Below are 57179 nucleotides of genomic sequence, written 5' to 3'. Positions count from 1 at the left end.
CACTGCCGATCCGCACCGACGCACGGGTCCTTGGCGCCACGCTCAAGGCCGGTGAAACCACCGAATATCGCTTCGCAGGCAGCGGTCGCTACGGCTACCTTGTGCCGGCCAAGGGCAAGGTCGAAGTCGACGGCGTGGTCCTTGACGCCCGCGATGGCGCCGCCATCAGCGAGGTGGAAAGCATCCGCGTGACTGCGATTGAGGATGCCGAGCTCGTGCTGGTCGATACCGCGGCCTGACCGCCTGCCGCCCACATCGAGTCCGTGATGACCGTGGCCGAGGCCATAACCTGCAACAGCGACCATAGTGGTCGCCTTGCAACCCAGGGGGACGATAATGAAAACATACAAAGTGGGCTACCTGATTGGAAGCCTCGCGAAGGAATCGATCAACCGCAAGCTCGCCCAGGCGCTGTTCAAGCTTGCGCCGCAGCAGCTCCAGTTCCACGAGATTTCCTTCAAGGACCTGCCGCTGTACAGCTATGACTACGACGCCGATTACCCGGAGGTCGGAAGCAAGTTCAAGAAAGCCATCGAAGGCTCCGATGCGATCCTGATCGTGACCCCGGAGTACAACCGTTCGATTCCCGGCGGGCTCAAGAATGCTATCGACTGGGCCAGCCGCCCCTGGGGCACCAACTCCTTCGCCAACATCCCCTCCGGCGTGATCGGCACCTCGCCCGGCGCGATCGGCACGGCGGTGGGCCAGCAGCACCTGCGCAGCATCCTCGGCTTCCTCAACTCGCCGCAGATGAACTCACCGGAGGCCTACATCCAGTTCAAGGATGGCGTGCTCAACGACGCCGGCGAGGTCGCCGACGCATCGACCGCCGAGTTCCTGCGCGGCTATCTCAAGGAATTCCACGAATTCGTGGCGCGGGTGCTGACGGTTCTGCCGCGCGGCGCGTGATACGCCCGCGGAATTGACGCAGGTGGCGGGAGCCCGACGATGGAGGTACTGAACGAACTGCTTTCGACCTACGGTCTGTGGCTCGTCTTCATCGTCGTGCTGCTCGACCAGGGCGGGATCCCGATTCCCGCGTGGCCGCCGCTCGTGGTCGCCAGCGCGCAGGCCGCGGAGCGCCTGGAACCCGTGTGGCCCATTCTGCTAGCGGCCACCGCGGCGGCGCTGCTGGCCGACATGCTGTGGTACCTCGCCGGGCGCCGACACGGCGCCCGCATGCTGCGCCTGATCTGCCGCGTCTCGCTCTCTCCCGACAGCTGCGTATCCAGCACCCGCGCGATCTACGCGAAGTGGGGTCCGCCCTCGCTGATACTGGCCAAGTTCATCCCCGGCTTCGCCGCGGTCGGCACCACGCTGGCCGGCCACCAGCGCACGCCGCTGGGCCGCTTTGCGATCTATGACGGCACCGGGGCGATGCTCTGGGCGGGTGTCGCGATCGCGATGGGCGTGGTGTTCCACGACGCGGTCAACGAAGCACTGCTGACCCTGGAGTCTCTGGGACGCGTCGGGATTGGCCTGGTGCTGGTGGCATTGCTGGTGTTCGTCCTGCGCAAGGTCTGGAAGCGCCACCTGTTCCTGCGCGAGCTGCGCATGGAGCGCATCTCCGTGTCCGACCTGCACGCGCTGATGGAGCATCCCGAAAAACCGCTCGTCGTGGACGTCCGCACCGACGCCGAACGTGCCGAAACCGGATGGATTCCAGGCGCGGTCCACGCGACCCGGGTGGCCGACCTGGTGTCCAGCGTCAGCGGCGAAGTGGTGGTCTATTGCGACTGCCCGAACGAAGCTTCAGCCGCACGCGTGGCCAGCCAGCTCAAGCAGCTCGGCTTTGGCCGCGTACGACCGCTGGCGGGTGGGCTGGAAGCCTGGCGCTTGCACGGCCTGCCAATGGAGACCCGCCAGCGTCAACCCGGCATCACGTAACCACAGCGACATTCCGTTGGTGCGATAGTCGCCCTTTGCGATTCGCCCACCCTGACAGGAGGCTTCACCATGATTGAACTCATCATCCAGCAGCGCCGCCGCGACCTGGGCGCCTTCGAAGTCGGCCGCGTGCTGCCATTCGCCAAACGCCGCATGATCGGGCCTTACATTTTCTTCGATCGCATGGGTCCCAAGGAGATCGAGCGGGGCCTGCCGCGTGAAGCCGATGTGCGCCCGCATCCGCATATCGGCCTGTCAACGATCACCTACCTGTTCGATGGCGAGATCATGCATCGTGACAGCGTCGGCTCCGAGCAGCCGATCCGGCCGGGCGAGGTCAACTGGATGACCGCAGGCAGCGGCATCACCCACTCCGAGCGGTTTGAAGAGCTGCGCGCGAACGGCGGCCCGATGGACGGCATCCAGGCCTGGGTAGCGCTGCCCAATGAGCGCGAAGAGATGGATCCAGGCTTCTGGCACTACGCCAGCGATGCGCTGCCGGTATTCAACGGCGATGGCGTCGTCGGTCGCCTGATCGCCGGGCGCCTGGCCGGCGTGGAGTCGCCGGTGAAAGTCGACTCGCCGCAGTTCTACGTGCACTGGCAGCTGCGGGCCGGCACGCGGACTTCGTTGCCGCCGGAATACACCGAGCGCGCGGTCTACGTGGCCAGAGGCGAGGTCGAAGTATCTGGCCAGCGCGTGGAGGTGGGCAGCATGGCAGTGCTGGCGCCCGGCAAGACTGCCGACATCACCGCACTGAGCGACGCGGTGGTGATGGCCCTGGGCGGCGAGCCGGTGGGCCCGCGCTACATCGACTGGAACTTTGTGTCCTCGTCGAAGGAGCGGATCGAGCAGGCGCGGGCCGACTGGGCCGCCGGGCGGATGAAGCTGCCCGACATGGACCATGAGGAGTTCATCCCGCTGCCGGCAAAGTTCGGCGCGGCCCCGGAACCCATGTCCTGACAGGGATTCCAGCGGGCCACGCCTTGCCTGCTCCTGCGCTTACGGCGCCGGGGCGAACCTCACCCGAGTGGACACGGCCACCTCGTCCGGGATGATCGACAGGTCGGCCCAGGTGCCGCCGCCGACATCGAAGGCCAGGCGGCTGATCCTGGCCCGGCCGGCAAGCGCGGGCCTGTCACCGGAAGTCAGGGTGAATTCGAGCGTCACCGGCTTCTTCACTCCGCGCAGCTCCAGCACGCCGTCGGCGCTGTAGTTGTCACCACCCAGGTGGCTGAAGCCTTCGGCCGTGTAGCGCGCCTGGGCAAACCGGGCCACGTTGAAGAACGCGCTGCCCTGCAGCGTGCTGTCGCGGTCGGCGTTGTCGGTGCTGGCACCGGCCAGCGGGATGGTCACGTCAAGCCTGGCGTCCTGTGGGCGGGCCGGATCGAAACTCATGGTGGTGCGGAAGCCGGGAAAGCTGCCGACGAAGGTGTCGCCCTGGTACTCGCTGGCGAAGGTGAGCGCGCCGCCCGCCTGGACGTAGTCAGCGGCCGAGACGGACGGGGCTGCGGCCATTGCGGCGGCCATCGAGAGGGGCAGGATCAAGGTGCGGATATTGAAGGTCATGTCAGTTCTCCAGGGTGTGTTGGGTAGTTCCGGGCGCGCGCACCGACCGCGGCAGCATCCGCCGCAGGGTGTCGTCTCGCTGGATGAAGTGGTGATACAGGGCGGCGCCGGCGTGGGCAGCAACCAGCAGCAGGAGCAGCCAGAAACCGGCCACGTGCACCTGCCTGGCCAACTCGGCCAGTTCCATGTCGCGGCCTGCAATGGCCGGCAGGTTGAACAGCTTGAACCACTGCAGCGGATAGCCGGAGGCCGAGTTGAAGAGCCAGCCGCTCAGCGGTATGGCGAACATCAGCACGTACAGCGCGATGTGGGTCACGTCGGCGACACGCGCCTGCCAAACCGGTGTCCCCGACAAGACCCTGGGGCTCCCGGCGAACAATCGCCAAGCCAGGCGCGTCGCCACCAGTACGAGCAGGGTGAGCCCCAGCGACTTGTGCAGCGCATAGGCTTCAATCATTGCCGGGCTCGGCTCCATGTCCACCATGGTCAGGCCCAGCCAAGCCAGCCAAACCAGCAGCACCAGGATGCCCCAGTGCATCAGCTGGCTGACAAATCCCCAGCGGTGTTCCGAATTTCGCAATGACATGAGGCCTCCGTTCAATGAATGCGGCGAACCGCGACGGAACCATTGTCATTGCCGACAGCACGGAGATAAACCGTATTACACCAACATCATTGTTTCCAATATGGATCCAATCAGGGCCAAGTCTTTCCCGATGGAGCGCAATCAGGTACGACAACTGTCGCCAAAATGTAGACAGTGATGTTCAAACCGAGGCCTTTTCAGGCAAAACCGGGACAATATCATTGGGTGTGTGGCCAGCAGCCGGACCGTCCGGCTGGCGCCCTCAATCACACACCCCCGGAGCACCCATGAACCAGCGTATTTCCTGCGGCATCCTCGCCGCCGCCCTTCTCCTCTCCTCGGTCTATGCAGTCGCCACTCCGGTGACCTACAAGATCGACCCGACCCATACCGACGTGGTGGCCCAGTGGAACCACTTCGGATTCTCCAACCCAATCGCCCACTTCGGCCAGGTGGACGGCACGATCACCTATGACCCGGACAATGTCGCCGCCTCCCGCGTCGAGGTTGTCCTTCCCCTCGCCGGCCTCTCTTCCCACGTGGCGGCTTTTGATGAGCACCTGCGCAGCGCCGACTTCTTCGACGCGGACAACTACCCGCAGGCCACCTTCAAAAGCACCTCTGTGCGCTCTGCCGGCGACGACAAGCTGGCGATCACCGGCGACCTGACCATCAAGGGCATCACACGTTCGGTGGTGCTCGACGCCAGCATCAACACCATCGGCGAGAACCCGATGAACAACCAGCCCACCGCCGGATTCGACGCGGTGGCGACCATCAGGCGCACCGACTTCGACCTGGGCCTGTTTGCGCCGCACGTCAGCGATGAAGTGCAACTGCGCATCACCACCGAAGCCTCCGTGCCGACAGAAGACAGCTGAGCAATTCAGCAGTTGCCAAGCCGCGGCAGCCTGGACGGGCGCCGCGGCTTTTTGCGTACTGGTGCTGGTCGCAAGGCGCGCTGGCATCGTTACCCGCGTTCAAGCTGGATGCCTTCGGGCCGCTTCAGGCCAGCCGGCACCACCAGGCCCGGCAGTCCAGTCTCAGGGAGTTGTCGTATTGCATCATCCGATACCGCGCCGGGTTGGGCGGCTTCGGACATGGAAGTTATGCCGTGGCGTTCCGATTGCCTGCGCTTTGAAGTCGGGCATGCATCGCACGGATGCGGTCATTGCGGGACGTATCCCCCATTGCATCAGTGCCCGGCTTGTCCTTCCGCCGCTTGGCTTGCGCATCAGAGTGCCGCCACGCGGTCTTTTCTTGCGCAAGCACCGTCCGGGCCATCGCGCGGAAGCCGTGCCCGGTCATGGTGTCGGAGTCAAAGCCCATCCGCCGAAGCGCCGCGTTAATGGTGTTTTCGGACATGGGGCGACCCTTGCCCCTGACGCTTGGGAAAACATACCCCCCCCCGGTCAACGGTTGCAGGTCGCGCAGGATTGCCACCGCCTGCGATGCAAGCGGGACAATGTGCGCCTGCCCGGTCTTGCTGGCAGCAAAGCGCCATTCCCCCGCGTCCAGGTCGATATCAGCCCAGCGCGCCGTCCGCAGTTCCCCCGGTCGCACAAACACCAGCGGGGCAAATTTCAGCGCCGCTTCGACTGGCGGGGTTCCCTGGAACCGACGGAAAGCCTCTTTGCCCGTATCGCCAGCAGTTCCCGTGCTACGGCGTCAAAGCTGTTTGCCACCTTGTCCGCCGCTGCCGCGCGCTGCGCCTTGCGATGCTCACCGGGGTCAACCCCGCTAGCCAGCAGCTTGCGGGCTTCCGCGTGGCGCTCGCGGGCTTCGGCCAACTCGACTTCCGGATACGCCCCCAGCGCCAGCCGCTTTTCCTTGCCTTCATAGCGGTATTTCCATCGCCATAGCTTGCCGCCTGACGGGGCGACTTCCAGATCCGTCAAACAAGCGCTGCGGCCTGGCAGCAGGCCTTGCCTTGCGGATTGCTACGTCAGTCAAGCGCATGGGGGCATCCTCTCTGGGGGCATCGGGGCGATTTGCCCCAGCCATGCCCCCATATGCCCCCGGATTGCAAACGATGCCCCCGGACGCTACCGGACTACAGACAAGAAAAAACCCCGGCCGTTGCGGGGTTTTCTGCACTTCGCGGGATGTCATTGGACTGTTATTTGGTGGGCCCACCAGGATTCGAACCTGGAACCAAAGGATTCGCTTTCCCGGGCGTTTCCGCCCGGCGCGGACTATCTCATCACCCTCAGCCGTCGCTGGTGGGGTGCGGGACGCTCCAGCCTGTTATCAAGGGCACTCAAGCCCTCAGGTAGTCTCTGCACCTTCCGGCGGTGTACCACCGGCTTGGCTCAGGGTTGCCACCGTCCGGCATCGCTGCCGCCGCTGAGGTTCCCCTGAATTCATCCCGTTTTTCCACCGGCCCTTACGGTACCGGGGTCACCTTCCGATGAGTCCTCTGCTCTAACCATTGAGCTATAGGCCCGTTGTCGTCCAATTCTACTCATACATCCGCACTCGCAATTCAGATTATGATCATTTGATGGAATCCAGCAAGGCATGCGTCACCTGTAAAAGTCCCCTTGGCGGGCGTCAGCGGCGATTCTGTTCGCGGAGGTGCAAGAACGCCGATACGAATATTCGACACCAGAACTATGCCAGTCAGCAGGCGCGCGGTTTCAAGAGAAAATTGCAGATGATCACGGAGGCGGGCGGCAGCTGCACTCGGTGTGGATATCGCAGGAACATCGCTGCACTCACCTGGCACCACCTCGACCCCCACACCAAGAGTTTCAATTTGGATCTACGCGCGCACTCCAATCGAAGCGAAGCCGATATTCGCGCCGAACTGACCAAGTGCATCTTGCTGTGTGCGAACTGCCACGCTGAGGAACACTTTCCGTCCTTGGCGTTATCGGACTGACCTACGAAGGAAATTTGTGTGTCAATCACGTCCGCTACGCGGCACGAACGGCAGCGCGTTGTGGGCATGGGTTGCAGCCACCGCCGCCTGGCCCACGGCCACGGCAATCTGGTTGAGGCCACTGACCACATCGCCAATGGCATAGAGACCGGGGCGGCTGGTCTGCTGGTGGCTGTCCACCTGGAGCTCGCCTTCCTCACCGGCCTGCAGGCCCCAGTCCGCGACCAGCGCGTTGCGGCCCTCATAGCCGAGATAGGGATAGACAGTGTCGAAGGCGGTCGTGGTGCCGTCCGCGGCGTGCCAGATGCAACGGCTGCCGTCGTAGGCCAGCCTGCCTCCGGGGGAGAACACCTCCACGCCAAGCTCCTGCATTTCTGCGGCGGATTTCGGATCCAGTTCGCCGTCCTCCGGCAGCAACACCACCCGTCGCGCGTACCCGCGCAGGAAGCGGGCATGGCCCGGCAGCGTCCTGGCCGGGCCGTATATCCCAATACGGGAATCGCGGGCCTCGTAGGCGTCGCAGACGGCGCACAGACGCAGGGCGCCGCTGGCAATCGCCTCTTCCGCCCAATCGCCCGCGGGCAGGCGATCGGCCAGTCCCGTGGCAAGGATCACCTTCTTCGCCTGCCAGCCTTCATCGCCGGCCAGCACGGTGTATCCGCCTTCCGTCCGCTGCAGGCCATCCGCCCGCGCCCGCACGATCTTCGCACCCACTCCTTTCGCCTGCTCGCGCATGCGCTGCAGCAGCTCGGTGCCGGCCACCCCCTGCGGGAAACCCGGGCAGTTGTGGCTCTCGGGAATGTAGCGGGCGCGGCTGTCGCCGGCGTCCAGCACCACCACGCTGCGCAGGAACCGGCGCAGGTACGTGGCCGCGGTCAGTCCCGCCGGCCCGCCGCCGATGATTGCCACGTCCACCCGTTCCGCCATGTCGACCTCCTGCCTTGTTTGCGGCCAGAGCATTGCAGGAAGTCCATGGGCGGGATGTGCAGAGCGCGGTGGGGTGAGCCGTGCCGCCGGGAAGCTCCCTGTCCGCAAGCCGAGCCCCGCCGTGGTCGGGAGGCCTTTGCAGCGAAGTAAAGGAGGAGGAATCCGCCATCGGCGGATTCCGGGGGACATGAGCAGCAAAGGCCTCCCGGCCGCGGCGGGGCCCCTCAGCTCACCGCGAGTCAAAAAAGAAGCCCGCACAAGGCGGGCTTCCAAAAGTATTGCAGTAGCGCCTGGCGTCAGTCGATATCCAGGAAGCTCCGCAGCTGCTCCGAGCGGCTCGGGTGACGCAGCTTGCGCAGCGCCTTGGCCTCGATCTGGCGGATGCGCTCGCGGGTGACATCGAACTGCTTGCCGACCTCTTCCAGCGTGTGGTCGGTGTTCATGTCGATGCCGAAGCGCATGCGCAGCACCTTGGCTTCACGCGGCGTCAGCCCGGCCAGCACCTCATGCACGGTCTCGGACAGGTTGATGTTGGTGGTGTTGTCCATCGGCGACTCCACGTTGGTGTCCTCGATGAAATCGCCCAGGTGCGAGTCCTCGTCGTCGCCGATCGGGGTCTCCATGGAAATCGGTTCCTTGGCGATCTTCATCACCTTGCGAACCTTGTCCTCGGGCATCTCCATTTCCTTGGCCAGCTCCTCCGGCGTGGCCTCGCGGCCGTACTGCTGGAGCATCTGGCGGGAAATGCGGTTCAGTTTGTTTATGGTCTCGATCATGTGCACCGGGATACGGATGGTGCGCGCCTGGTCGGCGATCGAGCGGGTGATCGCCTGGCGGATCCACCACGTGGCATAGGTCGAGAACTTGAAGCCGCGGCGGTACTCGAACTTGTCCACCGCCTTCATCAGACCGATATTGCCTTCCTGGATCAGGTCCAGGAACTGCAGCCCGCGGTTGGTGTACTTCTTGGCGATCGAGATGACCAGACGCAGGTTGGCCTCCACCATCTCCTTCTTCGCCTTGCTGGCCTTGGCTTCGCCATAGGCCATGGTGCGGTTGATTTCCTTCAGCTCCGGCAGGGTGACGCGTATTTCCTTCTCGAGCGCGATCATCGACTCCTGCTCGGCGATGACCTGATCCCTCACCTCGCGCAGTCCGGATGCCCACTTCTGCTTGCGCTTGAGCATCTCGTCCACCCAGTCCAGGTTGGTCTGGTTGCCGTCCCACACGCGCAAGAAGTCACGGCGCGGCATCTTTGCCACGCGGGTGGTCAGGTGCAGCACCTGGCGCTCATGGCTGCGCACGCCGTTGGCGGCCTCGCGCAGGCGCTTGACCAGCACGTCGACGAACGGCAGCGGCAGCTTGAAGATCACGAACGCCGCGGCCATTTCCTCACGCAGCTTGATCACCGACGCGTGCTCGGAACCGTGCTTGGCGTGGGCACGCTCGAACTTGGCGTAGAAATCCGCCAGCTCACCGATGCAGCGCGCGATCTCTTCGGGATCGGGCCCGGTGGGAGCGGCTTCCTTCTCCTCCTCCTCGTCCTCGGCCTCGACCTCCGCGTCGTCGTCGCCTTCCGCGGTGGCGTCCTCGACCACGCCCGCTTCTTCCGCCTCTTCCTCGGCAGCTGCCTCGGCCTCGGCAGCCAGTTCCTCGAGCACGTAGTCGTTGAAGCCGGCAATGATTTCGGGCAGGCGCTTCTTGCCTTCCGTGTGCAGCTCGTAGTCTTCCAGCAGCTGCTGGACCGTCGATGGGAAGGTGCCCAGCGAGGCCAGCATCTCGTTCAGGCCTTCCTCGATGCGCTTGGCGATCTCGATCTCGCCCTCGCGGGTGAGCAGCTCCACCGTACCCATTTCGCGCATGTACATGCGCACGGGGTCGGTGGTGCGGCCGCCTTCGGCGTCGAGCGCGGTCAGCGTTGCAGCAGCTTCTTCGGCAGCGGTGTCGTCGACATCGCGGTTGCCGCCGGACTCGCCGGCCAGCAGCAGCGTTTCGGCGTCGGGAGCGGTCTCGTGGACCTCGATCCCCATGCCGTTGATCATGCCGATGATGTCTTCCAGCTGCTCCGGATCAACCAGATCGTCGGGCAGGTGGTCGTTGACCTCGGCGTAGGTCAGGTAGCCCTGCTCCAGACCTTTGCTGATGAGCTTTTTAATGTCGGACTGTGGCGCCTGACGGTCGATGGCCATAGGGGAGTGCTACCAATATTGAGAATGGAAAAAAACGGAACCCGTAATTATACCAGCCACGTCGGTTTCCTGCGGAATCCGGGCGGCGTACGGGGCGATTGTCCGCCTTGTTCAGGCGCGAAGCAGGAACGTTACCGGGCCGTCGTTGGCCAGGCTTACCACCATATGGGACCCGAAGCGGCCGATTTCCACCCCTGGGGGGTGATTTTCCCGGCTGCAGGCTACCAGACGGTCGAAAATACGTTCAGCTTCTTCGGGTGGAGCGGCTGTGCTGAAGCCCGGACGCATGCCCGAACGGGTATCGGCCGCCAGGGTGAACTGGCTCACCAGCAGCAATCCGCCACCGGTATCGGCCAGCGAGCGGTTCATCCGCCCGGCTTCGTCAGCGAACACCCGGTAGCCCAGCAACCGGGTGGTCATGCGCTCTATCTGGGGATCACCATCGCCCGGTTCAATCCCCACCAGGGCCAACAGCCCGGGCCCGATCGCTCCGACGGTCTGGCCGTCGACGCTGACGCTGGCATGGGTGACGCGCTGGATCAGGGCAAGCATGGCGGGAGCGGGCGGAAGGAAGCGCTGCATCTTACCGCTGTATAGACTTGGCCGATGGCCCGTTTCGCTTCCGCACTGCTGTACCTGTTTGCCACCGCCCTCGGGCGCCTGCCGTGGTCGCTGCTGTACCGGCTCGGCGACGCCCTGGCCGCGCTGGCGCAGCGTCTGGACACGCGCGAAAGCCATGTGGCCCGGGTCAACCTGCAGATCGCCTATCCGCAGATGCTGGCCTCCGAGCGCGAGGAATGGCACCGCGCGATCCTGCGCACCACCGCGCGCCAGTTCCTGGAAACACTGCGCTTCTGGACCCGTCCCCACGCCGGGAACCTGGCCCTGATCCGCCAGACCCAGGGGTTGGAACTGTTCGACGCCGCGCTGGCATCAGGCAAAGGCCTGATCGTGGCCGCGCCGCACTACGGCAACTGGGAGCTGCTGAACCAGTGGCTGGCATCGCGCACCCCGATCTCGGTGCTCTACCGTCCGCCCGAGGCGGAAGTGGGAGAAGCCTTCCTGCGCCGGGTCCGCGCCGACGCGGGTGCTCAGGTGACCCAGATCCGCGCAGATGGCCCCGCCGCCGTGCGCCACCTGCTCAAGCTGCTGCGCGCCGGCGGCGTCACCGGGATCCTCCCCGACCAGCAGCCCAAGGCCGGGGAAGGCGAATACGCGCCGTTCTTCGGCATGGCCGCGCTGACCATGACCCTGCTCGGCCGGCTGGCCTCGCGCACCGGGGCCACGGTGCTGTTTGCCTATTGCGAGCGGATCGGCCCCGGACCGGAGTTCGCCCTGCGGTTCGAGGCAGCGCCCGCGGCCATCGCCGATCCCGACCCGCAGGTGGCCACCACCGCGCTCAACGCCGCGGTCGAGCGCATCGCCCGGCGCGATCCCGCCCAGTACCAGTGGACCTACAAGCGCTGGCGCTGGCGCCCGGCCGGCAGCAACGAGCCCAACCCCTACGAACGGGACCGCACATGATCGAGTTGGACGACCTGGGCCTGTCCGGCCCGCGCGAAGCGGACGCGGGCGGCGACTGGCAGCCGCTGCCACGCCGGGCGCGGCCGCTGTTCATGCTGTCCGGGGCGCTGGGCATCGGCGTGCCCACGCTGGTCGCGCTGGGCATCGCCAACGGGATCCTGGTCTCCACGCAGCGGCCGCCTTTCGTGGTGACAACCGCGTTGGTTTGGCTGGCATTGATCGCACTCGGCGCGTGGACCGGTTTGCGCCGCTACCGCTACACCTGGTGGCTGCTGGACGAGGACGGCTTTGCCCTGCGCCGGGGACGCATGTGGCGCAGCGAAACCCGCGTGCCCTCCTCGCGGGTGCAGCATCTGGATATCCGCCGCGGCCCGCTGGAGCGGCGCTTCCGCCTGTCGACCCTGCTGGTCCATACCGCCGGCACCCGCCAGCACGCCGTGGCCGTGCCGGGACTGGACGCGGACGACGCCGAGCGCCTGCGCGACCACCTCGCCCGCCGGGTCGAAAACGATGACGACGACGCCTGAGCCGGCCGCGGGCGCGACCACGCTGCCCACCCAGGAGGAGCGGCGCCTGCACCCGGCCTCGTGGCTGTTCGTGCTGGTGGGCAACATCAAGCAGTTCATGGTCCCGCTGCTGGCCCTGCTGATCTTCGGCGGGCGCGGCGAGGACAGCTGGCAGCTGATGGCCGCGGGCGTGGCCGCCGTGGTGCTGGTGACCGCCGCCGTCTGGCGCTACTTCACCTGGCGCTACCGGATCGGCGAGGACAGCCTGTTCGTGCGCAGCGGCCTGCTGGAACGCAGCCTGCGCCAGATCCCCTTCAGCCGTATCCATGACGTGGCCGTGCACCAGACCCTGCTGCACCGGGTGTTCCAGGTGGCCGAAGTGCGGCTGGAATCGGCCAGCGGCGACAAGCCGGAAGCGGTGATGCAGGTGCTGCAGCTGGACCAGGCCCTGGCGCTGGAACGCCTGATCCGCCGCCGCGGCGAGGCTGTTTCCACTGCGGAAAACGCGGAGCAGGCGCAGCAGGGAGACACCCTGCTGGCCCTGTCCACCGCCGAGGTGGTGCGCCTGGGCCTGATCTCCAACCGCGGCATGGTGGTGGTCGCCGGCGCGATGGCGGTGGCGTGGCAGTTCCTGCCCGATGACGATACCGCCGAGTCCATGGCGCGCCTGGCGCGCGAGGCCTTCGGCCATGCCGGCAGCCTTGTGCCCGGATGGACCGGCATGGTCCTCGGCGCGGTCATGATCGGCCTGGCCGCACTCATCGCCCTGCGGGCGCTGTCGGTGGTGCTGGCGCTGGTGCAGTACCACGATTTCCGCCTGGAAGAACACGGCCGCCGGCTGACCGTCGGGCGCGGCCTGCTGACCCGACGGCGCAACAGCGTGCCGCGACGGCGGATCCAGGCCTGGACGCTGGTGGAAACCGTTACCCATCGATTGTTCCGACTCCGCAGCCTGCGCATCGACACCGCGGTGATCCAGCGCGGCAACGAAGAGCGCGGCCTCAACGAACTGGCCCCCGTCGCCACCAGTGAACGTTGCGATGCCCTGGTCCGCCACCTGGTGCCGCAGCTGCAGTGGCCGCCGCAGCAGTGGCAACCACTGCACCACCGGGCCTGGCTGCGCCTGGCGCTGGGCGGCACCGTGTTCGCCATGGTGGCCTGCACGGCGCTGTGCTGGCGGTTTGGCGCCTGGGGCCTGCTGGCGCTCGCGTGGATTCCATGGAGCGTGTTCGTCGCCCGCCAGCATGCCCGTCGTGCCGGCTACTGCCTGCACGACGAGCTGCTGGCCGTGCGCGAAGGCTGGTGGTCGCGCCACTGGCGCTTCGCCGAGGTCGGCAAGCTGCAGGCGCTGCAGCTGCGCCAGGGACTGCTGGACCGGTGCCTGGGCATGGCCTCGCTGTGGCTGGACACGGCCGGTGCCGGCGCGCTGTCGCCACCGCTGCGGATCCGCTACCTGCCCGAAGCCGAAGCCCGCGCCCTGCTGCAACAACTCGGACCTGAAGTGGCGCGGAGGCCACTGCGATGGTGAACCCACCCCACGCCCCACCCCTGATCGTGCGCTGCGGCGCGCTCGGCGACATGGTCATGCTGACCACCCTGATGCGGCTGGTGGCGGCGCGCCACGACAGCCGGGTGGACGTGGTCAGCTCCGGTGGCTGGACCCCGCCGGTGCTCGCGCACGCTCCCGAGCTCGACCACCTGCAGATGGTGACCAGTCGCAAGACCCCCTACCTGCTGTGTCCGAGCCAGTGGCAACTGGTGCGCTGGCTGCGCAGTCGCGGCCGCGGCCCGGTGTACCTGTGCGATCCGGACCCCGAGATGCGACGGCTGATCGAGCGCGGCGGCGTGCATGCGGACGACCTCATCGAACGCACGCCTGAAGAGCTCGCTACGCCGATGCTGTGGCCGGACCGCTGGCTGGCGTTCGGCATGCGCGATCCGGCGCATCGCTACGCAACCAGGGAAGTCGACCCGGCCCCGTTCCGGCTGCCAAAGCTGGTGGTGCCGGAAGCCAATCGGGCCGAATTGGCGCAATGGCGGCAAGCGAATGACCTTGAAGGCCCGCTGGTTCTGTTCCAGCCGGGCAACAAGCGCACCCACAAGCGCGGCAAGCGCATGACCGCCGACCATCCCAAGCACTGGCCGGCCGAACACTGGGCCGCCGTGGCGGCCGCGGTGCTGGAGGACCAGCCGCAAGCGCGCGTGGTGCTGTGCGGCTCACCGGCCGAGCACGAGGTGCTGGAAGACATCCGCCAGGCCGCCGGGAATGATCCCCGCATCCGCAACCTGGCCAACGACCTGCCGATCCCGCGCCTGTTCGCCCTGCTTGAGCAGGCCCACAGCATGGTCTCGGTGGATACCGGCCCCGCGCACGCCGCCGCAGCCCTGGGCTGCCCGCTGGTGGTGCTGTTCGGCGCCGCCCCTCCCTCGCTGTGGCGGCCGATCGGGCCGGGGCCGGTGATCACCCTGGGCGGCGAACCGGAAGGCCACGCCCGGGTGGCCGATATCCGCGTTGAAGATGTCATCGCCGCCTGGCGAGGGCTCGGCTGAGGCGTTGGCAGAAGGGTTGGCGACGTGGAGCCGCTCAGCCGGCACGGTACCCGACGGAGCGCAGCTTCCTCACTCCCGCCTGCAACTTTATTGACCTCAGCAGCCAGCCCCTCTTCAGACAGCCGGACAAAACGCCACGGGCGCTGTCTTCGAACAGCTGTTCAAATATGTTCGCGCAGGCAGCGACGGCCTCGGGATCTTCCCCGGTCCGCTGCGTGGCCCACAGCAGTCCACGCAGGCAGAAATAATCCAGAGCGAACCTGGTCTCGCATGTGGTCGCCAGGGGAGAGATCTTCCGCTGCAGGCACGCTATCGAATCCAGGAAGTCCAGCAGGGAATTGCTGTCGATGCTGGACATGATGCTCCCAGGCCGACGCCGGTAACCTATCCACGCTTCAGCGGAGTAGTAATAAGTACCAGTGCGGGCAAGGAGGTCCGGCATCGCGGCGTTGTCTTCGAAAACCTTGCCTGCGGGGAAATGTACCCCGCGCATGACGTCCTTCCTGGCGATCTTTGACCACACGTGGAGCTGCCGGGCGGCCAGCAAACCGGCCACCAGTCCGTCGAAGCCGGCTCCTTGGCCAGGCGGTCCCTGGAAGGTCCGCTTGCGGGAACCGCTGACCGCCTCCTGTCCTCCCTCGTCCGCGTGGAACGACACGAAGTCGCACATGATCAAGTCAGGGGCGCAGGAAGCCACAATCTCCTGCAGCGAACCCATCGCTCCGGAAAGAACCAGGTCGTCTGCATCGATGAACCACACGTACTCTCCCGTCGCCTCGCGCAGAAGCGTATTGCGGGCCTCACCTATGCCCACCTTCCGTGACATCTCCAGCAGGCGAGCATTGGGAAAGCGCCGCATCCATTCCAGCGCCACGTCCAGCGTGCCGTCAGTGGATGCATCGTCAAGGACCAGCAGCTCAGTTTCCCCGACCAGCTCCTTGTGGATCGATGCCAGACACGGCGCAAGGTAGCGCTCTACGTTGCGCGCGGGGACCAATATGCTCAGCCATGGATTGACCAATGCCATCACAATCCTGGCCGGAAATGGCACCGGCTTGATAGGCGAATTTTCGCCGCCACTGTACATCGCTGACGCGCAAACGGTCAGTTGAATCGATTCAGGTCCGGACCACGCAAGTCGGTGCCCAACCAGCGGTGCTCCATCTGGCCATACGGGACCAGCAGCCGGCCTGCTCCAAAGGGCCGATCAGCCACGGATTGTCTAACCATCCGCACCGACCCCACTCTTGAGGGCCGCAACGACCCAACGCTGCTGTTCAGCCGCGCCGCAACCGGGCGAAGAAGAAACCGTCCATCCCGTCCTCGCCGGGCAGCCGCTGGCGGCCGGGGCCGTCGGCGCGGCCGAAGCGGGCATCCAACGGCTCGGCGGTGGCGTCGGCCGTGCGGGCGAGGAAAGCTTCCACCTGGGTCGCGTTTTCCGCCCGCAGGATCGAGCACGTGGCATAGACCAGGATCCCACCCGGGCGCAGCAGCGGCCACAGCGCGTCGAGCAGCCCGGCCTGCGTTTTCTGCAGGGCTTCGAGATCGGATTCGCGCCGGTGCAGGGGCACATCGGGCTGGCGCCGCACGATGCCGGTTGCCGAGCACGGCGCATCCAGCAGGATCGCGTCGAACGGTTTGCCGTCCCACCAGCTGGCCGGGACGGCGGCATCGGCCGCCTTCAGCTCGGCCTGGCCGGCAAGACCCAGGCGCTGCAAGGTCTGCTCCACGCGGGTCAGCCGTGCGGGATCCACATCCAGCGCCAGCATGCTCAAACCGGAGTCACGCTCGAGCAGATGCGCAGCCTTGCCGCCGGGCGCTGAGCAGGCGTCCAGCACCCGCGCGCCGCGCGCCGGTGCCAACGCTTCGGCCACCAGCTGGGCGGAGCCGTCCTGCACGGACACGGCGCCGTCATTGAAACCGGGCAGCGCGGCAACCGGCAGCGGCCGCGGCAGGCGCAGGCCATCAGGCAGCGCTTCGGCAGTCTGCGCTTCTATCCCGGCTTCGGCCAAGCGCTGCAGATACTCATCCCGTCCGCCCTGGCGGCGGTTGACCCGCAGCCACATCGGCGCCGGTTCGGCGCTGGCGGCAAGGATCGCGTCCAGATCCTGCGGCCAGTCCGACTTCAGGTGGGCGAGCAGCCAGTCGGGCCATAGCCCGGCCGGATCGGCAGGGGGCAGGCCTTCGCGCTGTGCACGGCGCAGCAGGGCATTGACCAGCCCGGCCTGGCGCGAACGCCCCAGCGCGCGCACGGCTTCCACCGTCGCAGCCAACGCGGCATGCGCCGGCAGGACAAGCGGATCGAGCTGGGCAAAGCCCGCGTGGATCAGGGCCCTTAAAGGACGGTCGCGGGCGGGCAACGGCCGCGGCATCCAGGCCGCCAGCGCGGCGTCGTAGCGCGAGCGGTTGCGCAGGGCGGCGAAACAGATCGCCTCCACCAGGGCGCGATCACGCGGGTCGGCGAGCTGGGGCAGCGTGGCGGCGAGTTCCACGCGCAGGGAGCGGCCGCGATGCAGCACCGCATCAAGGATGCGCGCCGCGGCGACGCGGGTTTCGGTTCCAGCCGGTCGTTTCATCGCATCATTCCAGGGCCGCTCCGGGCGCGCGGCACGCACTTAAGGGGTCACCAGATCGCGGCGGGCGTTGAGGTAATCGGCGGCAGCGATGGGCTTGCCGCCGGGACGCTGCAGGCGGGTGATGCGCAGGGCACCTTCGCCACAGGCCAGGTCGATGCCTTCGCGCGATGCGGTCAGTACCGTGCCCGGGGTCGCGTCGTGGCCACTCTCCAGCGCCTGCGCGGCATGGATCCTCACCCGCTCACCCGCCAGCTCCGCCTCGGCCACCGGCCAGGGATGGAACGCGCGCACGCGGTTGGCCAGCGCCGTGGCCGGCTGCGACCAGTCCAGCCTGGCCTCGGCCTTTTCCAGTTTGTGGGCGTAGGTCACGCCCTCCTCCGGCTGCGGCCGCGGTACCGGACGGATCCCGACGCGCAGCAATCCCAGGCCATCGGACACTACCTGTGCGCCAAGCGCCGCCAGCCGGTCATGCAGCTCGCCGGCAGTTTCCTCCGCCCCGATTGGCGTGGACTGCGACAGCAGCACGGGGCCGGTATCCAGGCCCTCAGCCATCCACATCAGGCACACGCCGGTCTCCGCATCGCCGGCCTCGATCGCGCGCTGGATCGGCGCAGCGCCGCGCCACCGCGGCAGCAGCGAGGCATGCACGTTCCAGCAGCCAAAGCGCGGGATCTCCAGCACCGCACGCGGCAGGATCAGGCCGTAGGCCACCACCACCAGCAGATCCGGCTTGAGCGCACGCAGCTGCTCCTGCGCTTCTTCAGAGCGCAGCGTAGCGGGCTGATATACCTCGACCCCGCGCGCCAGCGCCTCGGTCTTGACTGCTGAAAACGCCACCTGGCGACCACGGCCGGAGCGCCGGTCGGGCTGGGTATAGACGCCCACCAGCTCACCACCTGCGGCGGCTGCGCGCAGCGAGGGGACGGCAAATTCCGGGGTTCCGGCAAAGACGATCCTAATCGCTGCTTCTCCTCAGCTTTTCCAGTTTGCGGATGGCGATCGAGCGCTTGAGCGCCGACAGATGGTCAATGAAAAGCTTGCCGTCCAAATGGTCGATCTCATGCTGGATGCAGGTAGCCAGCAGGCCGTCGGCACGCAGCACGAATGGCTTGCCGTCCCGACCCAGCGCTTCCACCTCCAGGCCGTCGGCGCGGGCGACATCGGCGAACACGCCGGGAATCGACAGACAGCCCTCCTGATGGACGCGCAGCTCCGCGGAGCGCTCGCGGATGACCGGGTTGATCAACACCAACGGCTGCTCGTGCTCCTCGGTGACATCGATAACGGTGAACCGCTCCATGATGTCGATCTGCGTCGCGGCCAGGCCGATACCCGGGGCCTCGTACATGGTCTCGAGCATGTCATCGAGCAGGCGCTGGAACGCGGGGTCGGCAATGCGGCCGGGATCCACCGGGTCGGCGACCACGCGCAGGCGTGGATTCGGGTATTCAATGATGGACAGAAGGGACATGGCAGGAGGGGAAAGGGGGGCCTGGATCACAACGTGGAGTTCAGGGGGCATTGTAACGCCCGCCACACTTGCGCGGATCCCGGCCTTGTAGGCATAGTGGCTTGGCTGCAAGGGGAAATCTCCAAGGGGAGCAAGTAGATGGCCGGCATCTTTAAGTGCCTTTCCGGAGGGCTTCGCACGGCTTGTGCCGCAGCGTTGCTCACCGTCGCAACATTCGCCGCCGCACAAGGAGTGCGCGGAGACCATCCGGACACCTATGTGGTGGTCCGTGGCGACACATTGTGGGATATCGCGGGTCGGTTCCTCGACCGGCCATGGCTGTGGCCGGAAATCTGGCAGGCGAACCCGCAGATCCAGAATCCGCACCTGATCTATCCGGGCGACGTGATCAGCCTGGCCTATCTGGACCGGGTGACCGGGGCCCAGGTGCAGCCCGGTCCGCGCCTTGATGCCGCACCGATCAACGCGATCGCGCTGTCGGATATCGAGCCGTTCCTCAAGGACCTGCAGGTGGTCGACGGCTTCGAGCACCTGCCCCATGTGGTGGGGATGGAAGAAGACCGCCTGCGCGTGGCCGAGGGCCAGGTGGCCTACGTGCGTGGACTGGCCGCCAACCCTGGCGACCGCTTCACCGTGGTACGCCCAACCGTTCGCTACCACCACCTGCAGCGCAGCGGCCTGTGCTGCGACCTGTTCCATACCGACGACCTGGATTTCCGCGGTCGCCGGATCATGGACAGCCGCCAGTTCTGGACCAATGTGGTCACCCCTGACAAGGGCAAGGAAGTGCTGGGCTACGAGATGATGCGCGTTGGCGCGGGCACCGTGACCCGCGGCGAAGTCGGCGGCATCCAGGTCTCCACCCTGCTGCTGGATGACGCAGGCTACGAGACGCGCATCGGCGACCGGCTGGTGCCGGTCAACGCCCAGCCCTACGACCTGCAGTTCTTCCCGCATCCGCCCGCGCAGCAGGCCGACTATGGCCGTGCCCGCGTGCTGGCGGTGGCCGACATGCTCACCAGCGGTGGACCGCGTGACGTGATCGCCATTTCCATCGGCGCCCGCGAAGGCGTGGACAACGGCACCGTGTTCTCCGTCTGGCGCGAGGGCACCAATACGGTGGACCGCGTGGAGAAGGGCGAATACCGCGATGTGGACACCGTGTTCTACGAGAACAAGGTGCGTCTGCCGGACGAGTTCGCCGGCCATGCGATGGTGTTCCGCACCTATGACAAGGTGGCCTACGCACTGGTGATGGACAGCATCAAGCCGACCAAGGTTGGCTATCACCTCAAGCATCCGGACGCCCCGTACTGACGCGGCACCGCGGCATATTCCTACGATGAATCGAGACGGCGCCCCAGGGCGCCGTCTTTGTATGTGGCGATAGGGTGGACGGCCAGGTCCGCATGGATGCGACGCCACCAACCCATGACCACGCAATCCCCACCTCCCGACCCCCAGCAGCAGGCCGCGCTGCTGCGCCTGCTCGGCGCAGGCGGGGCCTCGGAGCCAAGGCGCAGGCTGCTGGAGGCCTACCCTGGCCCGGAAGCCGCGCTGGCCGCAGGCCCCGCCAGCTGGCGCGCCTGCGGCCTGGACCAGGCGCAGATGCACGCGCTCACCTCCGGCCAGGAGGACAGCCGCAGCCTGGAGTGGCTGACCCAGCCCGGTCACCATCTGATCGGCTGGCACGACCCCGACTATCCCGCCCTGCTGCGCACCGCGCCCTCCCCGCCGCTGGCGCTGTTCGTGATCGGCAACCCCGCACGGCTGTGGCATCCGGCGGTGGCGGTGGTTGGCAGCCGTTCACCGACAGCCGGCGGGCGTGACAGCGCCGCGGCGTTCTCGCGCGCCCTGGCTGGCTCCGGCCTGGCCGTTGTCAGCGGGCTTGCCCTGGGCGTGGATTCGGCCGCGCACCGGGCCACGCTGGATGCGGGCGGGGTCACGGTTGCGGTCCTGGGCTGCGGCATAGATCAGGTGTACCCGCGTTCGAACCGCACCCTGTACGACCGGGTTGGCAGGGAGGGCGTCGTGGTCAGTGAATACCCGCCAGGGACCCCCGCCCGCAGCGGCCACTTCCCCAGCCGCAACCGGATCGTGGCCGGACTGGCCCTGGGCACGCTGGTGATCGAGGCGGCGATGCGCTCCGGTGCGCTGATCACCGCCCGCCTGGCCAGCGACGCCGGACGCGACGTATTCGCCGTGCCGGGCTCCATCCACAACCCCAAGGCCCGCGGCTGCCATCGCCTGATCCGCAGCGGCGCGGCCCTGGTGGAATCGGCCGAAGAGGTGATCCGCGCGCTGGCCCCCATGGCCGCCCATCTGGGTCAGGCCTTGCGCGAACGCCTGGACACCCCCACAACAGGGGAGCAGCCCGCCTTGCCGGGCAACCCCGATGCCGGCCCGACCGGCGACCCCGACTACCAGAAATTGTGGGACGCGCTCGGCCACGACCCTACAGGTATGGATTTATTGGCCGATCGCACCGGATTGACGGCAACCCGCCTGTCCTCCATGCTCCCGCTCATGGAGCTGGAGGGACTGGTTGTTGCCGAGCACGGCCGGTACTCCCGCAAATCCTGAACAAGGCGTCCGCGGACGCAGGCAGAGGCAATGAAAGAAAGCATCCTGGACGTACTGCTCTACCTGTTCGAGCACTACTTCAGCGAAGAGGCGGACCTGCTCCGCGACCGGGATTCCCTGCAGGCGGGACTGTTGCAGGCCGGTTTCAGCCCGGCGGAGATCAACAAGGCATTCGACTGGCTTGACGATCTGGCCCGACAGCGCCCGGACCGGGCGGCGCCCCGCGCCGGTGGCCCGGTGCGCGTCTATGCCGGCCCGGAGCTGGACAAGCTGGATCTGGAGGGCCGCGGCTTTCTGATGTTCCTGGAACAGCAGGGCGTGCTCGATGCCGACCAGCGCGAGCTGGTGCTGCACCAGAGCATGGCGCTGGACCAAGATGACGTGGATCTGGACGACCTGAAGTGGGTGGTGCTGATGGTGCTGTTCAACCAGCCCGGCAGCGAGGCCGCCTACGCCTGGATGGAGACCCAGATGTTCATGGACGAGCCGGAACCGGTGCACTGATCCGCCTGGTCCTGACCGGCCGGACGCTTTTCGCCCATAATGCGCACCCCGCCCCGGGCTCCTGAATGGGGGCCTGTTTGGCTTGATCACGCCCGTTCGGGCGCGATTCCTGTTACAAGAGCACCCTGAACGCCCCGGAACACTTGGGGCGCCCGCTCTTTCACCTGCCCCGCGGGCCGCTGCAATTGCGCCCCGCCCGACCACGGACATCGATGGCCAAGAACCTTCTCATCGTCGAGTCGCCTGCCAAAGCGCGGACGATCAACAAGTATCTGGGCAAGGACTTCCATGTCCTGGCTTCCTACGGCCACGTGCGCGACCTGGTGCCCAAGGAGGGAGCGGTGGATCCGGAGCAGGGCTTCCGGATGCGCTATGACCTGATCGACAAGAACGAGAAGCACGTGGAGGCGATCGCCAAGGCCGCGGCCAAGGCCGACACCATCTACCTGGCCACTGACCCGGACCGCGAAGGCGAGGCGATCAGCTGGCACATCGTGGAAATCCTGCGCGAGCGCGGCCTGCTTGAGGACAAGGAGCTGCACCGCGTGGTGTTTACCGAGATCACCCCGCGGGCGATCAAGGAAGCCATGGCGTCCCCGCGCGAGGTGTCCGACAACCTGGTCGACGCGCAGCAGGCGCGCCGTGCGCTGGATTACCTGGTCGGCTTCAATCTCTCCCCGGTGCTGTGGCGCAAGGTGCAGCGCGGGCTGTCGGCTGGCCGGGTGCAGTCGCCGGCGCTGCGCATGATCGTCGACCGCGAGGAAGAGATCGAAGCCTTCGTCTCGCGTGAATACTGGTCGATCGCCGCCGAGTGCGCCCATCCCTCGCAGCCCTTCTCGGCCCGGCTGAACAAGCTGGACGGGGAGAAGTTCGGGCAGTTCACCATCACCGACGGTGACACGGCCGAGGCCGCGCGCGAGCGCATCGCCGCGGCCGCCGCCGGCGCCCTGCAGGTGACCGACGTCATCAGCAAGGAGCGCAAGCGCCGGCCCGCGCCGCCGTTCACCACCTCGACGCTGCAGCAGGAAGCCTCGCGCAAGCTCGGCTTCACCACCAGCCGCACCATGCGCGTGGCGCAGAAGCTCTACGAGGGCGTGGCCATTGGCGAAGAAGGCACGGTCGGCCTGATCACCTACATGCGTACCGACTCGGTGAGCCTTTCGGGTGAAGCGCTGGGTGAGATCCGCGACGTCATTGCCCGCGACTTCGGCACTGAATCTGTTCCCGACAAACCCAACTTCTACAAGACCAAGGCCAAGAACGCGCAGGAAGCCCACGAGGCCATCCGCCCCAGCTCGGCCCTGCGCACCCCGGCCCAGGTGGCCAAGTTCCTGGACGATGACGGTCGCCGCCTGTACGAGCTGATCTGGAAGCGCGCCGTGGCCTGCCAGATGGTGCCGGCCACGCTCAACACCGTATCGGTGGATCTGGCCGCCGGCAGTGCGCACAGCTTCCGCGCCAGTGGCACCACCGTGGTGTTCGCCGGATTCCTGGCGGTCTACGAGGAAGGCAAGGACAACAAGAACGCCGACGAAGACGACGAAGGCCGCAAGCTGCCGCTGATGAAGACCGGCGACCGCATTCCGCTGGAACGCATCCTGGCCAACCAGCACTTCACCGAGCCGCCGCCGCGCTTTACCGAAGCCTCCCTGGTCAAGACGCTGGAGGAATACGGCATCGGCCGCCCCTCCACCTACGCCTCGATCATCCAGACCCTGCAGTTCCGCCAGTACGTGGAGCTGGAGAGTCGCCGCTTCCGCCCGTCCGATGTGGGCCGCGCGGTGTCCAAGTTCCTGTCCAACCACTTCACCCGCTACGTGGATTACGACTTCACCGCCAAGCTCGAAGATGAGCTGGACGCGGTCAGCCGCGGCGAAGAAGAGTGGGTGCCGCTGCTGGAGAAGTTCTGGAGCCCGTTCAAGGAGCTGGTGGACGACAAGATGGAATCGGTCGACCGCAGTCAGGCCACCGGCGCGCGCGAGCTGGGCACCGACCCCAAGACCGGCAAGCCGGTCAGCGTTCGCCTGGGTCGCTACGGGCCCTACGCCGCCATCGGCAGCACCGCCGAGGATGCGGAAGACAAGCCCAAGTTCGCTTCGCTGCGCCCGGGCCAGTCGATGCACACCATCTCCCTGGAGCAGGCGCTGGAGCTGTTCCTGCTGCCACGGGTGCTCGGCGAGCACAAGGGCGAGGAAGTCAGCGTGGGCATCGGCCGCTTCGGCCCGTTTGCCAAGCGTGGCACCACCTACGCCTCGCTCAAGAAGGAGGATGACCCCTACACCGTCGACTTCGATCACGCCGTGGCGCTGATCGAGGAGAAGGAAGAGATCATCCGCAACCGGATCATCAAGGAGTTCGAGGGCAGCGACATCCAGGTGCTCAACGGCCGCTACGGTCCGTACATCAGCGACGGCAAGCTCAACGGCAAGATCCCCAAGGATCGCGAGCCGGCCTCGTTGACCCTGGAGGAAGTGGTCAAGCTGCTGGAGGAAACCGGCAAGCCGGCACGCCGTGCCTTTGGCAAGAAGGCTGCCAAGAAAGTGGTCAAGAAAGCCGCGAAAAAGGTCGCCAAGAAAGCCGCCAAGAAGGCCGTGAAAAAGGCGGCGAAGAAAGCAGCCAAGAAGGCGACGAAGAAGGTCGTCAAGAAAGCCGCCGCCAAGAAGGCCACCAAGAAAGCGGTCAAGAAAGACGTCGCCACGGAACCCGCGGCAGGAAGCACCGGCGACGACGCTCCCTGGTAGCACGCGTCCAGCGCGCGCAGCCACCCGGCCGGAACCCGCATGCATCCCAGCCAGGCCGCCACTGCCCAAACCGCCGCCGCCATCCTGCGTGGCGGTGGCATCGTTGCCCACCCCACCGAAGCGGTCTGGGGCCTGGGCTGCGATCCGCTGGATGAAGCGGCCACCCTGCGCCTGCTCGCGCTCAAGCAGCGCGAGGTCGGCAAGGGCCTGATCCTGGTAGCCGGAACGCGCCAGCAGATCGACGCCTTCATCGATTGGGACGCACTGCCCGCCGACCGGCGCAAAGCCGTCACCTCCAGCTGGCCCGGCCCGCACACCTGGGTTGTTCCGGCCAGCGCCGCAGTGCCGACATGGATCCGCGGCGACCACGCCGGCGTCGCCGTCCGGGTCAGCGCGCATCCGCCGGTCATCGCCCTGTGCGCGGCCTTCGGCGGCCCCATCGTATCGACCAGCGCCAACGTGGCCGGGGCTCCCCCGCCTGGACGCCTGGCCGAACTGTCAGCGCAGATCCGCGCGGGCGTGGACGCGGTGCTCGCCGGGGACACCGGCGGGCTGGAAAGCCCGACTGCCATTCGCGATGCGCTGACCGGCGCCATCCTGCGCTGAGCGCAGTGGGGCGCACCCGGGGACCGGAGGCAGTCCTTTTTTTTCCGCCGGTACCTGAACGAAGTCACTGATCGGGCATCTCCAGCTTTAACCCGCAGCCACAACAGCGCATGATCGGGGCATGCGAACGCTGATGTTGCCGCTCCTGCTCCTCATCGGAGCCGCTGCGCCGGCTGCGGAACCGGCGCCGGACGAAGTGCTCATCTACCGCTGCACCGACGCGCAGGGGCGGCTTGCCCTGCAGGACTTCCCCTGCGCCAATGGCGAAGAGCAGCAAGTGCGGACCATGATCCGGCCGCAGGATCCACCGCCCCCGCCTCCATCGGCCAATCCGCCAACCGCGGCTTCGTCCGCGCCCGCGGTTGATACCCCAGCCGAAACCATCGTGCGCGTCCCGGCACGCCCCATGTACGAGTGCGTCACTGCCGACGGCGAGCGCTACCTCAGCGACGACGGCGACGGCAATCCGCGCCCCGCACCCGTCTGGGGCTGGGGCGCTCCCCACGCAGGCCCTGCACCCGGCGTGCCGCCCGGCCCGCGGAGCGCCGGCGAGCGGCGCGCTGCCGGCATCGCCTCGCCTGGAATGAGCACCTCCCCCGGCCCCAGCCTGACCGCACCTGCCCCCCGGCCCGGCACTGCCCCGCCGCCGCGTCCGCGGCCGCCCCGGCATGGCCATCCCTTCTACGGTACCGGCGGCAGCGACGGCTGGATCCGCGATACATGCCATCCGCTGCCCCAGAACCAGGTGTGCACCCTGCTGGGCAGCCGTCGCACGGAGATCCGCCGGCGCATATTCAACGCCCAGCCGACCGAACGCTCCGTGCTGCGGGAAGAAGACCGTGACATCACCGCACGTCTCAACCAGGACTGCGGCATTCAATGAGCCGGGCCTTATTGCTGCTGGCGGCGCTGCTGGCGGCGTCCTCCGCCGCGGCCGCTCCAGCGACCATCTACCAATGCACTGAGCCGGACGGCACCATCACCGTCCAGAACTCCCCTTGCCCCGAAGGCCAGCCGCAACGCATCCGGATCGTGGACGTTCCGCCACCGGTGACGCTGCAGCCGCCGCATGTGCAACCCCGCACCCTGAAGCCGACCGCGCTGCCGCAACTGCACGCCGCATCCGCCGCTGCACCAGAGGAGCTGGTTGAACGCGAGCCGCCCCCGTCGCTGTTCCACTGCACCCGCTACGACAACACCCGCTACCTGCAGGAGAGCGAAGAACCCGAAACAAACTGCCGACCGCTGGAAACCGTCGGCATCGGCGGCGTTCCCGGCATCGGGGCCGGCATGGCCTGCGAACGGGTGCGGGACGAATGCGATCCCGTGCCCGATGAGGCCCTGTGCCAGGCCTGGGAAACCCGGCTGCGGGAAACCGAATTCCGCTGGCAGTTTTCCACCGACCGGCGCGACTCCCGGGCCCTGCGCTCCGAGTACGAGCAGCTTTCCGCCATCTACGCCGCAAGCACCTGCGCTGCCGACGACTGAGCAGGGCTGGCTGAGGAGCCAGGCTGTGGCGGCAGCGCTGTGCGCAGGCACAGCGTCTGTCGTACCCTGAGTGCCCGGCTGGAGTACCCGTTCATGTACACGCATCTTCTGCTGCCCACGGACGGCTCGGCGCTGTCCAACCATGCCATCGACCACGGCGTGGCCCTGGCCGCCAAGCTCGGGGCCGCGGTCACCATCCTGACCGTGGTCGAGTCGTTCCAGGCGTTCAACCTGTCCGCGGAACTCATGGCCGACGTGCTTGAGAACTACGAGAAAAGCGCGCAGGAAAATGCCAACCGGCTGCTGCAGGCCGCCGCGGACAGGGCCCGCGCCGCCGGCGTCGAGGCCAACACACTCCTGGGCCGCGGCGAACATCCGCACACCACCATCATCCAGACCGCGGACGACGCCGGCTGCGACCTGATCGTGATGGCCTCGCACGGACGTCGCGGTGTCAGCGCCCTGCTGATGGGAAGCGAAACCCAGAAGGTCCTGACCCACTCCACCATCCCGGTGCTGGTGATCCGCCACAAAGCCTGACGCCCTGGTTTGACGTCCTGTCCTGACGCCATGTCCCGCCGGCGCCTGTCGCCGCACCCTTCGGAGAGATCTGATGTACCGCCACCTGCTGCTTCCGACCGACGGCTCACCGCTGTCCAGTCACGCGGTCGAACAGGGCCTTGAACTCGCCACCAGTCTCGGCGCACGGGTCACCATCCTGACCGTGGTGGAGCCGTTCTACACCTTCGCCGCCGAGCCGGAACACTTCGGGGAGACCCGCGAACGTTACGAGAAGCACGCCCGGCAGGCCGCGCACGCCATTCTTGACAGCGCCATGGACAAAGCCCGGGCCAGGGGCGTGGATGCGCAGATGAAGCTGATCGGCAGCGAACACCCCGACCAGGCCATCATCAGCACCGCCACCACCCGCGAGTGCGACCTGATCGCCATGGCCTCGCATGGTCGGCGCGGCGTCAACGCCCTGCTGCTGGGCAGCGTCACCCAGAAGGTCCTCACCCATTCCCGGCTCCCGGTCCTGGTGCTGCGTCCCGCGAGCTGAGCCGCCGCGGCCGCTGCAAGGCGGCTCCGGTGCGTGTCAGAACCCGTAGCGCAGGAAGCCGCCGTCCACCGCGATGCACTCGCCGGTGACGTAGCTGGATGCCGGCAGGCACAGGAATGCCACGGCGGCGGCCACTTCCTCCGGCTCGCCGATCCGGTCCATCGGAGTGCTCAGCAGAACCTCGTCCAGGTAATCAGGATCCGCCAGTGCGCCTGATGTACGCCGGGTGCGGATATACCAGGGTGCCACCGCGTTCACCCGCACGCCTTCCGCAGCCCACTCCACCGCCAGGTTGCGGGTCATCTGGTGCAGCGCGGCCTTGCTCATGCCGTAGGGCGCGCCGGTGCGCACATGGGTCAGGCCGGCGACGCTGCCCACGTTGACGATGCACGAGCCCGGGTGCTGGGTCAGCAATGGAAAGGCGTAGCGCGACAGCTCGAAGGCGCTGAACAGGTTGACCTCGAAGATCTCCCGCCACTCGTCCTCGGCATACTCGGTGGCCCGCCGCGACCGGTTGCCGCCAGCGTTGTTGACCAGGATGTTGAGCCCTTCGCCCTGGTCCTCCACCCAGTCCAGGATCTCGCGGCGCTGCTCATCGTCGGCCACGTCGCCGATCAATGCCTGGACCTCGCCCTGCGGGAACTCGTCCAGCAGCTCATCGCGCGCCAGTTCCAGCGCGTTGCCATCGCGCGCCACGATCACCACCCGGGCGCCGAAGCCCAGTAGCTCCCGCGCAATCGCGCGGCCGATACCGGCGCTGCCGCCGGTGACCAATGCAAGCTGCCCATCCAGGCGCCAGCGCTGCGGATCCATCTCTTCACTACCCCGACTGAAATGAGGTCGTAGGATAACTGTTGACCCGAACAGGAGCGGATCATGACCCGGACCCTCCCCATGTGGCTGGCCGGTGCCGCGCTGCTGCTGGCAGCCGCCTGCTCGCCGCCGCCGGAAGCCCCGCCGATCGACGAGCCACCGGAACCGCAGGCCACTGCGCTGCGCGACGCGACCTGAACGAAAACGGCCACCGGGTAACCGGTGGCCGTCTTTGCATCAGGACATCAGCGGATGGTCAGCGCATTTCGCAGAAACAGTACGACATGGTGATGCCCGCCGGCCCGCGGCTATTGGCCAAGGCATGCTCAAACACCTGCATGTGCCGCTCCAGCTCCGGCACCGCCTTCACCATCAGCGAGCGCGCCAGCGCGCTGTCACCCAGCAGCATGGCACCCACCCGCGTGGAGGACATGCCCTCCAGGAACTGGGCGAAGGCCGACGGCGCCTTCTCCACGTAACGCACCCGGTAGTCGCCCTCTTCCAGCTCCGCCAGCCGCGCCGCTTCGGCCAGGGCATCACCCAGGCTTCCCAGTTCGTCGACCAGGCCGCGATCGAGCGCCTGCGAACCGCTCCATACCCGGCCGCGGGCCACAGCGTCGATCGCCTCGGGAGTGGTATCGCGCCCGGCCGCCACCTTGCCCACGAAGTCGGTGTAGATCTTCTCCACGCTGGACTGGATCAGACGGCCCACGTCGGGCTCCAGCGGACGGGTCGGATCAAACGCACCCGCCAGCGCAGTGGTGCCCACGCCGTCGGTGTGGATGCCGATCCGGTCCAGGCTGCGGGTGAAGTTGGGCAGCATGCCGAACACGCCGATGGATCCGGTGATGGTGGACGGATCGGCATAGATGCGGTCCGCGTTCATGCTGATCCAGTAGCCACCGGATGCGGCCACCGAACCCATCGACACCACGACCGGCTTGCCGGCGGCGGTGAGCGCCTGGATCTCGCGGTTGATCTGTTCGGAGGCATAGGCCGAGCCGCCGGGAGAGTTGACCCGCAGCACCACCGACTTGATGTGCTCGTCTTCCAGCGCTTCACGCAGCAGCGCCGCGGTGGATTCACCGCCGATGCTGCCCGGCGGGCGCTCGCCGTCGCTGATGCCGCCTTCGGCCACCACCACCGCCACCTGCGATTGGAGGGGGCTGAGGCGCGGGGCATCGCGATCCACGTGGGCAAGGTAGTCGTCCAGCGACACGTTGCGGAACCCGCCCTGCGCGTCGTCGTCGGCCACCCCGCGCTCGGTCAACAGCTGCTCCACCTGCTGCCGGGTCAGCAATCCATCCACCAGACCCTGCTGCTCGGCGTATCGGGCGAAGTCGCCGCCCAGCGCGGCCACCCCGTCAGCCATGCCGTCAATGCCCGCTTCCAGCTGGCCTGCGCTGAGTCCGCGCGCGGCGGCAATATCCGCCAGGTGGCGCTGCCACAGGTCGCTGAGCCAGTACAGATCGGCCTGCTTGGCCTCCGGCGAGGCGGCATTGAGGATGAAGGGCTCCACCGCCGACTTGAACTCGCCCACCTTGAATACGTGGATGTCCACGCTGAGCTTGTCCTGCAGCGCCTCACCAAAGTACGGACCGTAGCTGGCGAAGCCTTCCAGCATCACCATGCCGCCCATCGGGTCGGTATAGACCTCGTCGGCCTGCGCGGCCAGCAGGTAGCCGCCCTGGCTGTAGGCGGTGCCGTAGGCGATGACCTGCTTGCCCGAGTCGCGCAGACCGCGCAGCGCGGCAGCGACCTCGCGCAGGGTGGCGATACCCGCGCCCTGCAGTCCGTCCAGGTCCAGGTACACCCGCTCGATGCGCTCGTCTTCGCGGGCCGCCTCGATCGCCCGCAGGATGTCGCGCAGCTGCACCTGGGCATTGCTGGAATCACCCATCAGCCGCGCCAGCGCGCGCGATGCCGGATCGACGCTGTACTGCTCCACGATCGCCCCCTGGGGTGCGATCACCAGCGTGGTGCGGTCCATCAGCGGCGCGGTCTTGTCGCCTGAGGCCAGGATCGCCAGCACCATGAACAGCAGGGCGAAGAAGATCAGGTTGAAGATCAGGCGCCGGGTGAAGTTCATGGCGTCCCACACGCCCACTAGTACGCGCGCGATAGGGCCGCGGCGGCGAGGTTCGTTCATATCGTTTGACTCTGGAGGCGACGGAAGCTGGTGACAGCTTAGCCTGCGCCCGGCTTGGAATCATGCGCCGGAGGTAACCCTGCCTGCGGTGGGATACGTGCGCTGCGGTGCAGGAAGCGGGTCCCGAGCAGCACCGCGGCCATGCTCAGGCCGGCGATCAGGCCGATCCACATGCCCCGTGGCCCCCAGCCCAGGCCCAGCCCAAGCCATGCCCCCACCGCCATGCCGACCGCCCAGTAGGAGATCGCCGCCAGCAGCATCGGCACCCGGGTGTCCTTGAGCCCGCGCAGGGCGCCGGCGGAGAGCACCTGGATGCCGTCGGGAAACTGGTAGACCGCGGCCAGCAGCAGCAGCGACGCGCCCAGCGCCGCCACCCCGGCGTCATTGGTGTACAGGCCCGCCAGCAGGCTGCTTCCGGTCAGCAGCACGATCGCGCTGAAGGTCTGGGTGACCAGCACCACCGCCAGTCCGGCAAGCGCGGCGCGGCGCACTCCCTCCCGTCCCAGGCCGCTGCCGAACGCGTGGCCCACCCGCACCGTGGTGGCCTCGGCCACCGCAAACGGGACCATGAAGCACAGCCCGGACAGGTTGATCGCAATCTGGTGGGCCGCGGCCTCGATCTGCCCCAGCCGCCCGATCAGCAGCGAAGTGGCCACGAACAGCCCGCCCTCCATCGCCACCGTGATCCCGATCGGCAGGCCCACCCGCAGCAGTTCACCAATGTGCTTGCGGTCAGGCGGGTCGAAGCGCTCGAACAGCCGCAGCGATGCGAACCGGGGTGAGAACACGAGGTACAGGAAGAAGCTGATGGCCTGCGCCCACAGCACGATCGCCGAGGCCCAGCCAAGCCCGCCCGCCCCCATCTCCGGCACGCCCCAGCCTCCAAAGGTCAGCAGGAAGCCGGTGGGGATCAGCAGCAGCAGGCCACCGAACCCGAACACCATGGTGGGCAGGGTCCAATGCAGCCCGTCGCTGAGGTAGCGCATGCAGTAGTACAGGGCCAGCGCCGGCACGCCCCAACGGATACCGCGCAGGAACGCAGCCGCCCCCGGCCGGATTTCCTCGGCGATGCCCATCGGCTCCAGCGCGTGCACTCCCACCGTCAGCAGGCCGAACAACAGCGCGCCGAGGATCACCGACAGCCACATCGCCTGGCGGAACACCGCGCCGATTTCCCCCCGGCGACCGCTGCCGTCCAGCTGCGACACCGTAGGCGGCAGCGCCATCAGCGTGCCCATCGGAATCATCAGCGGCAGCCAGAACATGGCTGTGCCCACTGACACCGCGGCCAGCGTTGCCGTGCCGTGGCGCCCGGCGATCAGGCTGTCGACCAGGCCGATCAGGCCGGTGGCCACGTGGCCAACCATCAGCGGACCGGCAAGCACGGCGGTGGTGCGCAGTTCGCGGCCGAAGCGCGGCGCAGGAGGGGAATACGTAGGCATGACCCGGACTAGGGGCCGACCATCTGCCGCAGCCACGGGCCGCGGTTCTCCGCCGGCGTGGTCAGCAGCACGCGGCGCAGCTCCTCGCGCTCTCCGGGCGGCGTACGCTGGGCCAGCACGCCCAGGTCCTGGCGTTCGCGCTCATCCATCGACAGCAGCACCGCCAGCAGTTCCTCCTGCTGCGGCAGCGGAACCAGTGCGAACAGCGGATGCAGCAGCGGCCAGTCCGCCCCCACGTCGGGACCCAGCGCCCAGCCGTTGCGCTCGAAGCTATCCAATGCGGCAAAGGCGTCGGTCAGCGCCTGTTGACGCTCTTCCGGCAGGGCTGCGTAGGCCGCTGCCGCGGCACGCAGCTTGGCCTGGGCCGCGGCGGGCAACCGGTTCCACGCCTGCCAGGCGTCGCGTCGCGCCCGACGCTCGGCCCGCGGCAGCGCATTCCAGTGTTCGGCGCGCTCGCGCAGCGCATCGCGGGCCCCTGCCGGCATGGCCTGCAGCTGCGCGTGGCGCCGGGCCAGTTGCTCACGTTCTGGCGCAGGCAGTGCTTCCCCGTATTCCTGCAAAGCGGGCGGCACTGCCAGGGCCGCCGGGGCAATCAGCAATGCGGTCAGCAGCAGGACCGCTGCACGCATTGGCCGGTCAGGGCACATCATTGAACCCTTCTTCGCCGGCGCCTTCGACGTCGGCTGGCGTTTCTTCCCGCTGCTCGCGCACCACATCGTCCTGCGGCAACCCTTCGATCTGGTGCACCAGCCAGGCATGGAAGGCCGGGGCGCGCATGGCTGCGTCCTGAGGCTCGTCGGCCAGGAGTTCGAAATCCGGGTGGGTCAGCAGCGCCAGATCCCCTTCCAGGGCGCCACGCGGCTTGGCCCCGGGCGCAAGCGCTTCGCTGACGATCTGGTCGGGGCCACCGTCAGGTCCGCCCGCCTGGCCCGCCAGCCGGGGGACCGCGGCCACAGCAGCCAGGGTGGCTACCACGACCAGAACCAATGCCGGCCACAGCCAGCGCGCGCGCTCCTGCTGCGGACGCTCCCGCTGCGACGCGGGATCGAGGGGCTGAGGGGCCGGCGCCCACTCCACACCCTGCAGCGCGGCTTCCCGCAGCTGTGCCAGTTCTTCCAGTCGCTGCGGAGAGATATCCCGCACCGCCTGCTGCGCAGCTGCGCCCAGTTCCTGCCAGGCAAGGTCATCGCCGCGACCGTCCTCGCTCCTGGGCAGCGCCCGTCGCAATGCCATGCGGTACGTGGGCCGGGCAACTCCCAGCGCAGCAGCGGCGTCCGCTTCGGAAACGTGCGCGACCAGCCGCAGCAGCAGCGCCGCCCGCGGCCCACGGCCGGCCTGGGCAAGGGCCTGGAACTGACCGGGCCAGCGCCCGCCGGTCTCAGCCTCGCGCAGCTGCGGGGCTGCCAACAGCATTGTCCAGAACCGCCGCGGCCAGTCGCCAAAAGCGGTCCGGGCAGCTACAGCGCGAAAAGCGGCCATTGTCTCGGCAAGCGCCGCCGTCCCGGCAGCCTGGTCGCCGGCCTGCAGATGCGCGAACACCGCCGCCCGGCGCTCAACGCCACGCAGGAACGCGGACAAGGCGGGGGAGACCGCGGCTGGTTCTTTCACGGGCGGGACGGGCATCGGATCGGGTTCATCAGCACGCGCATCATAGCTGTGGCGCGCCCACGGCGGTGGCTTGACTTTTAACCGCTGGGCGCTCCCTCCCGCCGCCCCTGCGAAAAATGTTGTGCACAGCGGCTGCGAAAACCCGACAACCACGCCACAGGAGCCGCCTCCACTCGATGTTGCGGAAATGTTTCACGGCCAACTGGTTGATTTTAAAGGAAAAACAGCGCATGGCGAATTTTGCGCCAAGTTCAGGAAAGCGGCATGTGTGAAGGCCCAAATGACCGAAAGTGGGCAACCATGCACAGACTTATCCACAGGCCGTGTGGATAACGAGAGAATCCCCTTTGCCGTCGCGCACTTGCAGCTGAAACGTGAGGGGGTTCACAGGTTTGGCCTGCAACTCAACCTCTCCCCCACGTATGCGCTTCCCTGTCACTCGCTGCGGATGCTGGATCCGCCTCGGATCCGCCGGTGGCGTGCCGGACCGACGCGCCCCAGGAACGAACGCTTGCTTCCAGGCTTGACAAAAACCGGTTGTGCACAGCACTCACGCCGTCATCACCAACCCGAACGGACTTCCGGCGCGGATCCAGGCTGCAGGAATGTTTCACGGCCAAGCCATTGAATTCAAACGGGAAGCATGCGGTGGCTCATTTTTCACCAAGTTCAGCAAAGCCGCATGAATGAAGGCCCAAACGATACGAAGCGACCACCCATGCACAGACTTATCCACAAGAAATGTGGATAAGGGCAAATCCCCTTTGCCGGCAAGCACTTGCAGGAAAAAGGGCTCGAGCAGGGATTTGACGCTCGACCCCGGGTCCCTTGGGGCAGGTCACTCCCCCATGCCCAGCCCTGTGGACCACACAAAACGACATCCTGGGTTCGCGGTCGGGAAGGTCCCTCACCGACCATTCCAGGACTTGACAAAACCGGTTGTGCACAGGAATCACGAAACCGTCATCTACCCGATCGGGCTGGGAGCTCGGCCCAATGTTGCGGGAATGTTTCACGGCCAAGCCATTGAATTGCAATAGAAAAGAGGGTCTGGCGCATTTTTGGCCAAGTTCAGCAAAGCCGCATGGGTACTGGCCCAAACGAGCGCAACCGGACACCCATGCACAGACTTATCCACAGCAGATGTGGATAACGAAAAATCTCCTTTGCCGACCGGCACTTGCAGATGAAAAGTGGCTGAACGCAAAAAAACCCCCGGCTGCAAATCCGTCCCGCTCACGCGCAGGGCTCTCCCCGGGCGGCACAGCCCCTAGACTTGCATCCATGCCCTCCACCCTCCAGACCGTTCTGCAGGTTGCCCTGCCGGTTCCGCTCCCGCGCCTGTTCGACTACCTGCCGCCCGACGGCCATACCGCCTCGCCGCAGGACATCGGCCGGCGGGTCCGGGTGCCGTTTGGACAGCGTGAACTGGTGGGGATCGTCGAGGGAAGCGGACCTGCCGACATCGACGCCAAGGGGCTGCGCCAAGCCCTGGCCTGGTTGGAGCCGGACCCGCTGCTGGCCGGTGAGCTGCACGCCTCCACCCGCTGGCTCGCGCGCTACACCCATGCACCTGCCGGCGAGGTACTGGCCACCGCCCTGCCGGCCACCCTGCGCCGTGGCGAGCCGCTGCCCGACACCCACGAGTGGGCCTGGCGGCTGACCGAAGCCGGGGCTTCGGGCGTGCCCGGCATGCGCCAGGGCCGCCCGCGCCGCCTTGCCGAGCTGCTGGAAAGCAGCACGCGCGATGAGACCGCGCTCGACGACCTGCTGTCCGGCTGGCGTCCCGCGGCCCGCACCCTGTCCGAACGCGGCTTGGCCGAGCGCATTGCCATCCCTGCCTCGCAGCTGGCCCCGGATCCACAGCCCGGACCGGAACCCAATCCCGAGCAGGCCGAGGCGATCGCCGCCATCCAGGCCAGCGCGGCGGGCTTCGTGCCATTGCTGCTGGATGGGGTCACCGGCAGCGGCAAGACCGAGGTGTACCTGCAGGCGATCGCCGAGTGCCTGGCGCGGGGCCGCCAGGCGCTGGTGCTGGTTCCCGAGATCGGGCTGACCCCGCAGCTGCTGGGGCGCTTCCGCGCGCGCCTGGGCGTGCCGGTGCACGCCAGCCATTCGGGGTTGAGCGATGCCGAACGGGCGCGGGTGTGGGCCGCCGCCTGGCGCGGCGAAGCGCGGGTGATCGTAGGCACCCGTTCGGCGGTCTTCACCCCGCTGCCGCAGGCCGGGCTGATCGTGATCGACGAGGAACACGACGGCAGCTACAAGCAGCAGGACGGGTTCCGCTACCACGCGCGCGATTTCGCCCTGGTGCGGGCCAAGGCGCTGGCCGTGCCGATCGTGCTGGGCAGCGCCACCCCTTCGCTGGAAACCCTGCACAACGCCCGCAGCGGCCGCTACGTGCACCTGCGCCTGAGCCGGCGCGCGGGCAGCGGCCGGCCCCCGCCGGTGCGGGTGCTGGACGTGCGCAAGCGGCCGCTGGAAGCGGGCATGTCGGCCGAGCTGCTGGAATCGGTGGAGCGGGCGCTGGCCGCCGGCGGCCAGGTGCTGGTGTTCCGCAACCGGCGCGGCTATGCCCCCGTGCTGATGTGCCACGACTGCGGCTGGAGCGCCGGCTGCCCACGTTGCTCCAGCCCCGAACAGAACCGGCCGATGACCGTACACGCGCACGGCCGCCGGCTGCAGTGCCACCACTGCGGCCACCGCCGCCCGGCCCCGCTGGCCTGTCCCGATTGCGGCGGACTCGGTCTGCAACCGCAGGGGATCGGCACCGAACGGCTGGAAGAGCTGCTGGTCCAGCGCTATCCCGATCACCCGGTGCTGCGCATCGACCGCGGCAGCACCCGCCGGCGCGACGCGCTGGAGCGCCTGTTCGCCGAACTCGGAGACCGGCCCGGCATCCTGGTCGGCACCCAGATGCTGGCCAAGGGGCACGACCTGGCCGGTCTGACCCTGGTGACGGTGGTCGGCATCGACGAGGGTCTGTTTTCAGCGGATTTCCGCGCTTCGGAAAAGCTCGCCCAGCTGTTGATCCAGGTGGCTGGCCGCGCGGGTCGCGCGGAGCGGGCCGGTGAAGTGGTGCTGCAGACCCACCATCCCGACCATCCGCTGCTGGATACCCTGATCCACGGTGGGTATCACGCCTTTGCCGAAACCGAGCTGGAGCAGCGCGAGGCGGCCGGTTTCCCGCCATTTGCCCACCTGGCCATGCTGCGTGCCGAATCCAAGCACGCCGAACCGCCGATGGAGTTCCTGCATGCGGCCCGGCGCGCCGTGGCGGCCTGGCAGGACCGGGGCCGCACCGGGCCGGCCACACCCGGCGTGGAGATCAACGGTCCGATGCCCGCACCAATGGCCCGTCGCGCGGGCCAGTACCGTGCCCAGCTGCTTCTCTCTGCACCGCAGCGCGCGCCCCTGCACGCGGCACTGCGCGCCGTGGTTGCGGAACTGCACACCCTGCCCGAAGCACGCAAGGTGCGCTGGTCATTGGATGTGGATCCGATCGATCTCTACTGATGCCCGGCCTCATCGGTGCCGGCCGCCCTGTACCGGGCTCAGTCCCGTTCGCACGACGGACCTCAGTAGGAGCGCGCCATGCGCGCGAAACCGCGTGACACCTGGCGGTGGTCGAGGCTCCGGCCAGGTCATCCCGACCGACGCCCCTCTGCGATGCGACATTCACGCGGCTTCGCGCGCGTGGCGCGCTCCCACCGGATCAAGGCACCTGGGCCACACCTACCCGGGCTTGGGCTGGGGCGGTGGGACCGGACTCAGGTTGCTGCGGTCTTCTTGCGCGTGCCCTTGGTGCGGGCCTTCGCCTTGGGCTTCTCGCGGATCTCCACCAACTGGCCCTCGCGGCGCAGCTCGAACAGTCCCGTCGCTTCAAACAGCGCGCTGAGGTTGCGGTAACCGTGGTTGCGCTCGTCGAACGAGGTGTGGTTGCGGATGTGGCTGCCGACCACGCCCAGGTGCGCCCAGCCGGAATCATCCGAGGTGGCCGATACCGCGTTGCGCAACAGGTGGATCAGCCTGGCGTCGCGCTGCAGCTCCGAGCTCGACTTCGGCCTGGACTCGGCCGCCTTGCCATCGTCATCGGCGGCGTCCAGCTTCTCCAGGTACAGGAAGGTCGAGCAGGCGTTGACGAACGGCTTGGGCGTCTTTTCCTCGCCAAAGCCGAACACGCGCATGTTCTGATTGCGTAGGCGCATCACCAGCGGGGTGAAGTCGGCGTCGCTGGACACAATCGCGAAGCCGTCCAGGTTACCGGTGTACAGCAGGTCCATGGCGTCGATGAGCATCGCCATGTCGGAGGCGTTCTTGCGCGCGGTGTAGGCGAACTGCTGCACCGGCTGGATGGCATAGGTATGCAGGCAGTCCTCCCAGCTTTTCAGGTGCGGGCTCTTCCAGTTGCCATAGGCGCGGCGCACGTTGGCCACGCCGTGGCGGGCCAGTTCGGTGAGGATCGGCTCGATCCTGCTTGCCGGCGCATTGTCGGCGTCGATCAGCAGGGCGATGCGCAGTTCGGTGTCGGCCATGTGGGTCCCGGTTCCTTTGCCAGGCCCCAGCGTAGCGCCCCCGGTAGGAGCGCGCCATGCGCGCGAAGCCGCGTGACGCCTGTTTCCGACGCGGGCGGGCCGACGGGCGGGGTGAGACAATGGGGGCCGATTTCGTCCGGAGCGTTCGTCCATGCCGAACCAGCTTGAACAACTGCGCGGCCTGTCCGCCGTGGTCGCCGACACCGGTGACATCGAGGCCATCGCCCGCTTCCGGCCGATGGACGCCACCACCAATCCGTCATTGCTGCTCAAGGCCGCCTCGCTGCCCGCCTACGCGCACTTCATCGACGACGCCGTGGCCAAGGCAACCGGTGGTGATGATGCACGCGTGGCCGACGCCTGCGACCGCCTGGCGGTGGCGATCGGCGGCGAGATCCTCAAGCTGGTTCCCGGCCGCGTCTCCACCGAGGTGGATGCGCGCCTGAGCTTTGACACCGATGCCACCGTGGCCAAGGCCCGCCGCCTGGTGGAGCTGTATGCCGAAGCCGGCATCGGCACCGACCGGCTGCTGATCAAGATCGCTTCCACATGGGAAGGCATCCGCGCTGCCGAACAGCTGGAGCGCGAAGGCATCCACTGCAACCTGACCCTGCTGTTCTCTTTCGCCCAGGCCGTGGCCTGCGCCGAAGCCGGGGTATTTCTGATCTCGCCCTTCGTCGGCCGGATTCTTGATTGGCATCTGGCCAACGGCGATGAGCGCCCGACCACGCCACAGGACGATCCCGGCGTGCAGTCGGTGCAGCGCATCTGGAACTGGTACAAGCGCCACGGCTACGAAACGGTAGTGATGGGCGCAAGCTTCCGCAATACCGGGCAGGTGCTGGCGCTGGCCGGCTGCGACCGGCTGACGATTTCACCGGAACTGCTGGGCGAGCTGGAGTCCTCGGACGCGACGGTCGAGTGTGGCCTGGTGGATGACGGTGAACGTGCCGAGCCACCGACGGCACTGGACGAGGCCGCGTTCCGCTGGCAGCACAACGAAGACGCCATGGCCACCGAGAAGCTGGCCGACGGCATCCGCCGCTTTGCCGCCGACCAGCGCAAGCTGGAGGAGATGCTGGCAGTCCGGGTGACATCGGGGACGTAGCCGGTCCGGAGCCAGGACCATGGCGTGGCGGCTCCGTCTTTGGGTAGGATGTCCGGATGGCTGCAACGGCCATCGTCGGCGCAGCGCCGGTGTCACCTGACCTGACCGGCAATGCTCGATCCCACCACCAGCAACGTCCTGCTCGCGCTCGCTGTCACCACCGGCGCCGGCCTGGCCACCGGCCTGGGCGGGCTGATGGTGTTCGCCACCCGCAAACCCAGCGCGCGCATGCTCGCCTTCGGCCTGGCGTTCGCCGGCGGGGCGATGGTGTATGTGTCGCTGTCGGACATCCTCAACAAGTCGATCGCCGCTTTCGCGGTCCAGTACGGCGACGCGCGGGGCTTCTCCTACGGCACTTTCTCCTTCCTGGCGGGGGTGCTGCTGATCGTGGTCATCGACCGCCTCATCCCCAATCCGCACGAGCGGCTGGAAACCGATGATCCGTTCTACCAGCAACATGACCGTGGCCAGATCCGGCGGGTCGGCCTGCTGACCGCGGCCGCCATCACCGCACACAACTTTCCCGAAGGGCTGGCCACCTTTTTCGCCACCCTGTCCGATCCTGCGGTGGGCCTGCCTCTGGCCTTCGCCATCGCCATCCACAACATCCCGGAAGGCATCGCCATTGCGGTGCCGGTGTACTACGCCACCGGTAAAAAAGGCCTCGCCGTGTTCGCCTGCCTGCTGTCGGGCCTGGCCGAGCCGGTGGGCGCGATCATCGGCTACGTGGTGCTGGGGTCTTTCCTCTCCGAAGCGCTGTACGGGGCGATTTTCGGCATGATCGCCGGGGTGATGGTGTTCCTGGCGCTGGACGAGCTGCTGCCCGCGGCCAAGCGCTACGCCAAGGGCCACGAGACCGTGTACGGCCTGGTCACCGGCATGGGCGCGCTCGCGATCAGCCTGGTCCTGTTCAACTGGTAACCCGCTTGCAGGAGCGCGCCATGCGCGCGAAATCGCGTGAGCATGATCGCGCGGAATGGCGTCGGCAGGTGCGGCGTGTCCGGAGCCACGCGGCGTGGCCATTATTCACGCGGCTTCGCGCGCATGGCGAGCGCCTGCCAGGGACACAGGCGCAAACAGAAACGGCCCGGGGATACCGGGCCGTTGGTCGTTCGGATGTCGCGGGATCAGGCGCGATCAGGCGGCAATCAGGCCGCGCATCTTCTTCAGCGCGTTGGCCTCGACCTGGCGGATGCGCTCGGCCGACACGCCATATTCGTCGGCCAGCTCCTGCAGCGTTTCCTTGGCGTCCGCGTTGAGCCAGCGGCGCTGGATGATGTCGCGCGAGCGGTCATCCAGCTCGGCCAGGCCTTCGCGCAGCAGGGACAATCGGTGGTCCTCGCCGTCTTCGCGCTCAAACGCCACGGCCGGGTCTTCCACGGTGGACACCAGGTAGTTTTCCGGCGCCGGCGGCATCCGGTCGCTGCCATCGTCCGCGGGAGCGTCAAAACCGATATCGCGGCCGGACAGACGGGACTCCATCGCCAGCACCTCGCGCTCAGGCACGTTCAGGTCCTTGGCCACGGTGCTCACTTCCTCGGCGTTCATCCAGCCCAGGCGCTTCTTGCTCCTGCGCAGGTTGAAGAACAGCTTGCGCTGCGCCTTGGTGGTGGCCACCTTCACGATGCGCCAGTTCTTGAGGATGTACTCGTGCATTTCGGCACGGATCCAGTGCACTGCGAAGGACACCAGGCGCACGCCCACCTCGGGGTTGAAGCGCTTGACCGCCTTCATCAAGCCGATGTTGCCTTCCTGGATCAGATCGCCCAGCGGCAGGCCGTAGCCCATGTATCCACGGGCCACGTGCACCACGAAGCGCAGGTGCGAATGCACCAGCTCCTGGGCGGCAACCAGGTCGCCGTCATCACGGTAGCGGTGGGCCAGTGCCTGCTCATCTTCCGCCGAAAGCACCGGAATCTGGTACACGGCGCCGATATAGGCATCGAGCGATCCAATCGCGCCCGGTACCGGCAGGCTGCTTGAAACCATTGGTTGGGAGAGAGTGTCTTGGGTCATAGGCGTCTATTTTAGCAGTCTTCATATGTGACCGCTAAGAGCGGTGGAAGTTCCCAGCGTTCCCCTGATGGAACGCGGATGGCCTGCAAGTCGTTGATTTCACATACCTGCAAGCTGGGAGCGGGGTGGCAGGGACCAGTCTATCGGCACCTCTGCGCGCCGTTTCAGATAGTCATTGGCGGCGGAGAAGTGGCCGCAGCCGAGGAAGCCACGATGCGCCGACAGGGGTGAAGGGTGCGTGGTCCGTAGTACCCGGTGCCGTCGCGAGTCCACGATCCGGCCCTTTTTCTGCGCATAGCTGCCCCAGAGCATGAACACCAGTCCTTCCCGATCGCGGTCCAGCACCTCCACCACGTGATCGGTGAACTCCTCCCAGCCCCTGCGCTGATGGGCTCCGGCTTTGCCCTGCTCCACGGTCAGCACCGCGTTGAGCAGCAGCACGCCCTGATGCGCCCACGACATCAGGTAACCGTGATCCGGGCGCGGAATGCCGAGGTCGCGCTCGATTTCCTTGTACATGTTCAGCAGCGAAGGCGGCACCGGCACGTCCGGCTGCACCGAAAAGCACAGCCCGTGCGCCTGGCCGGGCCCGTGGTACGGGTCCTGACCCAGGATCACCACCTTGACCCGGTCGAACGGGGTGGCGTCAAAAGCGGCAAAGATGTTCCGCGCCGGCGGAAAAATCTGTGCGCCTGCCGCAGAGCGCTCGCGCAGGAACGTGGAGAGCGCCTGCATTTCAGGGCGTTGCAGGTACTCGCCTATGCGGGCTTTCCAGGAGGGTTCAAGCCGGATGCGATCGCTGTCTGGGGATGGCGAAACCATTCCGCCATCTTACCCGCCGGATTGTGTAGGAGCGCGCCGTGCGCGCGAAGCCGCGTGACGCCGGTGCGTTTGTAGGAGCGCGCCACGCGCGCGAAGCCGCGTGAAACATGTCGGCGAGTGAAAGCTTCGGGCAGGACGTGGCAGCCGACGCCCCGCGGCATGGACAGGTGTCACGCGGCTTCGCGCGCGTGGCGCGCTCCTACAGGGGGGCAGTTGGCGGGAGGCGGGACAGGCGCAGCTGGAACAGGACCTTGGTCACCAGCAGGCGTTCCTCGATCGGCTTGAGCACCAGGTCGTTGGCGCCCTCGCGCAGCAGGCCCATCTGGTTGATGCGGTTGTCATCACCGGTCATCACCAGCACCGGCAGGCGGCGCTTGCTGTAACCCAGCTCGCCGCGCACCGCATGCAACAGGTCGCGCCCGCTCATCTCGCCCTTGAGGTACACGTCGGTCAGCAGCAGGTCCAGGCCCGGCGCGCCGTCGGCACCGGCGTGCTCGCGCAGGTGGGCCAGGCCCTCCTCGGCGCTGACCACGTGCACCACCTCCATGTGCCGCGCCTGCAGCATGCGCCGGGTGGCGACCGCCACGGTGCGACTGTCTTCCACGTACAGCACCTTGGCACCCGGGATCGGCTCGGGCAGCACATAGCCGCGGATGAACGCCGCCAGCGCCCCGAGCCCCATGGATTTGTCGAAGTAGTCGGTCACGTCTTCGGTGAAGCGGCGCATCTCCAGACGCGACTGGGTTTCGCCCGAGACCACGATCACCGGCACATAGCGCTGTCCGGCGGCCTCGCGCACGCTGCGCGCCAGCGCCATGCCGTCGCCATCCGGCAGCACCAGGGAGGTGGTCACCAGGTCCACCGGCGAGGCCTCGAGCGCGGCCTGGGCCTGGGCCAAGCCTTCGCACTCCACCACGTCCACATTGGCCAGTTCCGCCCGCAGCACGTCGCCGATCAGTCGGCGCACCAGGCGCGATCCATCCACCACCATGATCCGCGGCGAGTCACTGGCCACGTGGCGCAGGCGATGCGGATCGGAGTCGGGGGCGTGGTCCATGGTCATGTATCAGTGGGGCGGGTCTGGCGCAGGAAGTGTCCGGTCACCACGCTGGCGCCGATCCAGCCCAGGGCGCCCGAGGCGACCAGTACCGCCAGCAGCTGCAGCGGAGAGAATCCGCGCAGGGCAAAGCCGCTGCCGTAGCTGGCGGCCAGCTCGGCCACCGGCGCGCGCAGGGCCATTCCGGTGATGGCCAGCAGGCCCAGCGCCAGCGCGCCCGAGCCCAGGCCGTACCAGGTGCCCAGATACAGGAATGGCCGGCGGATGAAGCCGTCGGTGGCACCCAGCAGCTGCAGCACGCCTATTTCCTCGCGCCGGGCCTGGATATCCAGGCGCACGGTATTGCCCACCACCAGCAGTGCGCCCAGACCGAGCAACACGCCCAGCACCAGCACCAGGCGTTCGCCGAATTCCAGCCAGTCGTTGAGACGCTGGCGCCACTCCGCATCGTGCTGCACCAGCGCCGCCTCCGGCAGCTCGCGCAGCGCGCCGGCCAGCGCCATTTCGTCGCCTTCGGGGATCACCAGCAGCAGGCTGGGCAGCGGGTTCTCGCCCACGGCGTTGATGGCTTCACCCAGGCCACCGCGCTCGCGCAGTTCCTGCATTCCCTGTTCCGGGGTACGCAGCTCCACGCTGGCCACATCGGCACGCGCACGCAGCCTCTCCGCCAGCTCATCGGCCTGGGGCGCATCCATTTCCTGCTGCAGGAACACCCCGATCTCGCGCGACTCCTGCACGCTGCCGGACAGCCGCGACACGTTGTCCAGCACCAGCCACAGCCCCATCGGCAGGGCCAATGCCACCGCCATCACGCCGATGGTCAGCGCCGTCGCCCAAGGCCGGCGGAACACCCGTCCGAGGCTGGAAAAGAAACTGTAGAGGTGGTGATCACCCCAGGTGCCCAGGCCGGAGCGCGGCGCCGTAGGCGATGCGGAAGCGGGGGCGGCGCGTGGCTCACTCATCGGCCAGGTCCTGCGGGGAAATATCGTCCACCAGGCGACCGTGGTCGAGCACCAGCACGCGCTTTCTCATCCGCTTGACCAGGCCCAGGTCGTGGCTGGCCACCATCACGCTGGTGCCGCGCTCGGGCAGGCTTTCAAACAGGGCCATGATTTCCGCCGCCAGGGTCGGATCCAGGTTGCCGGTGGGCTCGTCGGCCACCAGCAGGCGCGGCTCGCCAACGATCGCCCGGGCAATGCCGACCCGCTGCTGTTCGCCGGCGGACAACTCGCCAGGCAGCGCCTTCTCGCGGGCGCCCAGGCCAAGCCGCTCCAGGGCGGTGCGCACGCGCTTGCCGATTTCAGGCCGGCGCATGCCGCGCAGGATCAGCGGCAGGGACACGTTTTCGAACACGCTGCGGTCGGTCAGCAGCCGGTGGTCCTGGAACACCACGCTCACTTCGCGCCGATGCATGGCCACCTTGCGTCCGCGCACCCGGGCAAGATTGCGTTCGCCGAACAGCACCGCGCCGCGGCTGGGCCGTTCTGCCAGGTGCACCATCTTCAGCAGGGTGCTCTTGCCCGCGCCGGAATGCCCGGTCACGAACAGCATCTCTCCCGTCGCGACCTCGAAGCTGACCTCGGACAGGGCCGCATGGCCGCCCGGGTACTGCTTGCTGACATTGTCAAAGCGCAGGACGCTCATCGGCTCGGGAAAGGACAGGGGATCATTTCCGGAAGCTTAGCGGATGCAGGGTGCTTCCGCGGACAAGGCCGCGTGATGCGGCCTTGTCCCAAAAACGCCTGACGTCAGGACTTGGAGTCCGGGGTGCTGCCCACCAGCCGCTTGAGACCGCGCCCGATGCGCGAGATCAGCGAGCCGTTGCTTCCAGACTCAGCCTTCGGCGCCGCCTTGGGCGTTGCCGACCTGGCCGGCACATGGCGCGGGCCATTGCCGCTGCGGGCCGGCTTGGATTCGGCCGGCCTGGACTGGGCCGGCTGAGCGCCCGACTGCTCCTGCCTTGCCTGCGGACGGGCTTCGCGCGCCGCCCCTTCACCCTGCTGCCTACCGCCACCGCGACCGCCGCGGCGCGAACCGCCACCCTCGGCACGGCGCGGCTTCTGCTCGCCTTCGGACGGCTGGGCCGCCTGGTCGTTGCCGGCCTGGCGCTCCGCACCAGCCTGGGCCTCGCCCTCACCCTCACCGCTGCGCCGGCGGCCACCGCGACGGCGACGACGCTTGCGCGGCGCTTCGCCATCCTGCGGCCGGGTCGGCTGTTCCGGGCCCGTCGGGCCCGTCGCTGCGGCAGGCGCCGCGGCAGCTTCATTCACTTCGGGAGCCGGAGCCGGAGCGGAAGTGGGAGCCGCAACCGCAGTTTCAGTCGCAACCGCCGGAGCCTCTGCCCGGGTTTCCCCGGTCGCAGCGCCACCACTTTCCCGGCGCGGACCACGCCCGCGTCCCTCGCCACCGGCCGCACCACCAGCGCGCGGACCACTGCGCTCGCCACGGCCACCACGCGGACCACCGCCGCGGCGGGCCTCGTCGGCAGCGCGCTGCTCGCGGGCCTCGCGGAAAATCTCGCCGACGCTTTCGGTCTCGCCATCATCGGCCACCGCGCCCTCGCGCGGCTTGCGCGGCAGCGGGGTCAGCAGCTCCTGGGTCACCGGCTCGGACGGGATCTTCTGCTCGATGAAGGCCTCGATATCCGGCAGCCCCACGGCATAGCGTTCGCAGGCGAAGCTGATCGCGTCGCCCTCTTCACCCAGCCGCGCGGTGCGGCCGATCCGGTGCACGTAGTCCTCGGCGTCGAACGGCAGGTCGTAGTTGTAGACGTACTTGATGCCGTCGATATGCAGGCCGCGCGCGGCCACGTCGGTGGCCACCAGGATCTCCAGCTGGCCGCCCTGGAAGCGCTTGAGCAGGCTTTCGCGCTTCTTCTGCGGCACATCGCCCGACAGCACGCCGACCCGGTAGCCGGCACGCTCCAGCGCCCGCGCCACGCGCTCCACAAACACCTTGGTGTTGACGAACACCATGGTGCGCGCGCCTTCACCGCGGGACAGCAGGCCCAGCAGCAGCGGCAGTTTTTCCTCGTCGGCGGGGTAGTACATCTTCTGGCGAACGCGCGATGCGGTGATGGATTCGGTCTCCACCACCATCTTCTGCGGCTCGTTCATGTGCTCGTAGGCCAGCTCCAGCACGCGATGGCTGAGGGTGGCCGAGTACAGCAGGGTCTGGCGCTCGGTACGGGCCGGCATGCGCCGCAGCAGGAACCGGATGTCCTTGATGAAGCCCAGGTCGAACATGCGGTCGGCTTCGTCCAGCACGCAGATCTCGCAGGCGTGCAGGCTGACCACCTTGTGCTGCTTGACGTAGTCGATCAGCCGGCCGGGGGTGGCGATGATGACGTCCACGCCCTGCTGCAGCAGCTCACGCTGCTTGTCGTAATCGACGCCGCCGTAGACCAGGGCGAACTTCAGCCCGACTTCCGGGCCCAGCTTCACCGCGTCCTTGTGGATCTGGATCGCCAGCTCACGGGTCGGGGCCAGGATCAGCGCGCGCGGATCGCCGGGCTGGCGGTCGGCCAGTGCCGGACGGGTCAGCAGCCGGTTGATCACCGCCACCAGGAACGCCAGGGTCTTGCCGGTGCCGGTCTGCGCCTGGCCGGCGACATCGCCGCCTGGCAGGGCCACCGGCAGGGTCATGGCCTGGATCGGCGTGCAGCTGATGAATCCGGCGCCTTCAAGGCCTGCCAGCAGCTGCGGATGCAGATCGAATTCGGAGAAGGGAATATCGGTAAGGGGTTTATCGCTCATGCGTGGGAATGCTTCGTTGCGTTGCGCGCAGTTGCGCGAGAGGGCGTCCGCGTCGCAGACTGCCTGGGCCCGGATCGACATCAGCCACGTACCCGGGAGGCCAGCCCCTTGGACTGGGCCGGAAAACACCCCAGCTTAACACCAAGCGCCCGTCCGCCACACGCTGGCGGATCCATAAGCCATTCAGGAGAAACCCGTGAGCGATAAGGTCATCCACACCACCGACGCCGAATTCGATTCCACCGTGCTGCAGTCCAAGGAGCCGGTCCTGGTCGACTTCTGGGCGCCCTGGTGCGGGCCCTGCCGCATGATTGCCCCCGCCCTGGACGAGCTTGCCGAGTCCTACGACGGCAAGGCCAAGGTGGTGAAGGTGGATATCGACAAGAACCAGGCGACCGCGCTGAAGTACCACGTGCGCTCGATCCCCATGCTGCTGCTGTTCAAGGACGGCCAGGTGCAGGCCACCCAGGTCGGCGCGGTGGGCAAGGCCCAACTGGCGCAGATGATCGACAAGGCGCTCTGAGCCGCACGACCCGACCCGGATGCCGGTGCCCGCTCCCCTGCGGGCATGACGACAGCCACAACGTTTGACCGCCCGCATCTTGTCCCCGGCGCGACGCGGTGTTAGCTTAACTGCGTATCCGGCGTGGAGTTGCGCGCCGCACCCTTCTGAAGGCCAACCCTTCCCACCCCCCGCCCGCTTCCTGTGGGCGCTCGCACCGTAGCGAGGAATTCGCACTTGTCTGACAACACCCCCAATGCCGGCGACTCCGGCGTTTCCGGCGATACCGCCGAGAAAGCCGTGCGCAAGCCGCGCGCCACCAAGAAAGCCGCCCGCAAGACCGTGAAGGCCGACGCTCCGGCGACGACCGGGTCCGTACCCGCGACGCCGCCGGCGGAAGCTCCTTCCAAACCGGCGGCTCCAACGGCTCCGGCTGCTCCGGTCGCCGATGCCCCCAAGGCAGCCGCGCCCGCCCAGGCTGCCGCTCCCAAGGAAGCTCCGGCTCCCAGCAAGCCGGCTCCCAACAAGGAAGCGCCGGCCGCCAAGGAGAAGGAAGCCAGCGGCGGCAACGACGACGGCAACCAGGGCCAGCAGCGCGGCGGCCGCGACCAGCGTGACGACAGCCGCCAGCAGCAGGGCGGTCGCCGTGACCGGTTCCGCAATCGCCGTGACCGCAGTGGCGGTGGTGGTGGTGGTGGCGGCCGAGGCCGCGACGACGGCCTGCCCCAGGACGGCAATAACGACCAGGGTCAGCGCCTGCCGCCACCGAACGTGCCGGAAGATTTCCCCCAGTACTCGCTGAGCGACCTGAAGGGCATGCCGGCGCACAAGCTGATGGATATCGCCGAGCAGCTGCAGATCCACGAAGGCGTGGCCCGTGCCCGCAAGCAGGACGTGATCTTCCACCTGCTCAAGGTGCTCACCCGCCACGGCGAGGGCGTTGTGGCCGACGGCGTGCTGGAAATCCTGCCCGACGGCTTCGGCTTCCTGCGCGCGGCTGAAGCCTCGTATCTCGCAGGCCCGGACGACGTCTACATCAGTCCCAGCCAGATCCGCCGCTTCAACCTGCGCACCGGCGACCATCTGTCCGGGCGCATCCGCTGGCCGAAGGACGGCGAGCGCTACTTCGCCCTGGCCACCATCGACACCATCAACGAGGAGCCGCTGGAGGCCAGCAAGGGCAAGGTGCTGTTCGAGAACCTGACCCCGCTGTTCCCGCGCGAGCGCTTCAAGCTCGAGCGCGCCGATGGCTCCAGCGAAGACATCGCCGGCCGCGTCCTGGACCTCATGGCGCCGCAGGGCAAGGGCCAGCGTGCCCTGATCGTCTCCCCGCCCAAGGCGGGCAAGACGATGATGATGCAGCAGGTGGCCAGCGCCATCACCTACAACCATCCCGATGTGCACCTGATCGTGCTGCTGATCGACGAGCGGCCCGAAGAGGTCACCGAGATGCAGCGCAGCGTGCGCGGCGAGGTGATCAGCTCCACCTTCGACGAGCCGGCCGCGCGCCACGTGCAGGTTGCCGAAATGGTGATCGAGCGTGCCAAGCGCCTGGTCGAGCACAAGAAGGACGTGGTGATCCTGCTCGACTCGATCACCCGCCTGGCCCGTGCTTACAACAACGTGGTGCCCAGCTCCGGCAAGGTGCTCACCGGCGGCGTGGACGCGAATGCCCTGCACCGCCCGAAGCGCTTCTTCGGCGCCGCGCGCAACGTGGAGGAAGGCGGCAGCCTGACCATCATCGCCACCGCGCTGGTGGATACCGGCAGCGCGATGGACAAGGTGATCTACGAGGAGTTCAAGGGCACCGGCAACTCGGAAGTCCACCTGGACCGCCGCATCGCCGAGAAGCGCGTGTACCCGGCGATCAACGTCAACGCGTCGGGCACCCGCCGCGAGGACTTCCTGATCGAGCCGGAGCTTCTGCAGAAGATCTGGATCCTGCGCAAGCTGCTGCACCCGATGGACGAGCTGGCGGCGATGGAGTTCCTGCTGGACAAGATGAAGAACACCAAATCCAACGAGGAGTTCTTCTCTTCCATGCGTCGCTGAACGAGCGCTGCTGACAGATACGGACAGGCCCCGCAATGCGGGGCCTGTTTCGTATGCGGGCGGGGACACCGGGTTCGTGGGACTCGTGGCGAACGCCGGGTTGCGGGGTTCGCGGGGCATCGGGGGTGTAGCCCCGACGTATCAGGTCGCGAGGCTAGAGCGGGCTGAGCAGCTTGAGCTCGCTGTCCACCATCTGCGCCACGCCGGCGAGTGCCGTATCGCTGCCGCTCGAGCGTGAACCCCACTCTGGCACCTGCTGCACCGGTCCGGGAATATAGACAGACCACGGCCCCTGCGCCCGTCGCCGGCCCGGCACGTCAATCTCATAGGTCACCGGCACCCGCACCACCCACCAATCCCGGTCCACGTACGGACCGGTGGTCGGCGTGCGATACACCCAGCGTCGGGCAGCCTGCTCGGCGCTCCTGGCGAACGCGCGGCGCCGCTTTTCCATCTCGCGTTCCTCGGCATAGCTGCCAAGGTTGACCCGCTCGACCACCAGATCCTGCACCCGGCCATCGCGGCCGATCTTCAGCAGCAGATACGCCGAACCCTCCACGCCCTGGTACAGCATCTGCTCCGGATAGCGGGGCGGAATCATGCGCGAAGGCACCACGCGACCAGTGTCGCTCTCGTCATAACCGCCGAAGCTGCCGTTGGCGATGCGGATGGCAAAGTCATCACCGCCGTCGATCGCCTGCGCCACCATCCGCAGGCTCATCTCCGCCCGGGCCCTGATCGGCACACCGTTCTCCTCGATTGGCTCGAAGCGCCACGTCGGGGCTGCCTGGTCCACCATCGCCACCACGAAATCGGGCAGCTCATCGCGTCCGGCGATCTCATGGCGGCTGACGCTGCCATCGGGCTCGATTTCCACGTAGCCGGTCACCACCATGCTCATCTCGGCCTGGCGCAGGATGTCCGCTTCGTCGCGCGCAATCGCCGGCGACGCCAGCGCCAGCAGCGCGCACAGCGCAAGCAGCCCCAACAACCCAAACCGTTCAAACAGCCCTGTCCTGACCATCGCCCACCTCCCTTCCCGTGGATCGCGAATATAGCAGGGCGTCGGGGGCGTAGCCCCGACCTACGCGCGGCTTTTTCGTAGGTCGGCCTTACGCGGCCGACGCGAGGCATGGCAGCAGGATCAGCTCTGGTCGCGCAGGAAACGGGCCATGGAGACGCCGGGCTGGGCGTTGGCCGGCGCCAGCTCGGCGGCCAGGTCGATGAAGCCGCGCATGACCGCGATCTCTCGCGGGGTGCGGTTGAGGGTGTCGCGCAGATCAGGGTCGGCGCCGGCGCGCAGCATGCGGCGGGCGAGGTCGAGCAGGCCGTGCAGGCCGGCCAGGTGCAGGGGACCGAAGCCGCGGGGGTCCTGGGCCTCCAGCGACACCTCTTCGTCCAGCAGCTGGCTCAACGCCGCGCCCACCACCGCTTCATCGCAATCGGTCCCCGGCTCTGCCCGCGCACCCAGCAGCAGCAGCAGCGGGGTTACCCCGCCGGCCGCCCCGGTATCCGCCTGGGCACCGGCCAGCAGGAGGGTGTCGAACAGGGCCACCAGACGTGGCCGGTCGTCGCTGGTGAACCCGTACAGGGCGGCGCAGTGCAGCGCGGTCAGGCCCTGGGAATCGGTGGCGTGCACGTCGGCGCCGGCGGCCAGCAGGCGCGCGCAGAGTTCCGGCAGGCCCAGCGCGGCGGCCAGCATGAGCACGGTCACTTCCCCCGGCAGGCGCTGCTCCAGGCTGGCACCCTTTTCAAGCAGATGGTCCACCACTTCGGCATGGCCCATGCTCACCGCGGCCGAGAGCGGCGTGGCCCCGGAGCCGGCGGGCAGCTGCAGGTCGGCGCCGCGCTCCAGCAGCAGCTCCACCACCTGTTGATGGCCACCGCCGGCCGCGCGCAGCAGTGCGGAACAACCCTGCGGATCCACCACATCCACATCGAACCCCAGCGCCAGCAGGCGCCTCACGGCACTGGCATCACCGGCCATTGCCGCGGCGGGCAGATCTTCCGGCTGCAGCGGGCGGCGCGGCAGGGGCCATCCGCGCCAGTCCAGCCAATCGGCAATATCGCGCCGTCCGGCAGCCAGGGCCACGCCCAGCGGCGTCTGGCCATCGGCAGCGCGCACGCCGGGGTTGGCACCATGTCGCACCAGCGCGCGCAACGCGGGTTCGCGCCCCAACGCCGCGCTCAAGTGCAGGGCGGTCATGCCGCGACCGTCGCGTGCATCCAGATCGACGCCGGCTGAAACCAGTTCTTCAAGCAGTCGCATCCAGCCCAGCCGCACCACCAGCGACAGCGGCGGATCACCAGCCGGCGAAGCGGCAAACGGATCAGCGCCGCGCTCCAGCAATTCCAGCGCCAGCTGCTCAAGGCCGCGCGCGCCGTGATCGCCACGCACGCAGGCAGCGAGGAACCGCGCCAGCCCACCGGCACCCGCCGGAGACACGTTGTGGCGCAGCAGCGCGCGCAGCGGTTCGATCGCATCCGGCCCGCGGGCCAGCAGGGTGAACATGGCCGTATCGCCCAGCGTGCCCTCGCCGTCGGCGCCTTCGCGCACATCCGGATCCGCGCCATGGGCCATCAGCCAGTCGATCCGTTCCCCAGTGACTGCAACCTCATCGTCCAGCAGCAGCCCGCCCAGCTCCTGCGGGGTCAGCAGTGGCACCAGCTCGTCCAGCCGCTCCAGCTTTCCTTCGCCCAGACCGTCGCGCAGCAGCGACAGCGGCGCGCGGTCCGGCACCTCGTCCTGGCCGTCCTCGGGGCGCACGCTTGAAGGCAGCGCGTAGTCCGGATCCAGCAGGCTCACCAGCGACCAGCGACCACTTGCGGCCGCATGCTCCACCGGCCGCTTGCCATCCGCGTCGGCCAGCTGCGGATCCACACCGAGCTCCAACAGGCGGCGCACCAGGGGCGGCGAAGGGGTGGCGGCAAGACAGGCCAGGGCCAGCGCACCGCGGCCTTCAGTGTCCACCACCACCGGGTCGGCACCGGCTTCAACCAGCGCTTCCAGCGTGGCCAGGCGGCCACCGCGGGCGGCCTCCAGCAAGGGCGTACGTCCGTGCCCGTCAGTGATTTCCAGATTGGCACCAGCGCCCACCAGCTCGGCCGCGATCTCCGCGTGACCGGCGAACGCGGCACGGTGCAGCGCAGTGGCACCGCTGCGGTCAGCGCTGTCGGGCCTGGCCTTGTAGCGCAGCAGCAGCTGCACCCCGGCCGGGTCGTCATCCTCACCACCGGCGGCAGCCACCAGTGAAGGGGTGGCCTCTTCAATCTGCGCGCGCGCGCCGCGCTCCAGCAGGAACCGGGCCAGGCGCCAGTTGCCGGCCATGCAGGCCACGCCGAGCGGGGTCAGGCCCTCATGGTTGAGCGCGTCCACTTCGGCAGCGGCGTCAAGCAGCAGCGCAACCACCCCTGGGTCGGAGCTGCGCCCCGCGTGGTGCATGGGAGTATTGCCTTCGCCATCGGTCGCGCCCGGATCGGCACCGTTGGCGAGCAGGGTCATGACCGCATCGGGACGGCCGTGCCAGCTGTCGCGCGTGGCGGCCAGCAGCGGAGTCAGACCGCCGTGGGCGGCATTCACGTCCACGCCGCAGGCAATCAGCTCACGCAGCAGGCGCAGGTCGGGCAGCACCGCCGCCAGCACCGGCAGGGTGCGCTGGTCGCGATCTTCCGCAGCCGGCAGCGCGTGCGGATCCGCGCCCAAGGCAAGCAGCTCCAGCGCCCGCTCCACGCGTCCACGGCGGGCAGCCGAGTACAGGGCCGCATCCAGATCACCTTCAACCGGCTCCAGCTCCACCGGCGCCGGCTCTCCGCGCATCTCGACCACCGGCATCGGCAGCCTGTCCGGCGCCTTGAGCCGCTGCAGCAGCACGTGCACCAGCGGCCACACCAGCAGCCCCAGGCCCGCCAGCACCCAGCGCGCGGCGCCTTCCGCCAGACCCGGCCAACCCAGCAGCAACTGCAGCATCAGGGCCACGGTGACCACACCGGCCAGCCACGCGCCCCGCGTCGCGGAAGCATCCCGATCAGCCAGGACACGCCAGGCTGCCATCACGCTGTCGCCATCGCGCTCCACCGCATGCCACACCGGCCACGCCCGCCACAGCGCCACCACGCCGATGCCGGCCACGGCGCTCAGCGCCAGCACGGCGCCCAGCGACTCGTTTTCCAGCAGGATTGAAAGCGGCCACGCCGCCAGCAGGCCGGCCACCGCGCCGGCCACGCCCCACAGCAGCAGCAGGCTGCCCAAGTCCCTGGCCAGCAGCGCCCGCGCCGGCGCGGGCCCGGTGCCGCGCCACCAGCGCACCGACAGCGCGAATGCCGGCTGCGCCAGCCAGGTGCCGAACACGGCGGCGGCCAGGCTTCCCAGCCCGGCCAGCAGCACCAACAGCGCTCCAATCACAAAGGCGGCAGCGGCAGGCCCGCGCCTGGAAGTCGACTCAGGCATCGGTGCCCCAGTCCTCCGTCATCGGGTCGTCCGCGGTCGATGGCGGCACCTGCAGGTGGAAACCGCGCGCAACCAGATTGCTCCGCACCTGTTCCGGATCCTGGCTGGCCAGCTTGCGCTCCGGGGTCAATTCCACGTGCAGCACAAAGTGCAGCTTGCCCAGCCGCTCACGCAGCGGCGCGGGAAGGCACTCGAAATCATCGCGACGGGCCAGATACACATAGGTATCCGCCTTGCGCAGGCTTTTATATACGTAGGCGTGCATGGCCAGGACAGAAGAAGGGGGCGACAACCATCGGGATTGTGCGTGAAATGGACGGCATGGGGAACCGCAGGAGCTCCAACCCCGGCGCAAAAGTGCCTCGCCAGCGGGAAAAGTGACGCGTACCGGCGACGTGAAATGTCGATTCCCGTCACATTTCCGCACCCCATTCACTTTAAACGGGACGCACGTCGCGATTTTCCCTGAACCGGAATGGTACAAAGTTTCGCACAAGGACTTCCGGAGTCTTCCGGGAACAGGGATGTTGGACAGGGGCGCTTGCGCCCCTGTTTTTTTTCCGGGGATACCCTCGCATCCGGGACGTTCGGGCCATCCGGTCGCCGTAACAGGCTGGTAATCTGGCGCGCTTTGCATCCACCCGCTGAGCGCCATGATCCGACTCCTCCCCCTGTCCTTCCTGCTGTTTGCCTCCTCGCTCGCCGCCCAGCCGGCGCAGGCCCTCACCCTGGACCGCGTCATGGACGACCCCGACTGGATCGGCCCGCCGGTGGAGCAGGCCTGGTGGGCCCTGGATGGCAGCCGCGCGTACTACACGCTCAAGCGCGAGGGCAGCCCGATCCGGGACACCTGGATGCAGGACCTGGCCAGCAGGCAGCCGACCCTGATGGAAGGCGCGGCCCGCGCCGAAATCGACGGCATGCAGCCGGTGTACGACGCCACTCGCGCCCGCGCGGCGTTCATCCGCAATGGCGACGTGTTCGTGCGCGACCTGCGCAATGGCGCGCTGGAGCAGCTCACCCACGGCGGATCCGGCGCCGCCGCGCTGCAGTGGGGCCACGACGGCGCCCTGGCATGGCGCACCGGCAACGACCGCTGGCACCGCTGGAGCGCCGGCACGGGCATGACCGAAGCCGCGGTGCTCCGCGCCCAGGACGATCCGGGCAAGCCGCCGCGCGCCGACCAGCTGCGCGAACACCAGATGCGCCTGTTCCAAACCCTGCGCACCGAGCGCGTCCAGCGCGAAGCACGCCGCCTGCAGGAAGCCGACTGGCAGCGCGAAGACCCCACCCGCGCCCCGCCGCCGGTGTACCTGGGCGGCGACGTTTCCATCGCCGGCAGCGCGCTGTCACCCGACGGCCGCTGGCTGCTGGCTGCCACCACGCCCAAGAACACCGAGCGTGGCCAGGGCGGCAAGATGCCGAAGTTCCTCACCGAATCGGGCTACGAGGAAACCGAAGACGTGCGCATCCGCGTGGGCCGCAACGATCCCGCGCCGATGACCTTCTGGCTGGTGGACATGCGCGAGGGCACCCCGCGCAAGCTCGACCTGGACTCCCTGCCCGGCATCTCCGACGACCCGCTGGCCGACCTGCGCGCCGCCGCCGGCAAGGACCCGCTCAAGGGCCCGCGCCCGGTGCGGCTGGAGGGTTTTGGCGGCAATTCCATGCGCTGGAACGCCGACAGCACCCAGGCCGCGCTGATGCTGCATTCGGTGGACAACAAGGATCGCTGGCTGGCGGTGCTAGATCCGTCCAGCAGCAAGCTCGACACCCGCCACCGCCTCAGCGACCCGCAGGGCTGGATCAACTGGGGCTTCAACGAGTTCGACTGGATGCCCGACAACCGCAGCCTGTGGTTCGTCTCCGAGCACAGCGGCCATGCCCACCTGTACCTGGCCGCCAACGGCCGCCCGCGCGCGCTCACCTCGGGCCAGTGGGAAGTCTCCAGCCCGGCGCTGGCCGCCGACGGCTCGCGCTTCCTGTTCGTGTGCAATCTCAGCGCGCCGGTGGATTACGAAGTGTGCGAAGTGCCGGTCGAAGGCGGCCAGGCCCGCGAACTGACCAGCCTCGACGGCGTCAACGATTTCGTCGAATCCCCCGACGGCTCACGCTTGCTGCTGCGCCACTCCTCCGCCTACGTGCCGCCGCAGCTGGCGGTGATCGGCGCTGACGGCAGCGGCTATGCCGCCCTGACCGACACGCGCAGCGAAGAATACAGCGCCTACGAATGGCTGCAGCCCGAGATCGTGCAGGTGCCTTCCAAGCACGGCGCCGGCAGCATCTGGGGCAAGTACTACGGCCCGGCCGAGCTTGAACCCGGCCGCGAGTACCCGATCGTGCTGTTCGTGCACGGCGCCGGCTACCTGCAGAACGTGCACCACCGCTGGCCCACCTACTACCGCGAGCAGATGTTCCACAACATGCTGGTGCAGCAGGGCTACATCGTGCTGGACCTGGATTTCCGCGCCTCGGCCGGCTACGGCCGCGACTGGCGGACGGCGATCTACCGGCAGATGGGCCAGCCCGAACTCGAGGACTATCTGGACGGTATCGACTGGCTGGTCTCCGAGCGCCAGGGCAAGCGCGAGCGCGTGGGCATCTACGGCGGCAGCTACGGCGGCTTCATGACCTTCATGGCCCTGTTCCGCGAGCCGGGCACCTTCAAGGCCGGCGCCGCCCTGCGCCCGGTGGGTGACTGGCACCACTACAACCACCCCTACACCGCCAACATCCTCAACACCCCGGATATCGACCCGGAGGCGTACCTGAAGTCATCGCCGATCGAGTACGTGGAAGGCCTGCAGGACCACCTGCTCATCGCCCACGGCATGATCGACGACAACGTCTTCTACCAGGACTCCGTGCACATGGCCCAGCGGTTGATCGAGCTGCGCAAGGACAAGTGGGAAATGGCCAGCTACCCGCTGGAACGCCACGCCTACCAGCACGCCGACTCCTGGTACGACCAGTACCGGCGCATCCACGAGCTGTTCGAGCGCGTCCTGAAAGACGACTGACGCCCCCCTTGTAGGAGCGCGCCATGCGCGCGAAGCCGCGTGAATCCGGGCGACTCGAAAAAGTCTCGGACACGGTGCGGCGGCCGAAGCCCCGCCCCGCAGCCAGGTGTCACGCGGCTTCGCGCGCATGGCGCGCTCCTACATTGGGGCGGCCGGCCCCGCACGACGAAGGTGGGGGCGTTCACCCCCGGTGGCCCGCCGC

The 57179-nt window shown here is 67.8% G+C and carries 50 protein-coding genes and 1 pseudogene (1 of these 51 running past the window's edge); 25 read left to right on the top strand and 26 right to left on the bottom strand.

What is annotated here, in order from left to right:
* From ACW7G2_RS12930 to ACW7G2_RS12915, 4 genes are all read left to right on the top strand, one after another.
* Positions 1–239, top strand: partial view of a pirin family protein gene (locus ACW7G2_RS12930; RefSeq protein WP_456976436.1) — the final stretch only. Its footprint begins 466 nt before the window's first position; only the last 239 of its 705 coding nucleotides appear in the window; the start codon falls outside the window, past its left edge; its stop codon occupies positions 237–239.
* 97 nt (positions 240–336) lie between these two features.
* Entirely contained in the window at positions 337–909 is a 573-nt protein-coding gene (locus tag ACW7G2_RS12925) for an NADPH-dependent FMN reductase (protein ID WP_456976434.1), read from the top strand.
* Positions 910–948: 39 nt separating this feature from the next.
* Positions 949–1887, top strand: coding sequence for a rhodanese-like domain-containing protein (locus ACW7G2_RS12920; protein ID WP_456976432.1), 939 nt, complete (start codon positions 949–951; stop codon positions 1885–1887).
* A gap of 69 nt (positions 1888–1956) precedes the next feature.
* Complete coding sequence (locus ACW7G2_RS12915) at positions 1957–2850, top strand: pirin family protein (RefSeq protein WP_456976430.1); 894 nt, start codon at positions 1957–1959, stop codon at positions 2848–2850.
* A gap of 39 nt (positions 2851–2889) precedes the next feature.
* Here ACW7G2_RS12915 and ACW7G2_RS12910 read toward each other — a convergent pair whose 3' ends face one another.
* Positions 2890–3456, bottom strand: a complete 567-nt coding sequence (locus ACW7G2_RS12910; RefSeq protein WP_456976428.1) for a YceI family protein — start codon at positions 3454–3456, stop codon at positions 2890–2892.
* A 1-nt stretch (position 3457) separates the two neighbouring features.
* Positions 3458–4042 carry a cytochrome b gene (locus ACW7G2_RS12905; RefSeq protein WP_456976426.1) on the bottom strand — a complete coding sequence of 195 codons (585 nt, stop codon included), beginning with the start codon at positions 4040–4042 and terminating at the stop codon, positions 3458–3460.
* A 287-nt stretch (positions 4043–4329) separates the two neighbouring features.
* Here ACW7G2_RS12905 and ACW7G2_RS12900 point away from each other — a divergent pair, with 287 nt between their 5' ends.
* Positions 4330–4923, top strand: a complete 594-nt coding sequence (locus ACW7G2_RS12900) for a YceI family protein (RefSeq protein ID WP_456976424.1) — start codon at positions 4330–4332, stop codon at positions 4921–4923.
* A 226-nt stretch (positions 4924–5149) separates the two neighbouring features.
* Here ACW7G2_RS12900 and ACW7G2_RS12895 read toward each other — a convergent pair whose 3' ends face one another.
* The 5 genes from ACW7G2_RS12895 to dtd all read right to left on the bottom strand — a co-directional run bounded on the left by ACW7G2_RS12895 (position 5150) and on the right by dtd (position 10594).
* Positions 5150–5605: a tyrosine-type recombinase/integrase gene (locus ACW7G2_RS12895; protein WP_456976444.1), complete on the bottom strand. Its 456-nt coding sequence runs from the start codon at positions 5603–5605 to the stop codon at positions 5150–5152.
* Positions 5606–5625: 20 nt separating this feature from the next.
* Positions 5626–5940: an integrase arm-type DNA-binding domain-containing protein gene (locus tag ACW7G2_RS12890; RefSeq protein WP_456976422.1), complete on the bottom strand. Its 315-nt coding sequence runs from the start codon at positions 5938–5940 to the stop codon at positions 5626–5628.
* 1007 nt (positions 5941–6947) lie between these two features.
* Positions 6948–7853 carry an NAD(P)/FAD-dependent oxidoreductase gene (locus ACW7G2_RS12885; RefSeq protein WP_456976420.1) on the bottom strand — a complete coding sequence of 302 codons (906 nt, stop codon included), beginning with the start codon at positions 7851–7853 and terminating at the stop codon, positions 6948–6950.
* 296 nt (positions 7854–8149) lie between these two features.
* On the bottom strand, positions 8150–10042 hold the full coding sequence (gene rpoD, locus ACW7G2_RS12880; RefSeq protein ID WP_456976418.1) for an RNA polymerase sigma factor RpoD: 1893 nt from the start codon (positions 10040–10042) through the stop codon (positions 8150–8152).
* A 111-nt stretch (positions 10043–10153) separates the two neighbouring features.
* Positions 10154–10594, bottom strand: coding sequence for a D-aminoacyl-tRNA deacylase (dtd, locus tag ACW7G2_RS12875; protein ID WP_456976416.1), 441 nt, complete (start codon positions 10592–10594; stop codon positions 10154–10156).
* Positions 10595–10648: 54 nt separating this feature from the next.
* On the opposite strand from dtd, the gene ACW7G2_RS12870 reads away from it, so the two are divergent.
* From ACW7G2_RS12870 to ACW7G2_RS12855, 4 genes are read left to right on the top strand one after another with little or no spacing between them, the layout of a single operon-like run.
* Positions 10649–11566, top strand: a complete 918-nt coding sequence (locus ACW7G2_RS12870) for a lauroyl acyltransferase (RefSeq protein ID WP_456976414.1) — start codon at positions 10649–10651, stop codon at positions 11564–11566.
* Positions 11563–12093 (top strand): PH domain-containing protein, encoded by a 531-nt coding sequence (locus ACW7G2_RS12865; protein WP_456976412.1) that lies wholly within the window; start codon positions 11563–11565, stop codon positions 12091–12093. Before ACW7G2_RS12870 ends, ACW7G2_RS12865 begins: the two co-directional genes overlap by 4 nt.
* Positions 12077–13600, top strand: a complete 1524-nt coding sequence (locus ACW7G2_RS12860) for a PH domain-containing protein (protein WP_456976410.1) — start codon at positions 12077–12079, stop codon at positions 13598–13600. The genes ACW7G2_RS12865 and ACW7G2_RS12860 overlap by 17 nt, the downstream gene beginning before the upstream one ends.
* Positions 13594–14622 (top strand): glycosyltransferase family 9 protein, encoded by a 1029-nt coding sequence (locus ACW7G2_RS12855; protein ID WP_456976408.1) that lies wholly within the window; start codon positions 13594–13596, stop codon positions 14620–14622. The genes ACW7G2_RS12860 and ACW7G2_RS12855 overlap by 7 nt, the downstream gene beginning before the upstream one ends.
* Before the next feature lie 34 nt (positions 14623–14656).
* Here the strand turns inward: ACW7G2_RS12855 and ACW7G2_RS12850 are convergent, their stop codons facing one another.
* The 4 genes from ACW7G2_RS12850 to def all read right to left on the bottom strand — a co-directional run bounded on the left by ACW7G2_RS12850 (position 14657) and on the right by def (position 18669).
* The gene (locus tag ACW7G2_RS12850; RefSeq protein ID WP_456976406.1) at positions 14657–15649 is read right to left on the bottom strand and encodes a glycosyltransferase family 2 protein; all 993 of its coding nucleotides are present in this window, start codon (positions 15647–15649) and stop codon (positions 14657–14659) included.
* Positions 15650–15899: 250 nt separating this feature from the next.
* Entirely contained in the window at positions 15900–17198 is a 1299-nt protein-coding gene (rsmB, locus tag ACW7G2_RS12845; RefSeq protein ID WP_456976404.1) for a 16S rRNA (cytosine(967)-C(5))-methyltransferase RsmB, read from the bottom strand.
* 39 nt (positions 17199–17237) lie between these two features.
* Positions 17238–18158: a methionyl-tRNA formyltransferase gene (fmt, locus tag ACW7G2_RS12840; protein WP_456976442.1), complete on the bottom strand. Its 921-nt coding sequence runs from the start codon at positions 18156–18158 to the stop codon at positions 17238–17240.
* Complete coding sequence (def, locus tag ACW7G2_RS12835; RefSeq protein ID WP_456976402.1) at positions 18154–18669, bottom strand: peptide deformylase; 516 nt, start codon at positions 18667–18669, stop codon at positions 18154–18156. Before def ends, fmt begins: the two co-directional genes overlap by 5 nt.
* 138 nt (positions 18670–18807) lie before the next feature.
* Here def and ACW7G2_RS12830 point away from each other — a divergent pair, with 138 nt between their 5' ends.
* The 9 genes from ACW7G2_RS12830 to ACW7G2_RS12790 all read left to right on the top strand — a co-directional run bounded on the left by ACW7G2_RS12830 (position 18808) and on the right by ACW7G2_RS12790 (position 27651).
* A complete protein-coding gene (locus ACW7G2_RS12830; protein ID WP_456976400.1) occupies positions 18808–19986 on the top strand; it encodes a LysM peptidoglycan-binding domain-containing protein in 1179 nt (392 codons plus the stop codon).
* Positions 19987–20100: 114 nt separating this feature from the next.
* Positions 20101–21252 carry a DNA-processing protein DprA gene (dprA, locus tag ACW7G2_RS12825; protein WP_456976398.1) on the top strand — a complete coding sequence of 384 codons (1152 nt, stop codon included), beginning with the start codon at positions 20101–20103 and terminating at the stop codon, positions 21250–21252.
* Positions 21253–21282: 30 nt separating this feature from the next.
* Positions 21283–21756, top strand: a complete 474-nt coding sequence (locus tag ACW7G2_RS12820; protein WP_456976396.1) for a DUF494 family protein — start codon at positions 21283–21285, stop codon at positions 21754–21756.
* 212 nt (positions 21757–21968) lie between these two features.
* Positions 21969–24497, top strand: coding sequence for a DNA topoisomerase I (locus tag ACW7G2_RS12815; protein ID WP_456976394.1), 2529 nt, complete (start codon positions 21969–21971; stop codon positions 24495–24497).
* Positions 24498–24536: 39 nt separating this feature from the next.
* Complete coding sequence (locus ACW7G2_RS12810) at positions 24537–25103, top strand: Sua5/YciO/YrdC/YwlC family protein (protein WP_456976392.1); 567 nt, start codon at positions 24537–24539, stop codon at positions 25101–25103.
* A gap of 121 nt (positions 25104–25224) precedes the next feature.
* Positions 25225–25986, top strand: a complete 762-nt coding sequence (locus ACW7G2_RS12805; RefSeq protein WP_456976390.1) for a hypothetical protein — start codon at positions 25225–25227, stop codon at positions 25984–25986.
* Positions 25983–26591, top strand: a complete 609-nt coding sequence (locus tag ACW7G2_RS12800; protein WP_456976388.1) for a DUF4124 domain-containing protein — start codon at positions 25983–25985, stop codon at positions 26589–26591. The genes ACW7G2_RS12805 and ACW7G2_RS12800 overlap by 4 nt, the downstream gene beginning before the upstream one ends.
* Before the next feature lie 93 nt (positions 26592–26684).
* Positions 26685–27131: a universal stress protein gene (locus ACW7G2_RS12795; RefSeq protein WP_456976386.1), complete on the top strand. Its 447-nt coding sequence runs from the start codon at positions 26685–26687 to the stop codon at positions 27129–27131.
* Between the two features lie 73 nt (positions 27132–27204).
* On the top strand, positions 27205–27651 hold the full coding sequence (locus ACW7G2_RS12790) for a universal stress protein (protein ID WP_456976384.1): 447 nt from the start codon (positions 27205–27207) through the stop codon (positions 27649–27651).
* 36 nt (positions 27652–27687) lie between these two features.
* Here ACW7G2_RS12790 and ACW7G2_RS12785 read toward each other — a convergent pair whose 3' ends face one another.
* Complete coding sequence (locus ACW7G2_RS12785; RefSeq protein ID WP_456976382.1) at positions 27688–28464, bottom strand: SDR family oxidoreductase; 777 nt, start codon at positions 28462–28464, stop codon at positions 27688–27690.
* A gap of 63 nt (positions 28465–28527) precedes the next feature.
* On the opposite strand from ACW7G2_RS12785, the gene ACW7G2_RS12780 reads away from it, so the two are divergent.
* Positions 28528–28662: a hypothetical protein gene (locus tag ACW7G2_RS12780; RefSeq protein ID WP_456976380.1), complete on the top strand. Its 135-nt coding sequence runs from the start codon at positions 28528–28530 to the stop codon at positions 28660–28662.
* A gap of 58 nt (positions 28663–28720) precedes the next feature.
* On the opposite strand, the gene sppA is transcribed toward ACW7G2_RS12780, so the two are convergent.
* Genes sppA through ACW7G2_RS12760 form a run of 4 tightly spaced genes read right to left on the bottom strand, consistent with a single transcriptional unit; the run spans position 28721 to position 33663 of the window.
* A complete protein-coding gene (gene sppA, locus ACW7G2_RS12775; RefSeq protein ID WP_456976378.1) occupies positions 28721–30613 on the bottom strand; it encodes a signal peptide peptidase SppA in 1893 nt (630 codons plus the stop codon).
* Between the two features lie 38 nt (positions 30614–30651).
* A complete protein-coding gene (locus ACW7G2_RS12770; protein ID WP_456976376.1) occupies positions 30652–32055 on the bottom strand; it encodes an MATE family efflux transporter in 1404 nt (467 codons plus the stop codon).
* Between the two features lie 8 nt (positions 32056–32063).
* The gene (locus tag ACW7G2_RS12765; RefSeq protein ID WP_456976374.1) at positions 32064–32684 is read right to left on the bottom strand and encodes a DUF3106 domain-containing protein; all 621 of its coding nucleotides are present in this window, start codon (positions 32682–32684) and stop codon (positions 32064–32066) included.
* 7 nt (positions 32685–32691) lie between these two features.
* On the bottom strand, positions 32692–33663 hold the full coding sequence (locus ACW7G2_RS12760) for a hypothetical protein (protein ID WP_456976372.1): 972 nt from the start codon (positions 33661–33663) through the stop codon (positions 32692–32694).
* Between the two features lie 1284 nt (positions 33664–34947).
* Here ACW7G2_RS12760 and ACW7G2_RS12755 point away from each other — a divergent pair.
* The gene (locus tag ACW7G2_RS12755; protein ID WP_456976370.1) at positions 34948–37179 is read left to right on the top strand and encodes a primosomal protein N'; all 2232 of its coding nucleotides are present in this window, start codon (positions 34948–34950) and stop codon (positions 37177–37179) included.
* A 254-nt stretch (positions 37180–37433) separates the two neighbouring features.
* Here the strand turns inward: ACW7G2_RS12755 and ACW7G2_RS12750 are convergent, their stop codons facing one another.
* Positions 37434–38198: an NYN domain-containing protein gene (locus ACW7G2_RS12750; protein WP_456976368.1), complete on the bottom strand. Its 765-nt coding sequence runs from the start codon at positions 38196–38198 to the stop codon at positions 37434–37436.
* Between the two features lie 151 nt (positions 38199–38349).
* Between ACW7G2_RS12750 and tal the strand changes: the two genes are divergently transcribed.
* Together tal and zupT are read left to right on the top strand one after the other, a co-directional pair.
* On the top strand, positions 38350–39306 hold the full coding sequence (gene tal, locus ACW7G2_RS12745; RefSeq protein WP_456976366.1) for a transaldolase: 957 nt from the start codon (positions 38350–38352) through the stop codon (positions 39304–39306).
* 111 nt (positions 39307–39417) lie between these two features.
* On the top strand, positions 39418–40227 hold the full coding sequence (gene zupT, locus ACW7G2_RS12740; protein ID WP_456976364.1) for a zinc transporter ZupT: 810 nt from the start codon (positions 39418–39420) through the stop codon (positions 40225–40227).
* A 216-nt stretch (positions 40228–40443) separates the two neighbouring features.
* Here zupT and rpoH read toward each other — a convergent pair whose 3' ends face one another.
* From rpoH to rhlB, 6 genes and pseudogenes are all read right to left on the bottom strand, one after another.
* Positions 40444–41322: an RNA polymerase sigma factor RpoH gene (rpoH, locus tag ACW7G2_RS12735; protein ID WP_456976362.1), complete on the bottom strand. Its 879-nt coding sequence runs from the start codon at positions 41320–41322 to the stop codon at positions 40444–40446.
* 99 nt (positions 41323–41421) lie between these two features.
* Entirely contained in the window at positions 41422–42144 is a 723-nt protein-coding gene (gene ung, locus ACW7G2_RS12730) for a uracil-DNA glycosylase (RefSeq protein WP_456976360.1), read from the bottom strand.
* A 199-nt stretch (positions 42145–42343) separates the two neighbouring features.
* Entirely contained in the window at positions 42344–43201 is an 858-nt protein-coding gene (locus tag ACW7G2_RS12725; RefSeq protein ID WP_456976358.1) for a response regulator, read from the bottom strand.
* Between the two features lie 2 nt (positions 43202–43203).
* Positions 43204–44163, bottom strand: coding sequence for a permease-like cell division protein FtsX (ftsX, locus tag ACW7G2_RS12720; RefSeq protein ID WP_456976356.1), 960 nt, complete (start codon positions 44161–44163; stop codon positions 43204–43206).
* Complete coding sequence (gene ftsE / locus ACW7G2_RS12715) at positions 44156–44845, bottom strand: cell division ATP-binding protein FtsE (RefSeq protein ID WP_456976354.1); 690 nt, start codon at positions 44843–44845, stop codon at positions 44156–44158. The genes ftsX and ftsE overlap by 8 nt, the downstream gene beginning before the upstream one ends.
* A 401-nt stretch (positions 44846–45246) precedes the next feature.
* Positions 45247–46956: pseudogene (rhlB, locus tag ACW7G2_RS12710) on the bottom strand (ATP-dependent RNA helicase RhlB); the annotation flags it as partial.
* 196 nt (positions 46957–47152) lie between these two features.
* Between rhlB and trxA the strand changes: the two are divergent.
* Together trxA and rho are read left to right on the top strand one after the other, a co-directional pair.
* Positions 47153–47479 carry a thioredoxin TrxA gene (gene trxA / locus ACW7G2_RS12705; protein WP_456976352.1) on the top strand — a complete coding sequence of 109 codons (327 nt, stop codon included), beginning with the start codon at positions 47153–47155 and terminating at the stop codon, positions 47477–47479.
* Between the two features lie 216 nt (positions 47480–47695).
* Positions 47696–49510, top strand: a complete 1815-nt coding sequence (gene rho, locus ACW7G2_RS12700) for a transcription termination factor Rho (RefSeq protein WP_456976350.1) — start codon at positions 47696–47698, stop codon at positions 49508–49510.
* 154 nt (positions 49511–49664) lie between these two features.
* Here rho and ACW7G2_RS12695 read toward each other — a convergent pair whose 3' ends face one another.
* From ACW7G2_RS12695 to ACW7G2_RS12685, 3 genes are all read right to left on the bottom strand, one after another.
* Positions 49665–50534 (bottom strand): energy transducer TonB, encoded by an 870-nt coding sequence (locus tag ACW7G2_RS12695; protein WP_456976348.1) that lies wholly within the window; start codon positions 50532–50534, stop codon positions 49665–49667.
* 120 nt (positions 50535–50654) lie between these two features.
* The gene (locus tag ACW7G2_RS12690) at positions 50655–53957 is read right to left on the bottom strand and encodes an ankyrin repeat domain-containing protein (RefSeq protein WP_456976346.1); all 3303 of its coding nucleotides are present in this window, start codon (positions 53955–53957) and stop codon (positions 50655–50657) included.
* Positions 53950–54249, bottom strand: coding sequence for a YcgL domain-containing protein (locus ACW7G2_RS12685; RefSeq protein ID WP_456976344.1), 300 nt, complete (start codon positions 54247–54249; stop codon positions 53950–53952). Before ACW7G2_RS12685 ends, ACW7G2_RS12690 begins: the two co-directional genes overlap by 8 nt.
* A 361-nt stretch (positions 54250–54610) precedes the next feature.
* On the opposite strand from ACW7G2_RS12685, the gene ACW7G2_RS12680 reads away from it, so the two are divergent.
* Positions 54611–56977, top strand: a complete 2367-nt coding sequence (locus ACW7G2_RS12680) for a S9 family peptidase (RefSeq protein WP_456976342.1) — start codon at positions 54611–54613, stop codon at positions 56975–56977.
* The last annotated feature ends 202 nt before the right edge of the window (positions 56978–57179 follow it).

It is taken from the genome of Luteimonas sp. A277, from assembly GCF_054052045.1.
The sequence above is the reverse complement of the archived record's forward strand: the minus strand, read 5'-3'. Positions and strand labels throughout refer to the sequence as shown.

Coding starts and splice junctions, on each gene's coding strand:
- ACW7G2_RS12925 (WP_456976434.1), top strand. CDS start 337: ATGAAAACATACAAAGTGGGCTACCTGATTGGAAGCCTCGCGAAGGAA.
- ACW7G2_RS12920 (WP_456976432.1), top strand. CDS start 949: ATGGAGGTACTGAACGAACTGCTTTCGACCTACGGTCTGTGGCTCGTC.
- ACW7G2_RS12915 (WP_456976430.1), top strand. CDS start 1,957: ATGATTGAACTCATCATCCAGCAGCGCCGCCGCGACCTGGGCGCCTTC.
- ACW7G2_RS12910 (WP_456976428.1), bottom strand. CDS start 3,456: ATGACCTTCAATATCCGCACCTTGATCCTGCCCCTCTCGATGGCCGCC.
- ACW7G2_RS12905 (WP_456976426.1), bottom strand. CDS start 4,042: ATGTCATTGCGAAATTCGGAACACCGCTGGGGATTTGTCAGCCAGCTG.
- ACW7G2_RS12900 (WP_456976424.1), top strand. CDS start 4,330: ATGAACCAGCGTATTTCCTGCGGCATCCTCGCCGCCGCCCTTCTCCTC.
- ACW7G2_RS12885 (WP_456976420.1), bottom strand. CDS start 7,853: ATGGCGGAACGGGTGGACGTGGCAATCATCGGCGGCGGGCCGGCGGGA.
- rpoD (WP_456976418.1), bottom strand. CDS start 10,042: ATGGCCATCGACCGTCAGGCGCCACAGTCCGACATTAAAAAGCTCATC.
- dtd (WP_456976416.1), bottom strand. CDS start 10,594: ATGCTTGCCCTGATCCAGCGCGTCACCCATGCCAGCGTCAGCGTCGAC.
- ACW7G2_RS12870 (WP_456976414.1), top strand. CDS start 10,649: ATGGCCCGTTTCGCTTCCGCACTGCTGTACCTGTTTGCCACCGCCCTC.
- ACW7G2_RS12865 (WP_456976412.1), top strand. CDS start 11,563: ATGATCGAGTTGGACGACCTGGGCCTGTCCGGCCCGCGCGAAGCGGAC.
- ACW7G2_RS12860 (WP_456976410.1), top strand. CDS start 12,077: ATGACGACGACGCCTGAGCCGGCCGCGGGCGCGACCACGCTGCCCACC.
- ACW7G2_RS12855 (WP_456976408.1), top strand. CDS start 13,594: ATGGTGAACCCACCCCACGCCCCACCCCTGATCGTGCGCTGCGGCGCG.
- ACW7G2_RS12850 (WP_456976406.1), bottom strand. CDS start 15,649: ATGGCATTGGTCAATCCATGGCTGAGCATATTGGTCCCCGCGCGCAAC.
- rsmB (WP_456976404.1), bottom strand. CDS start 17,198: ATGAAACGACCGGCTGGAACCGAAACCCGCGTCGCCGCGGCGCGCATC.
- def (WP_456976402.1), bottom strand. CDS start 18,669: ATGTCCCTTCTGTCCATCATTGAATACCCGAATCCACGCCTGCGCGTG.
- ACW7G2_RS12830 (WP_456976400.1), top strand. CDS start 18,808: ATGGCCGGCATCTTTAAGTGCCTTTCCGGAGGGCTTCGCACGGCTTGT.
- dprA (WP_456976398.1), top strand. CDS start 20,101: ATGACCACGCAATCCCCACCTCCCGACCCCCAGCAGCAGGCCGCGCTG.
- ACW7G2_RS12820 (WP_456976396.1), top strand. CDS start 21,283: ATGAAAGAAAGCATCCTGGACGTACTGCTCTACCTGTTCGAGCACTAC.
- ACW7G2_RS12815 (WP_456976394.1), top strand. CDS start 21,969: ATGGCCAAGAACCTTCTCATCGTCGAGTCGCCTGCCAAAGCGCGGACG.
- ACW7G2_RS12810 (WP_456976392.1), top strand. CDS start 24,537: ATGCATCCCAGCCAGGCCGCCACTGCCCAAACCGCCGCCGCCATCCTG.
- ACW7G2_RS12805 (WP_456976390.1), top strand. CDS start 25,225: ATGCGAACGCTGATGTTGCCGCTCCTGCTCCTCATCGGAGCCGCTGCG.
- ACW7G2_RS12800 (WP_456976388.1), top strand. CDS start 25,983: ATGAGCCGGGCCTTATTGCTGCTGGCGGCGCTGCTGGCGGCGTCCTCC.
- ACW7G2_RS12795 (WP_456976386.1), top strand. CDS start 26,685: ATGTACACGCATCTTCTGCTGCCCACGGACGGCTCGGCGCTGTCCAAC.
- ACW7G2_RS12790 (WP_456976384.1), top strand. CDS start 27,205: ATGTACCGCCACCTGCTGCTTCCGACCGACGGCTCACCGCTGTCCAGT.
- ACW7G2_RS12785 (WP_456976382.1), bottom strand. CDS start 28,464: ATGGATCCGCAGCGCTGGCGCCTGGATGGGCAGCTTGCATTGGTCACC.
- ACW7G2_RS12780 (WP_456976380.1), top strand. CDS start 28,528: ATGACCCGGACCCTCCCCATGTGGCTGGCCGGTGCCGCGCTGCTGCTG.
- sppA (WP_456976378.1), bottom strand. CDS start 30,613: ATGAACGAACCTCGCCGCCGCGGCCCTATCGCGCGCGTACTAGTGGGC.
- ACW7G2_RS12770 (WP_456976376.1), bottom strand. CDS start 32,055: ATGCCTACGTATTCCCCTCCTGCGCCGCGCTTCGGCCGCGAACTGCGC.
- ACW7G2_RS12765 (WP_456976374.1), bottom strand. CDS start 32,684: ATGCGTGCAGCGGTCCTGCTGCTGACCGCATTGCTGATTGCCCCGGCG.
- ACW7G2_RS12755 (WP_456976370.1), top strand. CDS start 34,948: ATGCCCTCCACCCTCCAGACCGTTCTGCAGGTTGCCCTGCCGGTTCCG.
- ACW7G2_RS12750 (WP_456976368.1), bottom strand. CDS start 38,198: ATGGCCGACACCGAACTGCGCATCGCCCTGCTGATCGACGCCGACAAT.
- tal (WP_456976366.1), top strand. CDS start 38,350: ATGCCGAACCAGCTTGAACAACTGCGCGGCCTGTCCGCCGTGGTCGCC.
- zupT (WP_456976364.1), top strand. CDS start 39,418: ATGCTCGATCCCACCACCAGCAACGTCCTGCTCGCGCTCGCTGTCACC.
- rpoH (WP_456976362.1), bottom strand. CDS start 41,322: ATGACCCAAGACACTCTCTCCCAACCAATGGTTTCAAGCAGCCTGCCG.
- ung (WP_456976360.1), bottom strand. CDS start 42,144: ATGGTTTCGCCATCCCCAGACAGCGATCGCATCCGGCTTGAACCCTCC.
- ACW7G2_RS12725 (WP_456976358.1), bottom strand. CDS start 43,201: ATGGACCACGCCCCCGACTCCGATCCGCATCGCCTGCGCCACGTGGCC.
- ftsX (WP_456976356.1), bottom strand. CDS start 44,163: ATGAGTGAGCCACGCGCCGCCCCCGCTTCCGCATCGCCTACGGCGCCG.
- ftsE (WP_456976354.1), bottom strand. CDS start 44,845: ATGAGCGTCCTGCGCTTTGACAATGTCAGCAAGCAGTACCCGGGCGGC.
- ACW7G2_RS12695 (WP_456976348.1), bottom strand. CDS start 50,534: ATGGTCAGGACAGGGCTGTTTGAACGGTTTGGGTTGTTGGGGCTGCTT.
- ACW7G2_RS12690 (WP_456976346.1), bottom strand. CDS start 53,957: ATGCCTGAGTCGACTTCCAGGCGCGGGCCTGCCGCTGCCGCCTTTGTG.
- ACW7G2_RS12680 (WP_456976342.1), top strand. CDS start 54,611: ATGATCCGACTCCTCCCCCTGTCCTTCCTGCTGTTTGCCTCCTCGCTC.